Here is a 55,899-nt window from a genome sequence, read left to right on the forward strand (position 1 = left end):
CGTCATGCCGAAAACGCTAAGCCCTCGGCCGTACGTATCCGATCCCGTGCGCACGCCTCTTGGTAGTAGGGCTCTCCCTACCGTCGCACGGCGCGGTTACCCGTTATTTGCAGCATAAAAGCCATTTGGCGCATACTGATTGGTGGACGTCTTCAGGCGGCTCAGGGGTGAGCTGGTCGGGGCGCGGCGCGGGGCTGGTCCCGGTGGAGACGGAGGGCTTCGGTGCACCGACGAAGCCCGGCGAATTCGCTAGCATGGACGACGGCCGGTTGTCCACTGCTTCGATCAAGATCGCGATTTGTGCACGCCTTCACAAGCGCCTACATTGTTAGCTCTACACGCCCCGTCAGGGCAGCCGGTAACGGCGGGTGTCGAGGGGCTTCCACAACGACCGATCCGCGGGATCGGCCGAGGATCGCTACGTCGGCACGGAGTCACATGAGCCAGCACCCCCCGCCGGGCGCGCCCGGGCACGGCGCGACCGATCAAGGCGAGCCCGGTCACGCCGCGGTCGTCCCGGCACTGCCGGACCTCCCCGAGGCCACGATCGCCCGGCTGCCGGAATACCTGCGCGCCCTGCACCACCTGGCGGAGGCGGGTCACGAGACGGCCTCCAGCGAGGAACTCGCCGTGGCCGCCGGGGTCAACTCCGCGAAGCTCCGCAAGGACCTCTCTCACCTCGGGTCGTACGGCACCCGCGGCGTCGGGTACGACGTCACCCTGCTCGTCGACCAGATCGAGAACGTGCTCGGCCTCACCCAGCGCCGCTCCGTCGTCCTGGTCGGCCTGGGTAACCTGGGCCACGCGCTCGCCGGGTACGCCGGATTCGCCAGCCGCGGCTTCCGCATCGCCGCGCTCTTCGACGTCGACCCGGAGCTGGTCGGCCAGCGCATCCACGGCCTGACCGTGCGCCACCTCGACGAGCTGCCGCAGGTCGCGGCGGAGGACCCGATCGCGATCGGTGTCATCTCCACGCCCGCGGAAGGCGCCCAGAGCGTAGCGGACCGGCTCGTGGCCGCCGGCGTGACCGGCATCCTGAACTTCGCTCCCCGCGTGCTGAACGTGCCCGTGGGAGTGGACGTCCGGAAGGTGGATCTCGCGATCGAACTCCAGATCCTCTCCTTCCACCAGCACCGCAAGTCGAGCGCGGCCGGGCCGGCCGGGCTCACCGCCCTGCCCGGCGGCCTGACCGGGCCGGGAGCACACCATTCCACCGACGCTGCGGAGGCGGTCGGCTCGTGAAACTCCTCGTCGTCGGCGCGTCGTACCGCACCAGCCCGGTCTCCGTGCTGGAACGGCTCGCGACGCCGCCCGCGGACCTGCCCGGCATCCTGGAACGGCTGGTCGCCCAGCCGTACATCGGTGAGGCCGTGATGCTGTCCACCTGCAACCGGGTGGAGGTCTACGCGGCGGTCTCCGGCTTCCACGGCGGTCTCGGCGACATCTGCACCGTGCTGGCCGGGCACGCCGGCTTCGACGTGCCCGCCGAACTGGCCGGCCACCTGTACGTGCACTTCGACGGCGACGCCGTGGAGCACACGTTCAAGGTCGCGGCCGGGCTCGATTCCATGGTCGTCGGCGAGCCGCAGATCCTCGGGCAGCTGCGCGACGCGTACCACTCGGCCACCGAGGCGGACACGGCCGGCCGGCTGCTGCACGAGCTGATGCAGCAGGGCCTGCGGGTCGGCAAGCGGGCGCACGCGGAGACCGGCATCGACCGGGCCGGCCAGAGCGTGGTCACGGCCGCGCTCGAGGTCGCCGCGGAGCACCTGCCCGGCGGGCTGGCCGGCCGGCCGGCGCTGGTCATCGGCGCGGGCGCGATGGGCGCGCTGTCCGTCGCCACGCTCAGCCGGGCCGGTGTCGGCCCGCTGCGCGTCACGAACCGCAACACCGAGCGGGCCGAACGGCTCGCCGAGGCGTACGGCGCGCACCCGGCCGACTACGCGGACGTGGTCACCGCGCTCCGCGACGCCGACCTGGTCGTCTCCGCGACCGCGTCGCAGACGCCGGTGCTCACCCGCGCGCTGCTGGAGACGGCCGTCGCCGGGCGCACCGGCCGGGACCCGCTGGTGGTGCTCGACCTGGCGCTGCCGCGCGACGTGGCGCCGGACGCCGTGACCTTGCCCGGCGTGGTCGTGCTGGACATCGACCGGCTCGCCGAGGCACGCCGGGAGCACCCCGCGTCCGCGGACATGCTCGCGGTGGAGAACATCGTCGCCGGTGAGGTGGAGAACTTCCTCGGCTGGCTGCGTGGCAAGGACGTGGCACCGACCGTCGCCGCGCTGCGCGGCCGGGCCGACGACGTGGTCACCGCCGAGCTGCGCCGGCTCAACCAGCGTCACCCCGAGTTCAGCGACGACCAGCGCGCGGACGTGGCGAAGACGCTGCACCGCGTCGTGCAGCAGCTGCTGCACCAGCCGACGGTCCGGGTCCGCCAGCTCGCCCAGTCACCCGGCGGCGACCAGTACGCGGCGCTGCTGCGCGAGCTGTTCGACCTGGAGATCCCGCAGGCGACCCACGCCGACGCCGTACCCGAGATCGGAGGGAAAGCGTGACCGGCTCACCATTGCGCCTCGGCACCCGGGGCAGCGCGCTCGCGCTCGCCCAGTCACAGCGCGTCGCCGGCGCGCTCACCGCGGCCACCGGCCGGCCGGTCGAGCTGGTCCGCATCGTGACCAGCGGTGACACCTCCGCCGCGCCGGTGCAGACGCTCGGCGTGGGCGTGTTCGTCTCCGCGCTGCGCGACGCGCTGACCGCCGGAAAGATCGACTTCGCGGTGCACAGCTACAAGGACCTGCCCACCGGCGCGGCCCCCGGCCTGCACATCGCGGCCGTACCCGCCCGGGAGGACCCGCGCGACGCACTGATCTCCCGCGACGGCCTGCGGCTGACCGAGCTTCCCCCCGGAGCCCGGATCGGCACCGGCGCGGTCCGCCGCATCGCCCAGCTCCAGGCGCTCGGCCTGCAGTTCGAGACCGTCCCGATCCGCGGCAACGTGGACACCCGGATCTCCCGGGTGGTCGGCCCGCACGCGGACCTGGACGCGGTCGTGCTGGCCCGCGCCGGCCTGGCCCGGCTCGGCCGGGACGGCGAGATCACCGAGACGCTCGACCCGATGCTCATGCTGCCCGCGCCCGCGCAGGGTGCGCTCGCCGTGGAGTGCCGCGCCGACGACGCCGACCTGATCGACCTGCTCAGCGTGCTCGACCACCCGGACACCCGGGCGGTCGTCGCGGCCGAGCGGTCGCTGCTGGCCACACTGGAGGCCGGCTGCAGCGCACCGGTCGGCGCGTACGCGGAGATCGCCGAGGGCGACGACGGCGACGAGATCTACCTGCGCGGCGCCGTGATCGCCCCGGACGGCAGCCACGACGTGCGCCTGTCCCGCACCGGACACCCGGCCGACGCCGTCGAGCTCGGCAAGGCGCTCGCGGCCGACCTGCTCGACTCCGGTGCCGCCGGACTCTGGACGGCCGGCCCCGCACAGCCCCCGAATGGCACGACTCCGAATGCCTCACCGCGGACCGCGGAAGCACATGTAACTGGGAGCACGCAATGACCCGCACCCGTAAAGCCGTAGGCCACATCGCGTTCGTCGGGGCCGGCCCCGGCGATCCCGGCCTGCTCACCCGCCGTGCGCACGACGCCGTCGTCGATGCGGACCAGGTGATCTACGACCGGGGTCTCCCCGAATCGCTGATCGAGGCATTGAAGGCGCAGGCCGCCGAGGACGCCCAGTTCACGCCCGCGGAGGGCGCCCCCGGCGACGTCGCCAAGGTGCTGCTCTCCGCCGCCCGCTCCGGGCTGCACGCGGCGTACCTGGTCGCCGGTGACCCGTTCGGCCACGACTCGGTGGTCGCCGCGGTGCAGGCGGTCGCGCGTACCGCCGCGCACTTCGAGGTCGTGCCCGGCATCGGCCAGGCGGCCGGCGTAGCCACCTACGCGGGCGTGCCGCTGCCCGGCGTGCGCACCGCCGGTGACGTCGACGACGTCACTACGCTGGACTTCGAGGCGCTCGCCGCCGCGCTCGGCCGCGGCTCGATCTCCCTGGCAGTCGACGCCGGTGACCTGGCCGCGGTCCGCGACGGACTGCTGGCCGCGGGCGTCGACGGCACCACACCGGTCGGTGTCACCGGCGACGGCACCGGCGACACCCAGCACACCACCACCTCCACCGTCGACTCGTTCGTCGCGGCCGCGCTCGGCTTCACCGGCCGCGTCGTGCTCACGCTCGGCGCGGGCGTCGCCGAGCGGGACAAGCTCAGCTGGTGGGAGAACCGGCCGCTGTACGGCTGGAAGGTCCTCGTCCCGCGGACCAAGGAGCAGGCCGGCGTGATGAGCGCGCGCCTGCGCGCGTACGGCGCGATCCCGTGCGAGGTGCCGACCATCGCGGTCGAGCCGCCGCGCACCCCGGCCCAGATGGAGCGGGCGATCAAGGGCCTGGTCGACGGCCGGTACGCGTGGGTCGTCTTCACCTCGGTCAACGCGGTCCGCGCGGTCTGGGAGAAGTTCGGCGAGCACGGCCTGGACGCGCGCCACTTCGGCGGCGTCAAGATCGCCTGTATCGGCGAGGCCACGGCCGAGGCGGTTCGGGCGTTCGGCATCCAGCCCGAGCTGATCCCGGTCGGCGAGCAGTCCTCCGAGGGCCTGCTGGCCGAGTTCTCCCCGCACGACGAGATCCTGGACCCGGTCGGCCGGGTGCTGCTGCCGCGCGCCGACATCGCCACCGAGACGCTCGCGGCCGGCCTGGTCGAGCGTGGCTGGGAGGTCGACGACGTGACCGCGTACCGGACCGTCCGGGCCGCCCCGCCGCCCGCCGACATCCGCGACGCGATCAAGTCCGGTGGCTTCGACGCGGTGCTCTTCACCTCGTCCTCCACTGTCCGCAATCTGGTCGGCATCGCCGGCAAGCCGCACCAGCGCACGGTGGTCGCGGTGATCGGCCCGAAGACCGCGGAGACCGCGACGGAGTTCGGCCTGCGGGTCGACGTCCAGCCGCCGCACGCCTCGGTCCCGGACCTGGTCGAGGCGCTCGCCGGGTACGCCGTCGAGCTGCGCGAGAAGCTGGCTGCGATGCCGGCCAAGCAGCGCCGTGGCTCGAAGGTGCAGGGCCCGACCGCGCTCCGCTTCCGGTAGACACTCGGTAGCCAAGGAAGGCCAGAGACGTGTCTTTCCCCGACATCCGCCCCCGGCGTCTCCGTACCACCCCGGCCCTGCGCCGGCTGGTCGAGGAGACCCGGGTGGCGCCGGCCCAGCTGATCCTGCCGATGTTCGTGAAGGAGGGCCTCACCGCGCCGCGCCCGATCTCGTCGATGCCGGGCGTGGTGCAGCATTCCCGCGACTCGCTGCGCAAGGCCGTGGTCGAGGCCGTGCAGGCCGGCGTCGGCGGCGTGATGCTCTTCGGCGTGCCGGAGACCCGGGACGAGACCGGCTCCGGCGGCCTCGACCCGGACGGCATCCTCAACGTGGCGCTGCGCGACGTCCGCGCCGAGGTCGGGGACGCCACGGTCATCATGAGCGACGTCTGCCTGGACGAGTTCACCTCGCACGGTCACTGCGGCCTGCTCGCCCCCGACGGCACCGTGGACAACGACGCCACGCTCGAGGCGTACGCCCGGATGGCCGTGGCTCAGGCCGACGCGGGCGCGCACGTGCTCGGCCCGTCCGGGATGATGGACGGCCAGGTCGGCGCGATCCGCGCGGCCCTGGACGCCGCCGGGCACACCGACCGCTCCATCCTCGCCTACGCCGTGAAGTACGCGTCCTCGTTCTACGGCCCGTTCCGCGAGGCCGTCGAGTCCGCGCTGGACGGCGACCGCCGCACCTACCAGCAGAATCCGGCGAACCTGCGCGAGTCGATGCGCGAGGTGGCGCTGGACGTCGCCGAGGGCGCCGACATGGTCATGGTCAAGCCCGCGCTGCCCTACCTCGACGTGATCACCCGGGTTGCCGGCACCGTCGACGTCCCGGTCGCCGCCTACCAGATCAGCGGTGAGTACGCGATGGTCGAGGCCGCCGCCGCGAACGGCTGGATCAACCGCGAGGCCGCCATCCTGGAGACACTCACCTCCATCCACCGCGCCGGCGCTCAGCTCATCCTGACCTACTGGGCCGTCGAGGCCGCCACCCTGCTGCGCGCCCGCTACTAGCGGCGACACTGAGGGGGACAGGCCGGCAGGAGCCTGTCCCCATACTCAGGTAATCTTTATATTTACTGGCATGGCCAAGGCAATGCGGGAACCCACGTTCTGGATCCTCACCGCGCTGACCGACCAGCCCCGGCACGGCTACGGCATCATCCGCGAGGCCGGCACCCTCTCCAACGGATCCGTCCGCCTCCAGCCCGGCACCCTCTACGCCGCCCTCGACCGCCTCACCGCCGAGGGCCTGGTCGCCATCGACCGCGAGGAAACCGTCGACGGCCGCCCCCGCCGCTACTACCGCCTCACCGACAACGGCGCCGCTGCCCTCGCCGCCGAAACCACCCGCTTGGCCCACAACGCCGCCACCGCCACCACCCGCCTCCGCACCCGCCCCACCCCCGGCACCTCCCCCGCCTGACCCACCCCCGCCTGACCCACCCCCGCCTGACCCACCCCCGCCTGACCCACCCCCGCCTGACCCACCCCCGCTCCCCGCTCCCCGCCGCGGTCGCCCATCGACCTCCTCGCCCGGCGCCGCTCCTCGCTCGCCCCGGCCTCCGGCCCCGGCGCCGCCCCCTCCCGCCCCGGCTCTTTGCCCCGGGTGCCGCCCTCGCCGAGCCGACCGCGCCTCCACCTTCTCGCTCCGCCCGCCCGCCCGCGGAATTGATCTGACGTCGCGCCTTGCCAGATCTTGGGCTCGATCAACTCTCGCTCCACCGGCATTCAATCGACGGATAGCCATGCGCTACAGCATGATCGTGACCGATTGGACCCGACTTCAGTGCCGCCGATCCGGCCCAATTCGGTTACTCCAAGTAGTTACCCATGCTGAGGCCGCCTTGGCTCTCCCGCAACCTTTGCTCTGCTTACATTGGCGGCAGCTTGTATTTTCCCTGTTCATTACGTCAATTAGGGTCGGGAGTGTGCATGTAAGCAGAGCAAAGGTTGCGTGGGGGTGGGGTGGGGAGAGTGGAGGGAGTTACGGAGAGTTGTGGGGTGTGCGGAGTGGGCGGGGTGGATGGGGAGGGGTGGGGTGGGGCAGAGTGCGCGGCATGACGAAGGCGAAGGTGCGGCGGAGAAGGCGGGCTGTGGGGTATGGGCGGCCGGTGGTGCGGGGTGGGAGTGGTGGTGGGTTTCCGGTGGCGGGGCTGGTGCGGCGGGCGCGGCGGATGTCGGACATGAGTCAGCGGGATCTGGCCCGGTGGGCGGAGGTGTCGGCGGGGGCGGTGGCGCGTGTGGAGAGCGGTGGGCTGGCGCCGAGTCTGGCGTTGCTGGAGCGGATGCTGGGGGTCACGGGGCTGCGGCTGGTCGTGGTGGATCCGGATGGGCGGATCGTGCAGCCGATGGGGGTGTGGGACGAGACCTATGACGGGGCGGGGAGGCGGTATCCGGCGCATCTGTCGACGATTTTGGATCCGCGGCCGGGGGAGTGGTGGGGGGACCAGTACGGGCTGGCGCGGCCGCCGGAGACGTTTCACCGGTCGCCTGAGCTGCGGGAGCGGCAGCGGCGGCGGAGTCAGTGGGAGGTGCGGGTGGCGCAGTTCCGGAACGTTCCGCCGCCGCCGGTGTGCACGGTGTGGCGGGAGGACGGGAGGCCCGCCACCGTGATCGGTGACGGGCCTCCGGGGATCGCGGACGGGTAGAGCGGGTCAGTCGTCGTTGCGGATGGTGCCGGTGGCGATCGGGTCGGTGTTGCGGATGCCGGGGATGCCGGCGACGAGCAGTGAGAGCTTCTCGTCGGCCTCGCGCTTGCGGTCGCCGTTGACCGAGACCGTGAACGTGGTGCCGGTCTGGCCGGCGGCGATGGTGGTGCAGCGGATCAGCGGGCTGTAGTCCGAGCCGGCCGATGCGGTGCTGCCGAGCGTGGTGGCGCAGACGACGACCGGTGTGGCGGTGGCGCGGGACAGCGAGACGGTGAACGTCAGCGGGCTGGTGCCTCGGTCGCCCTCGGTGACCTGGGCGTCGGTGACGGTCAGGGACGGGCGGGTGTGGAAGCGGGCGACCTGCGGGTCGTGGTCGCTGCTACCGCGGGAGCCGTTCGAGGAGTCCTCGGCGGACCAGTCGGCGTTGATGTGGGCGGCGCGCATCTCGATCAGGTCGGCGTAGAGCGCGTCGTTGACGAACAGGTGGTCCAGCGTCTGCGTCTGGCCCTCGTAGGAGTACGAGTAGGCGGACGACGGCGCGTCGGCCAGCAGGTCGTCGTACAGGTTGTGCAGGCCGGCGTCGTACAGCGGGCCGAGCTGGTCGGACGTGGCCGGGTTCGCGGCGGTGGCGATCGGGTCGTCGGGGCGCGGGAACACGTTCAGGTCGCCGCCGTAGACGACCTTGGCCGTCGCGTCCGCGGCCTCGATCGCGTCGACGATCGCAGCACCGTACCCGGCCTGCTCCCGGCGCTGGCCGACGCGGCTGTCCGGGCCGGACGAGTAGTGGTTCGCCACGGCCCACAGCGGGTACGTGTCGGACGAGCCGGGCGCGGCCCGCACGATGAACTTGCCGACCTGCGGCGCCCGGGTGAAGACGTTGGCGCCGTCGATCCCGGTGGACGTGTCCACGTCGGAGGGCAGGGTCGCGTTCAGCGTCTTCGGGTTCTGCACGTCCGCGTTGCTCGCCAGGCCCGCGCTGCGGTACCGCACGGCGGGGGACGAGCCCAGGACCGGGTCGCCCGCGGTCGCCGGGGCCAGGGACAGCCGGTCGGTGCGGTAGAGGAACGCGGTCGTGATGCCGCGCGCGTCCGCGCCGTCCCGGTCGTAGGCGGTGGCGTAGGCGGGACCGCCCGCGCGGGTGACGGTCAGCGCCAGTTCCTGCAGCGTGTCCGGTGCGCCGTCCGCGTCGTTCGTGGTGCCGCAGACCAGCTCACCGCCGCTCACGGTGCAGATGTCCTGGTCCTCGGCCTCCTCGACCAGGATCAGGTCCGGCGCGTGCAGGTCCTTGATGATCTGGTCGGCCAGGTTCGCCAGCTGCGTGTCGTACTCGGCCTGGCTGCCCGGGACGTAGTCGAACGGCGGGGAGACGCCCGCACAGCCCGTGTTGCCGGTGAAGTCGCAGCCGTCGAACGGGTCGTCGCGGTAGTCGTAGAGGTTCTCCACGTTGTACGACGAGACGGCCAGTTCGGAGGCGCGGTCGGCCGGTTTCGGCGGGTTGTTCCGCGACGGGTCGGCGCCGGCCGCGAACGACACCGTCCCGGCCTGCACCGCGTACTTCTCGAACGTGTAGTAGAGGCCGCCGACCGCATCCGTCGTGAGCCGGTCGAACGTCTTCGCGCCCGGGATCAGCGCGGTGCTGTCGTTCGCCGTGGCCTTCACGCCCATGCTGGCGATCATGATGCGGCTGCCGTTGCCGTTGTCGAACAGCTCGCCGGGCACGTCGTCCAGCGGGTGCGCGTCCCGGAACACCCGGCGCGCGTAAGGGTCTGCGCGCTTCAGGATCGGGTCGTCCCGGTCGAGCAGCCACACCTCGGCGTCCGCGGTGGACGGGAACACGTTACGGCCGCTGACCGTCTGCGCGCCGGACCGCACCCGCATCCGCTCACCCTCGTGCCGCTCCCAGAAGCGGTCCGCGGCGGCCAGGTCGGCCGGCGGGCGCGCGTCGGTCGTGGCCACCACGGCGTTCACGTCCAGGCCGGACGCGATCCTGCTGACCAGCGAGGCGCCGCTGAGCTGCGTGTAGTTGTAGTACTCGGAGACGCGGGCGCGCAGCGCCACCTCGTCGCCGACGACCGGCACGTAGCCGCCGACCAGCGACGTGAACGTGCTCATGAAGACGAAGACGCCGTCCGCGCTGGCCGGGTCGCCGTCGGTCGCGCCGATCCGGCTCTGCAGGAAGAAACCGTACGTGGTGGCGCCGGCCGACGTACGCGCCTGAGTCAGCTGCGTGATCACGCCCTGCACGACGTGGTACTGCGCGCTGCTGCCGTTGCCGGACGCGGGTGCCAGCGGCGAACGGTGGTCGCGGGCGTTGCCGGTCTCCGGCGTCGCGCCCTGCACCTCGCCCACGGTCAGCACGCCGGCGACGGTCACGCCGACCGTGCAGCTCGCGGTGCCACCCGCGGCGTCCGTCGCGGTGACCGTGACCGGGTAGGTGCCGGCCGGTACGTCCGCGGCCACACCGATCGTGGCGGACGCGGTGCCGCCCGTCGCGGCCGCCGGAGTGAACGCGGTCCGGGTGATACCGGCGGCCGGGCTGGTCACGGCCAGCTCGGTGATCACGTCGTCCGGGTCGGTCGCGGTCACCGTGCCACCGCCGGCCGTGCCGGCCACGACGGAGATCGCCGGGCAGGAGAACACCGGGGGTACGTCCACCGGGCCGCCGCCGTCGACCGTGTGCACGCCGAGGCCGTCCACGGTGTCGGTGGCGAACCCGGCCCACTGCGCCGCCGGGTCGAAGGCGTCGTCGACCACCGTGTCGCCCGCGGTCACGCCCGGCAGCCGGCGCAAGGTGTTGTCCGCGGTGCCGGTCAGCCCGGTGCCCCACTCGGTGCCCGGGTCGACGCCCACCTGGCCGAGCGAGTCGACCACGGTCGTGCCCCTGACCAGCACGAGCGCGTCGTCGCCGTTGTAGAAGCTCGCGCTCGACGTCTGGTCCGCGGCGGCCAGGATCGCCGCGTTCGCGGACGCGTGGGCCAGCACGAACACGTCGCCGTCCGCGACCGCACCGGTCAGCGGCACGCTGCTGAACGTGGTGCCGCCGTTGAAGTACATCCGGAGCGCGTACGCGGAGAGGTCCACCGCCGCACCCGTACCGTTGAAGATCTCGACAGCCTTGTTGTTGCTGCTGCCTTCGATGTATTCGGAGATGAACAGGTCGGGCGACGCGGCGGTCGCCACGCCGGGCACGAGACCGATCGCCGTGACGGCGGTGACCGTGCCGGCCAGCGTGGCGCGCCAGAGCCGAGGGCGCATGAATCCTCCAGAGAAGGACGATCAGAACCAACGCACGTTAAGGCGTGGCACCGACCGTCGTCCATCTCTTGGCGGTCATGCCCGTGAACTTTTCGCGCCGCAGGTCAGACCGCTTCCAGGCGATGCACCAGTTCGCCCGCATCGGCCCCGTATTCGCACCACTCCCGGTCCGGCTGGAAACCGAGCTCGGCGTTGACCTTCAGCATGGACACGTTGGACTGCGCGTTCCAGGTCTGCACCTCGGTCAGGCGCGGCTCCGCGGACCGCAGCTCGAACAGCATGCGCGCCTTGATCGCCCGGTCGATGCCGTACCCGCGGTGGTCCTGCACCACGATCGTGTCGTACTGGTCCGCGCGCGTCGGGCGCTGCACCGGCACGACCACCTCGGTCAGGCCGGCCACCGCACCGGTCCGCTCGTGCACGGCCAGCACGATGTGCGGGATCATGCCGCGGCGGTGCAGCACGTTCAGGCTCTCCCGCAACCGGCGCGCGTCGTACGAGCTGGGGCGCAGGTCGAGGTCACCGTTGTCGCTGTCGCGCAGCTCCGCCTTGGCCACCGCGTACGCCTCCAGCATGTCGTCCGGCGGCCCGCCCGGGAAGTACTCCACCCGGTAGCCGGCCGCGATGCCGCGCGCCATCTCGCCCAGCGCCAGCCAGTCCACCGTGGACAGGCGGAGCACGCTGCGGGTCTCCACGTACTCCCGCTCGAAGCCGAGCGACTCGAAGAACGCGACGGCTGGGGTGCCGCCGACCACCTCCACGCCGATCGAGGAGAACCCCTCGGCGAAGACCCGGCGCGCGGCCGTGGCGACCAGCCGGCGGGCCACCCCGGTACGGCGCACCCGCGGGTGGACCAGCACCTCCAGCACCCCGATGCCGCCCAGCAGCAGCACCGTCACCAGGCCGGTCAGGCGCCCGTCGCCGTCCTCCGCGACCCAGCAGACCCGGCGCTCGCTCGGCATCGTCTCGGCCAGGTACTCCCGGAGGTGGTCGTCGCGCCACGGCGGATCGTCCGGCAGGTCGGCCGCCAGCGCCGCGTTCAGCGACTCCAGCAGGGCCTGGAACTCGCGGTCCGGCGCCGTCCGGGGATCCCACTCGCGCACTGTCACGGGTACAGCTTGCCGTGACAGTGCGCCGGAGGAAAGCGTGTGCGCGCCCCCGGGTCGTGGCGCGAGCCGGTGGCCGTCACGCTACGTCTGGCTGCGCAGCCCGAAGTCGTTCGCCGCCTCGTACACCGACTGGGCGTACGGCTCCACGTTGTTGTAGGTCAGGATCGCGTTCCACCAGTCCTCGGTGGTCGACAGGTCCTTGTCGTTCGCGCACAGGTAGTTACCGGCGGCCAGGGCCGCGTCGTCGATGTCGTTGGGGTCGGTGACGCCGTCGTTGTCCGCGTCGACCTTCCACAGCGCCCAGGTGGTCGGGATGAACTGCATCGAGCCGATCGCCCGGTCGTACGTGGTGTCGCTGTCCAGCCGGCCCTGGTCGGTGTCCGGGATCAGCTTGCGGTCGCCCTGCCCGTCCAGCGGCAGGCCGTAGATCGGCGGGTTCGACTCGCCGTCCGGGAGCAGCGCCGCGCCGTTCGCCCGGCCGTGGTTCGACTCGACCCGGCCGATCGCCGCGAGCGTGGTCCAGTTCAGGTGGCAGTTCGGCTGGCGCTGGGCGACCACCCACTCCGCGTACCCGTACGCCTGCAGCGCCACCGGCGGGATGTCGACCTTCGCGCCGACCTGCTGCGCCCAGGCGGCGAGCGCGTCCGCAGGCCGGGCCCCCGGGACCGGCGCGGTCGGCGTGGCGCTGCCGGTCGGTGCCACCGGCACGTCCGTGACCAGCGGCGGCAGCGGAACGTCCGTGGCCGGTACGGGCAATCCGGTGTCGGCCGCGCCGGGCGCCGGGGTCGCGGCCGGCGGTGGTTCCGTGACCCGGTCACCGGCCGCGGCCGGCACCAGCACCCCACCGGCCGTGCCGGCGGCGCCGAGCAGCGCCAGCAGCAGCAGACCGGGCAGCGTCAGGCGTCCCCACCGGCCACGCCGCCAGGCGGCGGCACCGTCGAGCGAGCGCTGTGCCATCCCGTGTACGGCCGGGAAGCGGCGCAGCAGCGGATTCAGCGGGACGGCGGCGTGCCGCGGCGCGGTCGGCGGACGCAGCCGCCGCCGGGTGAGCCGGGCCAGTCCGAAGGCGGCGCTCCCGGCGAGCGCGGGCTCCTTCACCGGGGGCAGGTCGGTCTTCGTCGTACCGAGGTCACCACCGGCACCGGCGGTGCCGTTCTTGCCGTTCTTGGCGGCGCCGGGGGCACCGTCCGTGGCGGAGGCGTCCGGCTCCGCACCCGAGCCGGGCCGGGTGGCCTGGTCCGGTTTCGCGTTCTCGCCGGTTGCGGCGTCCGTGGGTTTGCCGGTGGCGTCCGGCTTCGCGGGCTTGCCCGGCTCGGCGGGAGCAGCGGGGGTCGGCGTCGCTCCCGTGGCCGGAGCCGCACCGGGAGCCACGGTCGCGACGGTGGCCGGAATCGACGCCGACGCGGGAGTCGCGGCGGATGCCGCAGCGGTCGTGGGGGCCGCAGTCGTGGTGGTGGCCGGGATCGGGGTGGTGGCCGGTGACTCCGTCGGGGTGCGTGGGCGCGGGGAGCCGGTGGTGCGGGGAGGCTCCTTCGCGTCCGTGGTCACTCCGCTATCGGGTGAATCCGCCTCGATCACGGATGAGCCGGCGGGACGGGCGGCGTCGGGCTCGGAGCTCGCCCGTTCCGCGCTCTCGGCCGTACCCTGGGATGGTTTTCCCGCTTTTGAGGTCTTTTCGGCCGGGGGCTCGGGTTGCTCGATGGCATCGCTGGCGACGCCCCACGACTGCGGTGCGGGAACGGGCGCTTTATCCGTATTGGCCGGCTTGCCCGGTGTATTTGCCATTCCTGGCGATGATGGTTCCTTGGTCGGACTGTCCATATTCGGCATCCCTGACTCCGGCCGGCCGTCCCCGTCCATCACTCGTCGAACCTTACCCATGTCCGCGCGACTGCCGGAACCGGCGCGTGTCGCCGTACCCTCTTGTCATGCCACGCTACGACTTCCGCTGCCGGGCCTGCGGCGCGACGTTCGAGGTCAACCGCCCGATGACCGCGGCCGCCGACCCCGCATCGTGTCCGGCCGGTCACGATGACACCGTGAAATTGCTCTCCACCGTCGCGGTCGCCGGCCGCGGCGGCTCGGCTTCGGCGCCGGCCGGCGGGGGTGGTTGCTGCGGTGGCGCGTGCGGGTGCGGATAACGCTATAAAAAGCACATATCCCCGCAATTAGCCCAGGTTTAAACCGTACGACCGGGCCTTTCGGATGATCATCCGGATGGTCGTCAGCTCTGACCTGTCGTGCCACAACCGGCCCCGGCCGGTCTCGTTGTCCCAGCCGTAGTCGCCCGGCTGACACCCGGCGCGGCGGAAACGGTGGCTCGATGACCCCGTGCTCGGCTACTACCTTGGGGGAGCCGGGGCCATCCGTTTCGAGGATGTACCTGGTCGAGCGGGTACGGCAGCATGATTCGCGACTTCCAGGGGGCGGAGGTTCCACGCGTGCCGGCAATGGATCACCTGCCAAGCGGCCTGGTGACGTTCTTGTTCACCGACATAGAGGGCTCAACACGGTTGGCCCAGATGCTCGGTGCGGGCTACCGGCCGGTGCTCGAAGAGCACCGGCGACTGCTGCGCGAGATCATCGCGGCGCACCACGGCACCGAGCTGTTCACCGAGGGCGACTCGTTCTTCATCGCGTTCGCCGACGCCTCGGACGCCGTCGCCGCCTGCCTGGCCGCCCAGCGCGCGCTCGCCACCCATGCCTGGCCCGGCGCCGCCCCCAAGGTCCGGATGGGCCTGCACAGCGGCTACGCCACCCCGGTCGGCCGGGAGTACGCGAGCCCGGAGGTGCACCGCGCCGCGCGGGTCGCCGCCGCCGCGCACGGTGGTCAGGTGCTCTGCTCGGCCGCGACCGTCCGGCTAGCCGCGATACCGGCCGACGCCGGGCTGCTCGACCTCGGCCTGCACCGGCTGCGCGGCTTCGACGGCCGGGAGCGCCTGTTCCAGCTGACCGCGCCCGGGCTGGAGACCGAGTTCCCGCGCCCGCGCACCGAGGCGGCCGCGCACAACCTGCCGCACCAGCCGACCACGTTCGTCGGCCGCGGCGCCGAGTGCATCGAACTCGCCACGCTCGTCGAGACCCACCGCCTGGTGACCGTGGTCGGCCCGGGCGGCGCGGGCAAGAGCCGGCTGGCCATCGAGACCGCCGGCGGCCTGGTCGAGCGCTTCCCGGACGGCGTCTGGTACGTCGATGTCGCCCCGGTCACCGACTCCGGGCTGGTCGCGTTCGCGGTCGCGGCCGTGCTCGGCCTGCGCCCGGAACCGGGCCGCCCGATCCTGGACACGCTCGTCGAATCCGCCGCGAACCGCCGCATGCTGCTCGTCCTGGACACCGGCGACGCCCAGCTGGCCGCGGCCGCCGAGGTGATCTCGTCGCTGCTGACCGGGGGTACCGGCGCGAAGGTCCTGGCCACCAGCCGTGAGCCGTTCCGGGTGGCCGGCGAGGTCGTCTGGCGCATACCGCCGCTGTCCGTGGCGCCCGGACCGGGCGGCGCACCGTCCGACGCGGTCGCGCTGCTGATGGACCGCACCTCGCTCGCCCGGGGCGGTCGCGCGCCCAGCCCGGCCGAGGTCACCCACCTGGCCCGGGTCGCCGGCCGGCTCAACGGGCTGCCGCTGGCGATCGAGCTGGCCGCGGCCCGGCTGCGCCTGCTGTCCGCCAGTCAGCTCGCCGAACGCCTGGACGACCTGCTCGGCGCGCTCGACGCCGGGTCCGGGGACACCGACGCCACGGTCGCGATCGGCCCGGCCGCGCGCGCCGCCTCGGCCGCCTCCCGCAACCGGACCATGCAGGCCACGGTCACCTGGTCGTACCGGACGCTCGGCCCGCGCGCCGCCCGGCTGCTGCGCTGGCTGTCCGTCTTCGCCGGCCCGGTCGACCTGCCCACCGTCGAGTGGGTGCTCAAGGACGACCCGCTGGACCCGCTCGCGGTGCTGGTCGACAAGTCGATGGTGCAGGTCGAGCCGCACGCGTCCGGCACGCTCTACCGCATCCTCGACCCGATCAAGGCGTACGGGGCCCGCCGCCTCGCCGACGCCGGTGAGGAGCACTTCGCCCGCGACCAGCACGTCGACTGGTCCATGCAGGCGCTCCAGCGCGCCCACGTGGACCAGGGCGGGCAGCCGATCACGCTGTCGCTCTACGCGCTCGACCCGCTGGCCGACGAGGTCCGGGCCGCGCTGCGCTGGACCTCCACCGGCGGCAGCGCCCGCTCCGGGCTGCACCTCGCGCAGGGCCTGGACCAGTGGTGGCGGGAGCGCGGCCTGGCCCGCGAGGGGCGGCTGTGGCTGTTCCGGATGTACGGGCGGATGGCCGAGACCGGCGAGCCGATCCCGGACGCCGAGCTGGCCCTGGCGTACCACATGCACTCGCTGCACGCCGGCGCAGACGGCGAGTCCGCCGAGGAACAGCGCTTCGCCCAGCGCGCCGAGATGCACGCGCGCCGCTCCGGCGACCCCGGCCTGCTGGTCCGGGTGCTGTCCACCCGCGGCGGCCCGCTGATCTTCCAGGGGCAGTACGCCGAGGCCGAACGCCAGGTCTGCGAGATCATCGAGTGGGCCACCGCGAACGGCGTGCCCGGCGACGCGCTCTACGCCATCTACAGCCTCGCCGAGCTGCTCTGGCGCCGCGGCGCGCTGGACGAGGCCGCCGAACTGCTCGGCGCCGCCCGCAACGTCGAGGCCGGCCGCCCGCTGGAGCGCGGCCGCCGCGGCGTCGACATGCTGCTCGGCATGATCGCGCTCGGCCGCGGTGACCTGGTCGCCGCACACGAGCACCTGGTCGTGGCGCTGCGCTCGCGGATGGGCCACGGCTTCCACCGCCGTGCCTGCGACACGATCAACGCGATGGCCGTGCGCTGCGCCATGGGCGGCGACCCGGTCACCGCCGCCCGCCTGTTCGGCGCCACCGCCGCGATGCGCTCGTCGCTGCGCAGCACGCCCGGTATCTTCGCGAACTACTGGACCGAGCATCAGCAGTTCGTGCGCGCGGTCATCGGTGACGACGCGTTCGACCGCGCCTACGCCGAGGGCAACGACCTCTCGCTGCCGGAGGCGGCCGCGGCCGCGCTCGCCGTCGAGCACCCGGACCTCAGCTCCGACACCGGCCGTTTCCTCGACGCCGGCCGCCTGCTCGACCTCGACACCCGCACGATCGAGCTGCCACCCGGCCGCCGCCCCTGACCCGTCCCGGGTGCGCGGCGAGCGGGCTGAGGGCGCCGATGCCGGATATTTACCGCTATCACACCATCGACCGCAGTTAGTCAGGCTTCCACCACGTACTCCGGCACGCTTTGCTCTGCTTACCTGGCACAAATCCGGCGGATCGGCGCCGCAGATGTGCCGGTCGCCGACAGGTAAGCAGAGCAAAGGCGGCGCGGAGATCGACGGTTGTTTTCGCGGTTTGCGCCAAATGTTCAGGTGGACGGTTCTCTTGCGGGCGGGTGACTCGCGCAAACTTAGGATCCGCTCAGGTGGCCGACGGGTAGCCGGGGCGGCGATGCCGGATCGCCCGCGGTCCCCCCGCGGGCCCACCGCTCAGGAGCCCTGGATGCCCCTACCGCAGTCGGCTGACCACATCCCCACCCGCACCAGGGCCGGCACCGTCCTGGTGACGCTGCTGGCCGTGCTGGCGATCGCGAGCCCCGCCGCGGCGGCCGTGACGCCCGCGCAGAAGGCCGCGACGCTCGCGAGCTTCACCCAGACCGCCGCGCAGAGCTACGACGCCTGGAACGCGGCACGCCAGGACCAGGGCGCGTGGGCCGAGTACGGATTCGACTGGGCCACCGATCACTGCTCGGCCAGCCCGGACCGCCCGCTCGGGTTCGACTTCGCGCTCTCCTGCCACCGGCACGACTTCGGCTACCGCAACTACAAGGTGGCCGGCGCGTTCCCGGCGAACAAGGGCCGGATCGACTCGGCGTTCTACGCGGACCTGAAGCGCGTCTGCGCCCGGTACTCGTCCGCGACCCGCCCGGCCTGCTACAGCCTGGCGTGGGTCTACTTCGAGGCGGTGTCGGTCTTCGGCTCGGTCTCCGCGGTGCGGCAGTCCGACCTGGACGAGGCCGCGCGGCTGAAGGCCCAGGGGCTCAAGGCCGAGGCCAACGCGGCCTGAGCGGACGGGGGCCGCGCGCGGCGGCCCCCGTTCTCAGATCGTCCAGGTGTCGCCCGCGTGCAGCAGGCCGGTCAGCTGCTCCTCGGGCGTGCCGGTCGCGGCGGCCCGGGCATCCGCGACCTGCTGCTGCAGCACCTCGTCGTAGGTGGGGCGGGCCACCGCACGGAACACGCCGATCGGAGTGTTCCGCAGGTCGAGCGCGGGCAGCCGGGAGAGCGCGAACGCGTACGCCGGGTCCGCCACCGTCTGGTCGTGCACCACGATCTCGGACGGGTCGACGGACGCGGCCGGCCGGACCGAGAGACCGAAGCCGCCGGGCGGGTGCACCACGCACGAGTCGCCGAACGTGATCGGCTGCCCGTGCTCCAGCCGGATCAGGTAGTCGTCCCGCGTACCCGCGTCCTTGAGGGCCTCGAACGCGCCGTCGTTGAAGATGTTGCAGTTCTGGTAGATCTCCACGAACGCCGAGCCCCGGTGCGCGGCCGCGGCGCGCAGCACCGACTGGAGGTGCTTGCGGTCCGAGTCGATGGTGCGGGCGACGAACCCGGCCTCCGCACCGAGCGCCAGTGAGAGCGGGTTGAACGGCGCGTCCGCGGACCCGACCGGCGTCGACTTGGTGATCTTCCCGAGCTCGGAGGTCGGCGAGTACTGCCCCTTCGTCAGCCCGTAGATCCGGTTGTTGAACAGCAGGATCTTCAGGTTCACGTTCCGGCGCAGCGCGTGGATCAGGTGGTTGCCGCCGATCGACAGTGCGTCGCCGTCGCCGGTGACCACCCAGATGGACAGGTCGGGCCGGGTCGCGGCCAGGCCGGTCGCGATCGCCGGTGCGCGGCCGTGGATCGAGTGCATGCCGTACGTGTTCATGTAGTACGGGAAACGCGACGAGCACCCGATGCCGGAGATGAAGACGATCCGCTCGCGCGGGATGTTCAGCTCCGGCATGAAACCCTGCACCGCGGCCAGGATCGCGTAGTCACCGCAGCCGGGGCACCAGCGCACCTCCTGATCGGACTTGAAGTCCTTCGCGGTGAGTTTCAGCATCTCAGCCATTTTTCACCACGTCCTCCAGCGCGGACTCCAGCTCGCCGGCCGTGAACGGCAGACCGCTGACCTTGTTGAACGGCAGCGCGTCGACCAGGAACCGGCCCCGGATCACGTGTGCGAGCTGCCCCAGGTTCATCTCCGGGATGACCACCTTGTCGTACCGTTTCACGATCTGTTCCAGGTTGGCCGGCATCGGGTGCAGGTGCCGAAGGTGCGCCTGCGCGATCGTCAGGCCGCGTTGCCGCAGCGCCCGGCAGGCCGCACCGATCGGCCCGTACGTCGAGCCCCAGCCGAGCACCAGCACGGTCGCCGCGCCGTCCGGGTCGTCCACGGTCACGTCCGGCACCGGGATCGTCTCGATGCGCTGCGCCCGGGTACGCACCATCAGGTCGTGGTTCGCCGGGTCGTACGAGATGTCGCCGGTCTTGTCCGCCTTCTCCAGCCCGCCGATCCGGTGCTCCAGGCCGGGAGTGCCCGGGACCGCCCACGGCCGCGCCATCGTCTCCGGATCCCGCAGGTACGGCAGGAACCGGCCGTCCGGCGAGTTCGCGGTGGACGCGAACTCGACGGTCAGGTCCGGCAGCGACGCCACGTCCGGCAGCAGCCACGGCTCGGAACCGTTCGCCACGTAGTTGTCGGACAGCAGGATCACCGGCGTGCGGTAGGTGAGCGCGATCCGGGCCGCCTCGATCGCGGCGTGGAAGCAGTCCGACGGCGACTGCGGCGCGATCACCGCGACCGGGGCCTCGCCGTGCCGGCCGAACAGCGCCATGTTCAGGTCGGCCTGCTCGGTCTTGGTCGGCATGCCGGTCGACGGGCCGGCCCGCTGCACGTCCACGATGACCAGCGGCAGCTCCAGCGCCACGGCCAGCGAGATCGTCTCGCCCTTGAGCGCGACGCCGGGCCCGCTGGTGGTGGTCACGCCGAGCGCGCCGCCGTAGGACGCGCCGAGCGCGGCACCGATCGCCGCGATCTCGTCCTCGGCCTGCATCGTGGTGACGCCGAGCCGCTTGTGCTTGGACAGCTCGTGCAGGATGTCCGACGCCGGCGTGATCGGGTAGGCGCCGAGGAAGACCGGCAGTTTCGCCCGTACCCCCGCGGCGACCAGGCCGAGCGCGAGCGCGGCGTTCCCGGTGATGTTGCGGTACGTCCCTGAGGTCATCGGCGCGGGCGTGATCTCGTACCGCACCGCGAACGCCTCGGTCGTCTCGCCGAAGTTCCACCCGGCCCGGAACGCGGCCTGGTTCGCCGCGACCAGCTCCGGCCGGGCCGCGAACTTGCGTTCCAGGAACCGCAGCGTCGACTCGTACGGCCGGGAGTACAGCCAGCTCAGCAGCCCGAGCGCGAACATGTTCTTGGCCCGCTCGGCGTCCTTCTTCGACACCCCGGCGCCGGTCAGTGCGGCCACGGTCATCGAGGTCAGCGCGACCGGGTGCACCGCGAACCGGGACAGCGAGCCGTCCTCCAGCGGGTTCTCCGCGTACCCCACCTTGGCCAGGCTGCGCTTGCTGAACTCGTCCGTGTTCACGATGATCGCGGCGCCCGCGGGCAGCTCCGGCAGGTTCGCCTTGAGCGCGGCCGGGTTCATCGCGACCAGCACGTCCGGTGCGTCGCCCGGGGTCAGGATGTCGTAGTCGGCGAAGTGCACCTGGAAGCTGGAGACGCCGGGCAGCGTGCCGGCCGGTGCACGGATCTCGGCGGGGAAGTTGGGGAGCGTGGAGATGTCGTTGCCGAGCTGCGCCGTCTCGGACGTGAACCGGTCACCGGTGAGCTGCATGCCGTCACCGGAGTCGCCCGCGAAGCGGATGACCACCCGGTCCAGCCGGCGCACCTGCTTGCTCATGCCGGGCTCCCATCCGAGCTGCGGTGCCAGCGTGGCCGGCGCTGAGCTGATGATTCGCTCGCAAGCTCGCTCATGCCGGGCCCCCATCCGAGCTGCGGTCCCAGCGTGGCCGGCGCTGAGCCGATGATTCGCTCGCAAGCTCGCTCATGCTTACACCCTTCGATCGCCTCAGGGGAGATGTGTGCCAAGACACACCATTCCAAGCCTACGTCGATTCCGCGACTTACGGCTGTCACGAGATCGACCCAGCGTGGCGGAGAGCGTGTGCGGGGTCCGGTGAACGGCTAGGCTCGTCGGGCGTGGAGGGATACCTCGGGTCGTACGCGACGCTCGGCCTGTTGCTGCTGGCCAGCGTGTTCATCTTCGCCGCCGCGTTCGGGGCGAACCGGCTGCTCCGTCCCGCCGCACCGGCCGACCCGTTCGGCAAGCGCGAGCCGTACGAGTGCGGTCTCGACCCGGTCGGCGGCGACTGGGCGCAGGCGCAGATCAGGTACTACGTCTACGCGTACCTCTACGTGCTCTTCGCCGTGGAGAGCGTCTTCCTGTTCCCGTGGGCGGTGGTCTTCGACCGGCCCGGCTTCGGTGTCGCCACAGTGGTGGAAATGGCCGTATTCGTGGCTGTATTGGCGCTCGGTATCCTCTACGCCTGGCGCAAGAACGTCCTCCGCTGGAGCTGACCGACGGGGTGGCGGTCTCGCCATGATCGGTCCGTCATGTCACGATCGCCGCTATGGGTCTGTTCATCACTCTCGTCACGGCGCTCGTCGTCGCGGCGATCATCTTCGGCGTCACGGTCCTGGTGAGCGGCAGCGATCCCGCGCTGGTGCCGGCGGAGCCGGACGGCCGCGCCGTGCCACTGCCGGGCAGCCGCCCGCTGCTGGAGGCCGACATCGCCGACGTCCGCTTCGACACCGCGCTGCGGGGCTACCGGATGGCCCAGGTGGACCAGGCGCTGCGCCGCGCCGCCTATGACATCGGGTACAAGGAGGAGCTGATCGGCGTGCTCGAGGCCGAGGTCGCCGCGCTGCGCGACGGCCGTCTCGAGGACGCGGACGCGCTGCGCAAGGCCCGCGAGGAGGCACTCGCACCGGCCGCGTCGGTCACCCCCGCGCCGGTTGCCGAAAACAACGACAATTCCGGCGGTACGGCCGAGAACGCCACGGTTGCCGTAAAGACTGACGAGGCGCCCGCACCCGACTCTACGGTGAAGGCATGACCCAGCCCGACCCGGCCGAGAACCTCCGGGAGGCCGCCACCCCCGGCACCGGCGAGGTGACCGCGACCGTGATCGTCAACGCGTCCGCCGCCACCGTCTTCGCCGCGTTCACCGCCTGGACCAAGCAGGGCGAGTGGATCCCGTTCACGAAGGTCCGCGTGGTCGAGGGCGACGGTGGCGAGGGCAGTCTCGTCGAGGCCGTCACCGCGATCGGCCCGGCCGTGCTCCGCGACGAGATGCGCGTGGTCCGCGTCGACGCACCCTACGAGGTACGTGTCGTGCACTGCGGGAAGTTCCTGCGCGGACCCGGCGTGCTGCGCTGCACCCCGATGGAGAACGACCGGACCCAGGTCGTCTGGCACGAGTGGTTCCACCTCCCCGCGGGTGCCGCCGGCAAGGTCGTCTGGCCGTTCCTCTGGCCCGGCTCCAAGTTCAGCCTCAAGCAGGCGCTGAAGAGGTTCGCCACCATGGTCGAGAGCGGCCGCCTCCCGTAACCGCCTGTCGTACCCCGCGCCTATCGTGGGCCGCATGTCAGACCTGGTCGTGGGCGAGGACGGTCTCGCCCGCTGCAAGTGGGGCGCCAGCACGCCCGATTACGCCCTCTACCACGACCGCGAGTGGGGCCGTCCGGTGCGCGATGACGACGGCCTCTACGAGCGGCTCACGCTGGAGGCGTTCCAGTCCGGTCTGTCCTGGCTGACCATCCTGCGTAAACGCCCGGCGTTCCGCACCGCGTTCGCCGGCTTCTCGATCGCGGCCGTCGCCGAGTTCGGCCCCGCCGACGAGGCCCGCCTGATGGCCGACGCCGGCATCGTCCGCAACCGGCTCAAGATCGAGGCTGCGCTGGCCAACGCGCGCGCCGCTCTCGACCTGCCGGACGGCCTGGCCGCGTTGCTCTGGTCGTTCGCCCCGCCGCCCCGCCCACGCCCCGCCACGTTCGCCTCCGTCCCCGCGCTCACCCCCGAGTCCACCGCCATGGCCAAGGCGCTCAAGAAGCACGGCTTCCGCTTCGTCGGCCCCACCACGGCGTACGCGTTGATGCAGGCCACCGGCATGGTCGACGATCACCTCCGGGACTGCCACGTGCGGATCGTGTGACACGTGCCCGGCGTGTCCGGGGTCTTGGCTCCGGCCGCGCGCGCCCGTGGTGAGATGGGCACATGGTGCAGCAGTGGGCGATTGTGCTTCCGGACGAGCGGCTGAAGCAGGAGCGGCTCTACCACCACGACTTCGTGGAACTCGCCGACGTGCTCGCCGGCCTCCCGGCGTCGGCTCACCCGGCGCTCGGTGACGAGGTCGTGCTCGTCACCGACGAGCCGAAGCCGCGCGCCGTCGCGACCGGCCACATCGGCGGCCTGCGGTCCGACGACGAGCGCGACCGCCAGGTCGTCTACTCACGCCGTGCGTTCGACCACCCCCAGCCCGCCACCTCGCTGACGCTCGACGGTCCGGTCACCCGCATCACCCCCGCCGAGTTCGCCGCCGTCCTCGACCGCTTCGGCCCTCCGCTCGAGCGCAGCACCTGGCTGGTCAGTGTGGACCTGCCGATCGAGGCCACCACGCGCGCCGAGGCCGTCCGCCTCTTCTGGTCCTACGTCCGCGAACTTGGCCCCGCCGAACTCCCCGCCTTCGTCTCCCCGGCCGGCGACGAACTCGCCATGCAGGCCTTCGTCCTCGGCGAGGAGACCAACCTCGACCCCGAGGAAGAAGACGAGGACTGATTTCCTGGCCTTCGCTCGTGCCTCAGGCCCGGGCGCCCTCCCCGCGCCCTCACACGAGCGGTCGCGTTCCACCCATGATCCAAAATCCCTCGGCAAAGCCGTCCTTCCCGCGGGCCTTTGCTCTGCTTACCTGACTCAAGGTTGTGGGTGCGTGACGCTCCCTGGAGCCCGGCTGCGTCTGCTGACCAGGTCGGATGCGTGAATTCTGGGTCGGTTGGCGTTGCTGGTCCCGGATCGGTGCGAATCGTCGGCCGGGCGCGGCGGGTTCGGGGCGACTCGCGTGCCGGGAGCAACGCGGAGGTGCCGGGGGTTGCGTCGATCCGCCGGCGTGGGGTGCACGAGCGGCAGGGACGGTCCTGATAGGCCCGCCAGCAGGTAATACGTGACCACGCCGGCCAAATGTGAGCCATGTAAGCAGAGCAAATCGGGCGCGCGTGGGGGTGGGGGTGGAGGCCGGCGAGCCGCCGCCGGTGGGTGGGCCGGGCGGCGGCGGGGTGCCGGTGGGTCAGCGGCCCTGGAAGGCGGGCTTCTCCTTGTTGACGAAGGAGGTGGTGGCGTTGCGGTGGTCGGTGGTGGCGCCGGTGATGGCCTGGGCCTGGGCCTCGGCGGCGAGGGCGTCGGAGAGGGTGCCGGCGGTGCCGACGGAGAGCTCGCGTTTGATCGCGCCGTAGGCGACGGTGGGGCCGGCGGCCAGGCGGGCGGCGAGTTCCTGGGCGGTGGGCAGCACCTCGTCGTCGGAGCCGGTCAGGCGGGTCAGCAGGCCGAGCGCGTGTGCCTCCGGTGCGGCGACCGGTTCGGCCAGCATGAGCAGCTCGACGGCCTTGGCGTGGCCGACGATGCGGGGCAGTGACCAGGAGATGCCGGTGTCGCCGGCCAGGCCGACGTTCGCGAACGCCATCAGGAACGACGTGCCGGGGCCGCCGATGCGGAAGTCGGCCAGCATCGCCAGGGAGGCACCGGCGCCGGCGGCGGTGCCGCGGACGGCGGCGATCACCGGCTTCGGCAGGTTCGCCAGGCGCTGTGCGATCGGGTTGTAGTGGGCGAGCACGGTGGACAGCGGGTCGACCGTGCGGGCCTCCAGGACCGCCACGTGCTCGCGCAGGTCCTGGCCGACGCAGAACGCCCGGCCGGCGCCGGTGAGCACGACGGCGCGGACGGACCGGTCCGCCTCGATCTCGGTGAGCGTGTCCCGCAGCGCCTCCTTCAACGCCACGTCCAGTGAGTTCATCGACTCGGGACGGTTGAGCACGAGCGTCAGGACGCCCTCGGAGCGTTCGATCAGCAACGGTTCGGTCACGATGCCGGGGCCTTTCTGTCGGGATGGAGCAAGCGTGCGGGCCTGCGTCAAGCCGGGCCACGCCCGGACTGCGCAAGACAATGCTCGACGTACCGGTCCGCGGCGGGGCGCAGCCGGGACGCGTGTCGGTCGAAGAACGCGGCCGCGGCTGCTCCCGGCCACCCGTCCGGGAGCAGCGAGGGCGGCAGTTGCGGGTCGCGGAACAGGAACTGGCGCCAGGAGTGGACCAGCAGGAACCGGGCCGCGTACGCCTCCAGGTCCGGGCTGCGCGCGGTCACGCCGGACACCACCGGGGTCAGGTCGCTGACGAACCGTTCGTACGCGCGGCCGATCTCGCCCAGGTCCCAGGCACGCCGGACCAGCGAGGTGGCACCGGCCGGGCCGCCGGTGTGTGCGGAGCTGAACCGTTCGTAGCTGACGCCGGCCTCGGTGATCAGCCGGTCCACGTCCTCGCCGGGGCGTGGCGCCACCCAGGTCTGCTCGTCGAGCGCGCCGTACCCCAGGTAGGAGAGGGTGCCGGCGAGTCGTTGCCGGTCCCGGCGGTGCGGCGGAAGCCTTAAGATGATCAAGTCGAACTGCCCGTTCCAGGCGGGACGGCCGGTGCGGTAGATCCGGGCGGCCGCGTCGTCCAGGCGGCGCACGGCCTTCGGGGTCAGCAGATATCCGGGGCCGGACGCGAGCCGGAGCGGGTGCAGCCAGCCCTGGCGGACCATCCGGGACACCGCGGTCCGTACGGCGGGTGCCGCGATCTCGAGGGGGGCGAGCAGTCTGACCAGGGCGGCGATGGGCGCGCGTCCGCCCCGGGCGCGAAGGTGATCCCCATAGAGGTCAAAGAGGGCAGACCGTGCCTGCATGACCGCACATTGTGACAGCCGAAAAACGTATAAGCTAGAGACTGTCATAACTCTGCAGCCTCGGTTTGGGTCTTGAGGCGTTCATCAGGGAAAATCGTTGGTCGGCAGCGCGGGCTGAGCCGGTCATATGGGTAACCAGGCTTGTTTCGGCCCGCAGCCGGGGTCGCGCGGGGCGGGCAGCGTTCCGTGCGGTGCTCCGGGCCGTCGCCGGTGCGGGCTGTGCGTGCCGGCGGTGATGGGAAGTGGCTGTGGGGCAACCCATTGACCCTGGTGTAGGTCTGAGGGGAGACAACATGGCGGCGATGAAGCCGCGGACGGGCGACGGTCCGCTGGAGGTCACCAAGGAAGGCCGGGGGATCGTCATGCGGGTTCCACTGGAGGGTGGTGGGCGGCTCGTCGTCGAGATGACTCCTGACGAGGCGAATGCGCTCGGCGACGCGCTGAAGGCCGCCGCCGGCTGATTGTTTTCGAGGCCCGCCGGTACGGGGATCCCCGTACCGGCGGGCCTTTGTGCCATGAACGAACCGCCAAGAGGGTGAGAAGAGCATGCCGAACGTCCGCCTGGTCGCCGAGCCGGATCTGACGTCAGTGGTGGTCCTGCCGGTGCGGCCGGTGGCCGCGCCGGCCGAGGACGGTCCGGAGGCCGAGCTGGTGGAGGCCGGCGGCGCGCTCCCGGCCGACGTGATCGCGGAGGCGACCGCGTTCCTGGCCGAGGCGAAGGGGGCCGGCAAGGCGGGCGGTACGGTCACGTTGCCGCGCCCCACCCGTACCCCCGGGAAATTGATCTTTGTGGGGGTCGGCGACGCGGACGAGGCGGGCTGGCGTGCGGCGGGCGCGGCCGTGTCCCGCGCGGTGGACGCGGCGGCCACCGTGCTGCTGCCGTCCGGCGTGTCCGGTGCCGCGGTGCGTGGCCTGGCCGAGGGGCTGCACCTGGGCGCCTACCGGTTCACCGTCCCGGCCGGGTTCGACGAGGCGGGCCCGGAGCCCGCCGACATCGCGCTGGCTACCGCGGGCGACTTCGCCGCGGAACTGGCCACCGCGTCCGTGGTGGCGGCCGCGACGAGCCTGGCCCGCGACTGGACCAACACGCCGTCGTCGATCAAGAGCCCGGCCTGGCTGGCCGGTGAGATGGCGTCCGCGGGTGACCGGCCCGGCCTGGCCGGCGTCGGTGGCCGCGCGCAGGTCGTGGTCCGGGACGCGGCCTGGCTGCGCGAGCAGGGCTTCGGCGGCGTGCTCGCGGTCGGCGGCGGCTCCGTCAGCGAACCTCGCCTGGTGGAGGCGTCCTGGACGCCGGAGAACGCGGACGCGCGGCACGTGGTGCTGGTCGGCAAGGGCATCACGTTCGACACCGGCGGCATCTCGATCAAGCCGGTCGCCGCGATGAAGCTGATGCGCAAGGACATGGGCGGCGCCGCGGCGGTGGTCGCGGCCGTGCACGCGGCGGCGGCGCTGCGGCTGCCGGTGCGGGTGACCGCGATCGCGCCGCTGGCGGAGAACATGGTGAGCGGTTCCGCGTTCCGCCCCGGCGACGTGATCCGCCACTACGGCGGCCTGACCAGCGAGACCACGAACAGCGACGCCGAGGGCCGGCTGGTGCTCGCGGACGCGATGGCGTACGCGGTGGAGCGGCACGCGCCCGACCTGCTGATCGACCTGGCCACGCTGACCGGCGCGAACGCGGTGGCGCTCGGCAAGACCATGGCCGCGCTGTACAGCCCGGACGACGCGCTGGCGACGGCGCTGGCGGACGCAGCCGCGGACGCCGGCGAGCGCGCCTGGCGGATGCCGCTGGCCGACGAGTACGCGGACGTGCTGCACAGCGACATCGCGGACCTCTACAGCGCGCCGACCCAGGTCAGCACGATCTCGGCCGCGCTGTTCCTGCGTGAGTTCACCGGCGACCTGCGGGAGCGCTGGGCGCACTTCGACATGTCCGCACCGTCCTGGTCGGAGAGCACGGACGGCGTGCTGGCCAAGGGTGCGACCGGCTGGGGTGTGCGCACGCTGCTCCGGTATCTCACGACGCTCGCTTGACCGCGGAGAGGAGGCCCGCGCCGACCGGAAGCAGCGCGGGCACCCACTCGTCCGCCTCCCGGATCGCCTTGACCAGCTCGCGGATCGTGATCGTGGCCAGGTCGCGCGCGGCCGGGTCACCGATCCGGCCACCGGCCAGCGCGTTGTTGATCGCCAGTACGCCGCCCGGCCGGAGCAGCCGCTGCGCCGCCTGCGTGCACGCGGCGTACTCGGCCACGTCCGCGTCCACGAAGACCATGTCGTAGACGCCGTCCGCGAGCCGGGGCAGCACGTCCAGCGCCCGGCCGGTGATGATCCGGGTACGGCCGGACGGGAAGCCGCTCTCCACGAAGATCCGCCGGGCGATCCGCTGGTACTCGCTCTCCACGTCGATCGTGGTCAGCACGCCGTCGCGCCGCATGCCGCGCAGCAGCCACAGGCCGCTCACGCCGATCCCGGTGCCGATCTCCACCACCGCCTTGGCGTTGCCGGCGGCTGCGAGAAGGCGCAGCGCGGCACCGGCGCCGGGCGTGACCGTGCCGAGCCCGACCTCGTGCGCCAGGCTGCGCGCGGTCTGCAGGATCAGGTCCTCCGCGACGTACCCCTCGCTGAACTGCATGGCCTGCCCACCGGGGGTGTCAGCCGATCTGGCGACCGTGGCGATGACGCACCTCCTAAGGCCCGCGTGGATATGAGCGTAAGGCGGGCGTCCCCGCACGTCGTGACGAGGCCCGGTTGCGACCGGCAAGGCATTTATCTACGCTGATGCCCGACACCCTGGGAGCCGGGTGGCCAGTCGCTTGGGCAGCGACCCTTAACCGTTTCAGCTCCCTTGAGGTGGGTCATGAGGAAAAGACTGAGTGTGGTCGGCGCTACACTGCTCGCGCTGGTCGTCTCCATGGTGGTCTTCACGGTTCCGGCGCACGCGGCCGCCGGTTTCACGGTCAGTGGCGGCCGGCTGCTCGACGCCAACGGCAACGCGTTCGTGATGCGCGGCATCAACCACGCGCACACCTGGTACCCGGCGCAGACCGGTTCGTTCGCGAACATCAAGGCGACCGGCGCCAACACGGTACGGGTGGTGCTGGCCAGCGGTCAGCGCTGGACCAGGAACGAGGCGTCCGACGTCGCCGGCGTGATCGGCTTGTGCAGGGCGAACAGGCTGATCTGCGTGCTGGAGGCGCACGACACCACCGGGTACGGCGAGCAGGCCGGCGCGGCCACGCTGGCCCAGGCGGTCGACTACTGGATCAGCGTGCAGAGCGCATTGACCGGTCAGGAGCGCTACGTCATCCTGAACATCGGCAACGAGCCGTACGGCAACCAGAACTACCAGACCTGGGCCGCGGACACCGCCACCGCGATCCAGCGGCTGCGCACGGCCGGCTTCGACCACACGATCATGGTGGACGCGCCCAACTGGGGTCAGGACTGGACGTTCACCATGCGGGACAACGCGGCCACGGTGTTCACCGCGGACCCGGACCGGAACACGGTGTTCTCCATCCACATGTACGGCGTCTTCGACACGGCCGCCGAGGTCACCGACTACCTGGGCCGGTTCGTCAGCGCCGGGCTGCCGATCGTGGTCGGCGAGTTCGGTGACATGCACTCGGACGGCAACCCGGACGAGGACGCGATCATGGCCACCGCGCAGGCGCAGCGGATCGGCTACCTGGGCTGGTCATGGAGTGGCAACGGCGGCGGCGTCGAGTACCTGGACATCGTGCAGAACTTCAACCCGGCGAGCCTGAGCACCTGGGGCCAGCGGCTGATCAACGGGCCGGACGGGATCCGGGCCACGTCCGTCGAGGCGTCCGTCTACGGCGGCGGCACCGGCAGCCCGACGCCGACCCGGACGGCCGGCCCCACGCCGACCGGCAGCCCGGCGCCGTCACCGACCGGCGGCACCGCCGGCTGCACCGCGACGTACACGGTCGGCAGCCAGTGGAGCGGCGGCTTCCAGGGCGACGTCAAGGTCTCCGCCGGCCGTGCGATCGACGGCTGGACCGTCACCTGGACGTTCGGCTCCGGCCAGGCCGTGTCGAACGCCTGGAACGCCACGGTGACGTCCAGTGGCTCCACGGTCACGGCGAAGAACGTCTCGTACAACGGGAAGCTCTCCGCCGGCGGCAGCACGAGCTTCGGCTTCCTCGGCTCGTGGACCGGGAGCAACCCGGTGCCGGCAGTGACCTGCACCGCCTCGTAACGCCTGGTCAGCCAGGCCGTGCGACGCTGGGGAGCCGTCCGGGCGGCGGCTCCCCGTTTCGCGTCCGCGCGAGCGTGCGGAACGAGCTATGAGTGACCGCGCGGGATCCGTGTAATCCTGGACGGGTAGTTCCGGCGAGATACGGAGGCACCACGTGACCGACGGCGGGATCCCGCCCCAGCCGGGCGATCGCGGCACCTTGGCCCCGCCCGGTTCCGCGTGGTGGTCCGACGCCATGTCCGATCCCTGGCGTAACCCCTACACGCAGGCGGCCGTCGTGCTCCCGGCCGAACCGCCCGGTGACGGCGACCCCGAGCCGGTCACCGACCCGGATGCGCCACGCGCCCGGGTCTGGCGTCCCGTCGTGCTGCTGTGCGTGATCAGCGCGGTGCTGGCGGGCACGCTCGGCGGCGCGGTCGGCTATGCGATGGCGGTGCGCGGCGGCGTCGCGGGCGGTGGACTCGCGGCCGGCGCGGGCGCGCTCGACCCGCCGGCCGCCGCGGTGCGCCCGCCGGAGTCGCTGGCCGGCGTGGCGGAACGGGTCAGCCCGAGCGTGGTCACGATCCGGGTCAGCGGCCCGCAGGGCGGTGTCGGTTCCGGCTTCGTGGTCAGCCAGGACGGCTACGTGATCACCAACCATCACGTGGTCGAGGGCGCCGCACGGACCGCGCTGGCCGTGGTCTTCGCGGACGGCACCGCGACACCGGCCACGCTGGTCGGCCAGGACCCGGAGTCGGATCTCGCGGTGCTGAAGGTGGAGAAGGAGGGCCTGATCGCGGTCGACCTCGGCGACTCCGACGCGGTCGCGGTCGGCGACCCGCTGCTGGCGTTCGGCTCGCCGCTGGCGCTGGCGAACACGGTCACCCAGGGCATCGTCAGCGCGCTGGACCGGACCATCCAGTCCGACCAGAGCGGGCAGGTGCGCTACTACGCGGCGATCCAGACCGATGCCGCGATCAACCAGGGCAACTCCGGCGGCCCGCTGGTCGACGCGGCCGGCCGGGTGGTCGGCGTGAACGCGGTGATCAAGTCGGTGACCGGTGACCAGCAGACCGCCGGGAACATCGGCATCGCCTTCGCCATCCCAATCAACCAGGCGAAACGCGTCAGCCAGGAGATCATCGCGACCGGCAAGGCGCGGCGCACCGTGATCGGCGCCGAGGTCGGCAACGCGTCCGCCGGGCTGACCGGCGGCGTGCGGCTGGAGACGGTCCAGGCGAACGGGCCGGCTTCCGCGGCCGGGCTGCGCGCCGGTGACGTGGTCACCCGCCTCGACCACCACCCGCTCAACGACGCCATCGACCTGGTGGCGCTGGTCCGCAAGTTCGCGCCCGGCTCGGTCGTCACGGTGGAGTACCGTCGCGGCTCGACCGCGCAGACCGCCTCGGTGACCTTGGCCGCTGACGCGCAATGAACCTTCGCCGGCCCCTGCCGTTGGGGCCGGCGCGTGCGTACAGTTGCCGGGGATGGTCGTGTAGGAGGCACTGTGTTCGAGAACCTGAACTGGTGGGAGATCGGCGGGCTCATCCTGCTCGCGCTGCTGATCTTCGGTGATCGCCTGCCGCAGGTGATCCAGGACGGCCTGCGCATGATCCGCAACCTGCGCAACATGGCACGGGACGCCACCGGCGACCTGAGCCGTGAGCTCGGCACCGACATCCAGCTCGAGGATCTGCACCCCAAGGCCTTCATCCGCAAGCACATCCTCAGCGAGGAGGACGAGGCCGCGCTGCGCAACCCGATCCAGGGCCTGGTCGAGTCGGTGAAGAAGGACGTCACCGGCATCAACGACGAGCTCAAGGACGTCGCCGCCGCCGTCGACCCGCGCCGCCCCGACCCGGCCCCCGCGGTTCCGGCGGCCACCCCGGCCAACAAGCCGGCCGCGTTCGACCTCGACGCCACCTAGGAACAAGGACCACAGAAAAAGCACCGGCGGGTACGTACCCGCCGGTGCTTTTTCTGTGATCGAAGAGGTCAGCGGCCGCTCGGCGTCAGGCCCAGCGGCTTGCCGAGCAGCGACTCCCGGCGCACCGCGAGCTTCGCCGCGACGGCCTGCAGCGCGGCGGCGGCCGGTGCGTCCGGCGCGGAGACGACGATCGGAGCGCCACTGTCCCCGGCCTCGCGCACGCGCGTGTCCAGCGGGATCTGGCCGAGCAGCGGCACCTGCGCGCCGACCGTCCGGGTCAGCGACTCGGCCACGGCCGCGCCGCCACCGGAGCCGAAGATCTCCATCCGCTCGCCGGTCGGCAGCTCCAGCCAGGACATGTTCTCCACCACGCCGACCAGCCGCTGGTGGGTCTGCAGCGCGATCGCGCCGGCCCGCTCCGCCACCTCTGCGGCCGCGGTCTGCGGCGTGGTGACGACCAGGATCTCCGCGTTCGGCAGCAGCTGGGCGAGCGAGATCGCCACGTCGCCGGTGCCCGGCGGCAGGTCGAGCAGCAGCACGTCCAGATCGCCCCAGTAGACGTCGGCGAGGAACTGCTCCAGCGCGCGGTGCAGCATCGGCCCGCGCCAGACCACGGCCGCGTTCCCGGCCGTGAACATGCCGATTGAGATGACCTTCACTCCGTGCGCCTGCGGCGGCATGATCATGTCTTCGACGCGGGTCGGCTTGCCGTCCGCGCCGAGCATGCGCGGCACCGAGTGCCCGTAGATGTCCGCGTCGATCACGCCCACGCTCAGGCCCTTGGCGGCGAGCGCGGCGGCCAGGTTGACCGTGACGCTGGACTTGCCGACACCGCCCTTGCCGCTGGCCACCGCGTAGACGCGGGTGCGCGAGCCGGGCTGCGCGAACGGGATGACCGCCTGCTGCTGGCCACCGGCGCCGCGCAGCTTCTGCTGGAGCTCCTGGCGCTGCTCGGTGCTCATCACGCCGAAGTCGATCGCGACGGACGTCACGCCCGGCACCGCGCCGACCGCGGTGGTGATGTCGCTGGTCAGCTTGTCCCGCAGTGGACAGCCGGAGACGGTGAGCAGGATGCCCACCCGGACCTGGCCGGAGCCGTCGATCTCCAGCGAGCCGACCATGCCGAGGTCGGTGATCGGACGGCGGATCTCCGGATCGTCGACCGTGGCCAGCGCTGCCCGGACGGCGTCTTCGACGGTGGTGACTGCAGACATGTCGCCAATGCTACGTCCCGGTCACGCGCACCCGACCGGCCGCCGGTCCGAGACGTTGCTTACGCACCGAATCAGACATTCTAGTGCGATAAGCCGATAAATGGTCCTTGTTCCCGATTATCCGGATCCGGACTGGACGAGTGCGTGGCCGGGGTGTCACGATCACAGAGTCGGCCGCGCGCCCAGCCCCTTGGGGCGCGCGGCTCAACACCGTCCTGACCTGCGTCAGAGTGGTTCCACGTGCTCCGGGTCATATGCGTCGGCGTCGATTGGTTCGTCCAGCTTGGCCGGCTTGCGCTGCTTCGCCGCCTTCTTCTCCGCCTTGTCGGCCGCCCGGTCGTTCGCCCGGTCGTAGGCCTTCTCGGCCGCCTTCTCCGCCCGCCGCTGCCGCCGGTTCGCCTGCTCGTCCAGCTCCTCGGCCAGCCGGGCGAGCTCGGACCGGACGAAGTCGCGGGTGGTCACGTCGCCCAGCGCGACCCGCAGCGACGCGATCTCACGCGCCAGGTATTCGGTGTCCGCCTTCTGCATCACGGCCCGGCGCCGGTCCTCCTCGGCCGCGATCCGGTCCCGGTCCGCCTGCCGGTTCTGCGCCAGCAGGATCAGCGGCGCCGCGTAGGACGCCTGCAACGACAAGATCAAGGTCAGGAACGTGAACGTGTACGGGTCGAACCGCAGCGACGGCGGGGCCAGCACGTTCCACGCGATCCAGAGCAGGATCACGATGGTCATGTAGACCAGGAACTTCGCGGTCCCCATGTACCGCGCGATGCTCTCCGACCACTGCCCGAACGCCTCCGGGTCGAACTTCGGCAGCCGGATCCGCCCCGGCTCCTGCGGCTGGTCGAGCCGGTCACGCCGTCTCTCGGCCACCGTCGCCTCCCGTCACGCCCTGGGCCGGACCGGTCTCGCGCTCACGCCAGTCCCGCGGCAGCGAGTGGTCCAGCACGTCGTCGACCGTGATCGCCCCGACCAGCCGCTGCTGCTCGTCCACCACGGGCATCGCGACCAGGTCGTACGTCGCCATCCGCCGGGTCACCTCGGACAGCGCGCTCTCCGGGCTCAGCGGCGCGATGTCGTTGTCCACCACCCCGCCCAGGATCCGCGACGGCGGCTCGCGCAGCAGCCGCTGGAAGAACACCACGCCCAGGTACTTCCCGGTCGGCGTCGCCATCGGGCCGCGCGTGACGAACACCTGCGCCGCGATCGCCGGGGACAGCTCCGGCTCCCGGATCCGGGCCAGCGCCTCCGCGACCGTGGCGTCCGGCGGCATGATCACCGGCTCGGACGTCATCACCGCACCGGCCGTGCCCTCGCCGTACGCCATCAGCTGCCGGACCGGGTCGGCCTCGCCCGGCTCCATCAGGTCCAGCAGTTCCTCCTGCTCCGGCGGCGGCAGCTCGGCCAGCAGGTCGGCCGCGTCGTCCGGATCCATCTCCTCCAGGATGTGCGCCGCCCGCTCCCGGTCCAGCGCGGACACGATCTCCACCTGGTCGTGCTCGGGCAGCTCACCGAGCACGTCCGCGAGCCGCTCGTCGTCCAGCGCGGCCGCGACCTCGTTACGCCGGGTGTCCGGCAGATCCTGCAGCGCGTTCGCCAGGTCGGCCGGGCGCATCTTCTCCAGCATCGCCAGCATGGTCGCGGTCGCGTGCGCGCCGCTCTGCGGGATCAGGCCGCGTACGTCGTCCCAGTCGACCTGCTCCAGGTGGATGCGGCGGGCCAGCCGGATCGTCTGGTCCCGCACCGCCACCCGGCTCAGCGTCCACTCGCCCAGCCGGTTCGCGTCCATCGCCACGTCCACCACGACCGCGTGCCGGCCCTCCGGCGCGATCGTCACCGGGCGGCCCAGCAGCTCGCGCAGGATCAGCAGCTCGCTCGCCCGCTTCTCGAACCGGCGCAGATTCAGCGTGCCGGTGCCGAGCAGCACGCTGTCGGTGTCGATGCCGGTGATCCGGCTGATCGGCAGGAAGATCCGGCGGCGCACCGGCACCTCGGCGACCAGGCCGACCACCTGAGGCGGGCGGACCGAGGTGCGCAGCCGGGCGACCACGTCCCGGACCCGGCCGACCGGGTCACCGTTCGGATCGAAGACGGGAAGGCCGCCCAGCCGAGCCAGGTACACCCGCGTCGCCGTCGTCACGCCCACAGCCTAATGAAAGGTGCGCCGCACGGCGCGCCGGTGATCGAAACGCCTTAGCGTCAGCCTATGACGACAGTGCCGTACGAGATCGTGGACGTCTTCACCGACCGCCCGTTTGCCGGCAACCCGCTCGCCGTGGTCTTCGATGCCGAGCTGCTCGGCACCGCGCAGATGGCCGCGCTGGCCCGCGAGTTCAACCTGTCCGAGACGGTCTTCGTGCTGCCGCCGTCCGCGGCGGCACCGGAGGCGACGTACCGTGCCCGGATCTTCACCCCCGCGTCCGAGCTGCCGTTCGCCGGTCACCCGAGCGTGGGTGCCGCGGTCACCGTGACGCGCCGCGGCCTGGCCGCCCCCGGCACGCTCCGCCAGGAGTGCGGCGCCGGCGTGCTGCCGATCGAGGTGACCGCACACGGTGAGGCCCGGCTGACCGGCGGCACCCCGACGCTCGGCGCGGACCGCGACCCGGCGCCACTGCTGGAGATCGCCGGCCTGTCCGCCGCCGACCTGGCCGGGCCGGCACCACGACCGGCCGGTTGCGGCCTGGAACACCTCTACCTGGCCGTACGCCCGGACGCGGTGTCCCGGGCCACGCTGGACGCGGCCGCCGCCGCCCGGCACGGCGTGCCGAAGCAGACCGTGTTCGCCTGGAACGCCGCCACGCACACCGCGCACCTGCGGATGTTCGCACCCGGCGTCGGCGTCGCCGAGGACCCGGCGACCGGCTCCGCCGCGCTCGGCCTGGGCGTCTGGCTCACCGGCGCCGGCCTCCTTCCCGCCGACGGCACCACCGCCTACACGATCCATCAGGGCGCCGAGATCCACCGTCCGTCCACGCTGGACTGCACGGTCACCGCCGCCGCCGGCACCGCCGTCTCCGCCACGGTCGCCGGCCACGTCGTCGAGATCGCCAACGGCAAGATCGCCGTCCCGCCCTTCGTGGGCTGACCACCTCGCTTTGCTCTGCTTACCTACGCGATGCCGCCCGATTCGGAGCGATTTACCGGTCCGGCGAATTGCCGCTTTTGGTCAGGTAAGCAGAGCAAAAGCGCGTCGGTGCGGCATCCGGAGATGCCGCGCGATGCCGCCGGAAAATACGGAATATGAGCGATTTGCGGCGGTGGATTCGCGGCTTTTGGTGATGTAAGCAGAGCAAAGGCGGGTGGGTGACGATCACCGCGGCCTGACCGGGCGCTGGCGTGGATCATCGCCGGCCGGCCGGGCGGTGACGTGGGGGCACCGCGGCCTGACCGGGCAAGGCGTGGAGCGCCGCCGGCCGGCCGGGCGGTGACGTGGACATCGAGGTCTGGCCGGGTCGGGCGTGGAGTATCTGCAGACCGGCCGGGCGGTGGCGTGGAGCGTCGCGGTCTGGCCGGGCAAGGCGTGGAGGTTCGTGGACCGGGCAGGGGGTGACTCGGGCACGGCGGCGCGGCCGGGCCGGGGCCAGCGGGGCGGGGCGGGCCGGGGTCAGGGACGGCGGCCGCGGACGCGGTGGAGGCGGAAGGGCTTGCGGGCGGGGCGGGATGCGGGGGAGTCGCGGGGTGGGGCTGCCTGGGAGCCGGCGGGCAGTGCGGTGCCGGTGGCGGGGGTGCTGCCGGCCGGGGTGAGGCGGGTGATCACGCACTCCGTGGACCAGCGGGCCACCAGGTCCGCGGTGGAGGCGGGGGCGTTCAGGCGCTTGCCGGCCAGCTGGGTGGCGATCTCGGTCCAGTGCTCGTCGGTGGGGGAGAGCCGGGAGACGGTGGCGTCCCAGGCGACCACGGCGCCGCCGTGGTCGCCGCGCAGCGTCACCCGGGCGGTGGAGGCGTCCGCGAGGCCGGGGGCGGCCTGCTCGCCGGGGCCGCTGACCACGTGCAGCGCGCCGTCGACGGGCAGGCACCAGAGCGCGGTCGCGGGTTGCCCGCCGGCCGAGACCCACGCCACGGATGCCTTGCGGATCGCCTCGCCGACCAGCGGATGAGCAGCCATGAAGGACACTCTATGCGGGCTGGAGCACCCGGTCGACCAGCGCGATCGTGTCGGAGAGCCGGGTGATGTCCGAGCCGGACCAGGTGGTGTCCGGGTTGAACGTGAGGTGGCCGTCCAGGTCAGGGGCGCGCAGCCGGACCGCGGTCATGCCGACCGCCTCGGCGCCGCTGAGCTCGCGGCTGCCGCCGTCGCCGACGTAGAGGCACTCCTCGGGGCGCGCGCCGACCCGCGCGGCCGCGGACAGGAACATGCCGGGGTCGGGCTTGCAGATGCCCATCTCGACGGAGAGCACCCGCGCGTCCAGCAGGTGGTGGACCTCCAGCCGGGGCAGCACGTCGGGCAGTTCGTGCGTGCAGTCGCTGACCACGGCGGTGCGCAGGCCGCGTCGGCGCAGCGCGTGCAGCGTGGGCACGGCGTCCGGGCGCAGCGTGGTGTCCGCGTGGATGGCCTCGCGGCGGGCGTCGACGGCGGCGCGCAGCGTACGGTCGCCGGGGTGTGCGCCGGCCTCGGCCGCGACCCGGCGCAGCGTGTCCGCCGCGTCGCCGTAGAGGCCGCGGGCGCGCGCGTGGTAGGTGCGGTCGAGCACCTCGACCAGCGTCGCCGGGTCGCAGCCGAGCATGCGCGCTATGCCCGCGTGGGCGGGACCGCGGCGGACCGCCCGGGTCAGGGTTCCGAAGAAGTCGAACAGCACCGCACGGTATGCGGGCATAGTTGATCAATCCTCCCCAAACGGCATGAAAGAGCGAGTGCTCGATGTCAGAGCGTAGCCGTTCGATGACATTCCGTCCGTGGAAGATTCACCACTCGTAGCTGAATGGGTGCAAGAAGCGACGTGTAAGGATGAACCACCGTGAGCTCAACCGATCAACCGAAACACCCCGGCTCACACCCCGGTGCGGGCACCGTTTCCGCACTTGCGGTCGCGGTAGTCGCGATCACCACGTCGTCGCCGCTGATCGCGTTCGCGGCCGCGCCCGGACTCGCGATCGCGTTCTGGCGCAACGCGCTCGCTGTGGGCGTTCTCACGCCGGTGGCGATCGTCCGGCGCCGTGCCGAGTTCCGCGCGCTCGCCGGGCCGTACCGTCGTCAGTTGCTGTTCTGTGTGTTGTCCGGAGTGGCGCTGGCGGCGCACTTCGCGGCCTGGGTGCCGAGCATCAAGCTCACCTCGGTGGCGGCCGCGACCGCGCTGGTCTGCACACAGCCGGTCTGGCAGGGCTTGATCGCGCTCGGCCAGGGCCGGCGCCTGCCGTGGGTGACCTGGGCCGGCATCGGCGTCGCGGTGGCCGGTGCGGCGGCCGCGACCGGCGCGGACCTGGGCGTCTCCGGCGAGGCGGTGCTCGGGGACCTGCTGGCGATCGCCGGTGGAGTCTTCGCGGCCGTCTACACCGCGCTCGGTGAGCGGGCCCGCAGCACGCTCAGCACCACCACGTACACCACGGTCTGCTACGGCGTCTGTGCGCTGGTCCTGCTGGCCGCGTGCCTGACCGTGGGGGTGGATCTCGGTGGCTATCCGGGCAGCACCTGGCTGGCGATCCTCGGGCTGGCCGCGGGTGCGCAGCTGCTCGGGCACTCGATGTTCAACTTCGCGCTGCGCCGGGTCTCCGCGACCACGGTCAGCATCCTGATCCTGCTGGAGGTCCCGGGTGCCGCGCTGCTCGCCTGGGCCTGGCTCGGTCAGGCACCCCCGGCGGCCACGCTGCCCGGCGTACTGCTGGTGGTGATCGGCGTGGCGGTCGTCGTGCTCGGCGGCGCCAGAGCCGGCCGACGTACGGTAGCGCTGACCACATCGACGGATGCCGAGGCCTGAGGTCGCGGCGGGACGAGCGGAGGCGCGCATGGCGGAGTGGCGGACCGAGGGGTGCGGTGTGCGGCGGGCGCCGGAGCGGGTCGAGGCGGTGACCGGCGCGATGCTGGTGACCCCGGCGGACCTGGCGACCGTGCTGGCCCGGGTCGAGTCGGCCGGCCGGGCACGGTTCCCGGACAGTTTCGCCGGTCTGGAGGTGGACCAGGCCGCGGTGCGCGGCATCGTCTACCGGGTGCCGTCCGCGGACTTCGACGCGTTCCTGCGCGCCGAGGGCGCGGAGGTGTGCCTGGAGGTGCGCGACGCCCGGCACGACCTGCGCACGCTGCTGACGCTGCAGGAGCGGATCGTCGCCGACCTCGGCCACTGGCGCGCGGCCGGCATCGAGATCGGCGTGGTCGGCTGCCGGCACGACGGCACCGGCGTCGAGGTCAGCACCCGGCAGGTGGCACAAGCAGAAGATCAATTGCCTCGCCGGTACGGCCGGGAGGTGCCGGTCCTCGTCCGTGACGAGGCCCCGCCGCGCCCGTTGACCGGTCAGTGAGTCCGGCCGTTCCGCCGTTCGAAGGAGTGTCCATGACCGTCCCCGGCCGTCCCCGCCGCTCGTGCCTCGCGGTACCCGGATCGAGCACCAAGATGCTCGGCAAGGCCCAGGGTCTCCCCGCCGACCAGGTCTTCCTCGACCTGGAGGACGCGGTGGCGCCGCTGGCCAAGGCGGACGCGCGGAAGAACGTGGTCGCCGCGCTGACCGAGGGCGACTGGGCCGGCAAGACGCGCGCGGTCCGGGTCAACGACCTGACCACCCAGTGGACGTACCGGGACGTGGTGGACGTGGTAGAGGGCGCCGGCCCGCACCTCGACTGCGTCATGCTGCCCAAGGTGCGCGACGCGAGTCACGTGCGGTGGCTGGACCTGACGCTCGGCCAGATCGAACGCGCGCTCGGCCTGGAGGAGGGCCGGATCGGCATCGAGGCCCAGATCGAGAACGCGGCCGGCCTGGTGCACGTGGACGCGATCGCGGGCGCGTCACCCCGGCTGGAGACGATCATCTTCGGCCCGGCCGACTTCATGGCCAGCATCGGCATGCGGTCGCTGGCGGTCGGCGGCCTGATCCCGGGCTACCCCGGCGACCCGTACCACTACGTGCTGATGCGCCTGCTGATGGCCGCGCGCACGCATGACCTGCAGGCGATCGACGGCCCGTTCCTGCAGATCCGGGACGTGGCCGGGTTCCGCGAGGCGGCCACCCGGTCGGCCGCGCTCGGCTTCGACGGCAAATGGGTGCTGCACCCGGGCCAGATCGAGGCGGCGAACGAGGTCTACGCGCCGTCCCAGGAGGACTACGACCACGCCGAGCTGATCCTGGACGCGTACGCGTACGCCACGTCCGACGCGGGCGGGCGGGCCGGCGCCGTGCTGCTCGGCGACGAGATGATCGACGAGGCGTCGCGCAAGATGGCGCTGGTCGTCTCCGCGAAGGGCCGGGCCGCCGGGATGGCCCGGACCTCCGCGTTCACGCCACCGGAGAACTGATCACGGCGAGGTGGGCGCGTTGAGGATGAACGCGCCGAAGATGACGAAGTAACCGACCACGAACAGCAGCGACAGCACGACCAGCGCGAGCGACACCCAGCCGAGGATGATCCCGGCCAGGGCCATCCCGTCGCCCTCCTCGCCGCTGCCGCGGATCTCGTTGCGCGCCCGGTTGCCGCAGATGATCGCGCCGATACCGACCAGCTGGCAGGTGAACAGCGACGCGATACCCATGATCAGCGCCGCGATCGCCATCGAGTTGGTCGGCCGCCGCGGCGGCATCTGCGGCGGGTACGCGTACTTCGGATCCGTCACGGCGAGGCCTTCCTAGTAGTAGGGACCGCCGGTGCCGGTGCCACCGGGGTCCGTCGTGTCGGCGGTGCTCCAGGCGAAGACGACGACCACGACGACGAACGCGATGATCAGCAGGCCGATCCCGGTGACGATCCAGCCGGTGATGATGCCGGCCAGGGCCATGCCGTCACCGTCGTCGCCGTTCGTCCGGATCTGCCGCCGGGCCACGTGCCCGAGGATCGCCCCGATCGCGGCCGGTATCGCGCCGGCGCCGTAGCAGGCCAGCGAGAACGCGCCGATGACGGAGACGACCAGCGAGGCGATCGCCATGCCGTTCGTCTTCCGCGGCGTGCCCCAGCCGCCGTACTCGTAGCCGGGGACCGGATAGCCGGTCGCGTACGGGTAACCCGCGTCCTTGCCCGCCGGGTAGGCCGCCGGCTGCGGATACGCTCCCGCGGGGTCGGGGACCGGGGGATAGCCGGGCATGGCGGGCCCGGAGACCGGCGGCTGGCTGGCCGGCGGATAGGCCGGGTACGCCGGATCGCTCCAGCCCTCCGGCTGCTGCGGCGGATATGTCATTCGCGATCTCCGTAATGGCGCGGGTACGCCATGAGGGTAGACGGCCCGCGCTCGCGGCGCCGCGCCCCCGGTCGTTGCCCCGTTCGCGGTGACCGGGCAGGATTTCGGCTATGACACCCGACTCCGATCCAGTGCCCGCCGACCTCCCCTCGCTCGAGTCGACCACGCTGCGCCTGGACGGCCGCGTCGCGCTCGTCACCGGCGCGGGCAGCCCGGACGGCATCGGCTACGCCACCGCCCGCCGGTTGCGGGACCTGGGCGCCAAGGTCGCGATCGTCTCCACCACCCGCCGCATCCACGAGCGCGCGGACGAGCTGTCGGTCACCGGCTTCGTCGCGGACCTGACCGACGAGTCCGAGGTCGGCGCGCTCGCCGACGCGGTCGCGGACACGCTCGGCGACGTGGACGTGCTGGTCAACAACGCCGGCCTGACCAGCCGGGCGTCGCCGGAGGTGCTGCGGCCGGTCGCCCAGCTCACCTACGAGGAGTGGCGCACCGAGATCGACCGCAACCTGAGCACCGCGTTCCTGTGCAGCCGCGCGTTCGTCGGCGGCATGGCCGAGCGCGGCTGGGGCCGGATCGTGAATCTTGCCGCGACCACCGGCCCGGTCAACGCGCTGCCGACCGAGGCGGCGTACGCGGCCGCGAAGGCGGGCGTGGTCGGCCTGACCCGCGCGCTGGCGATGGAGGTGGTGGCGGACGGCGTGAACGTCAACGCGGTCGCGCCCGGCACCATCTACACGGCCGCGTCCACGGTCGCGGAGCTGAAGCAGGGTCTGGACACGCCGATGCGCCGGCCCGGCACGCCAGAGGAGGTGGCGGCCGCGATCACGTTCCTCTGCTCACCGGCGGCCTCCTACATCACCGGCCAGATGCTGGTGGTGGACGGCGGCAACAGCGTCCGCGAGTCGCAGTACAACCGCTGACTACGTGCACCCGGGACGGGCCCGGCCCGTCCCGGGTGCTCAGAGCGTGAGCGCGAACTTCGCCTCCTCGATCGCCGCCGCCGACTCCGGGCTGCCCGGCTCGTTGCGCACCAGCTCCTGGTTCAGCCGGACGAACGGGCGCATGCGCGTCTCGTACGCGGCCAGCGCGTCCGGCACGGCGGACCGGCTCAGTTCCTCGGCCAGCACCCACGCGCCGGCCAGCGCCAGGCTGGTGCCCTGCCCGGAGAGCGGCGACGGGCAGAACGCCGCGTCGCCGAGCAGCGTGACCCGGCCACGCGACCAGCTGTTCATCCGCACCTGCGCCATCGCGTCGCAGTAGAAGTCCGGCGCGGTCCGCGCGCCCTCGATCAGCCGCGGGAACTCCCAGCCGAGCCCGGCGAACCGGGCGGCCAGCTCGGCCCGCTGCGCGGCCCGGTCGCGGTGCAGGCCGTCGATCGGCCCGGACTCGAAGCCCAGGTTGACCCGGATCTCCGTGTTGTCCCGCGCCGGGTAGATGCCGCCGCCGACGCCCGGCGCCTGGATCCACACCTGCCAGTCGGTCAGCTTCAGGATGTTCTCCATCGTCCAGACCGCCACGTAGATGCCGAGGTGGTGCAGGAACGCGTCGTCCGGCCCGAACACCAGTCGGCGGGTGGCCGAGCGCAGCCCGTCCGCGCCTACCACCAGGTCGACCGTGCGCGGCGCGGCGTGCTGGAACTCCACCCGTACGCCCGCGTCCGTCTCCTGCAGCGCGGTGACCGTGTCGCCGAAGACGTGCGTGACCCCGGCCGCGGCCGCGTGCCGGTGCAGCAGCCCGGTCAGGTCCTCACGCAGCACCTCGACGTCCGGGCTGTCCAGCCGGCCGCTGCTGGCCGCGTACTCCTCGGAGCGCATCAGCTCGACGCCGTCCGCGTCCAGCATCGACATGCCGCGCATGCGGGTGCGCATGCCGCGCAGCTCGCCGAGCAGCCCCATCCGGTCCGCGACGTCGAGTGCGACGCCGCGGACGTCCAGCGCCTGCCCGCCGGGGCGCAGCCCGGGCGCGCGCTCGACGACGGTCACGTCGAAGCCGCGGGCGCGCAGGTTCAACGCCAGCGCGGGCCCGGCGACGCTGGCACCGGAGATCAGCACGGTGGTCATGGTGAGGTCCTCCGTTGTTCAGGAATACTGTGTACGCATCTGACTGTACGACGTACATACAGGCTCTGAACAGTGCGAATGTGCCATAGCGCAGCTAGTATGTGCACTAGTGCAGAAAGGGGTTGCCATGGTCGAGGAGCCGCCGTTCCAGCGCATCGTCACCGAGCTGAGCCGCCGCATCCGGGACGGTGAGCTGGCGCCCGGCGACCGAGTGCCGTCCACCCGCCGGATCGCGCGGGAGTGGGGCGTGGCGATGGCCACCGCCACGAAGGCGCTCACCACGCTGCGGCACCTCGGCCTGGTCCGCACCGCGCCGCGGTCCGGCACGATCGTCGCGAACCTGGCCGGTGACGCGCCGGTCCGCGGCGTGCCGCGCGACCTGACCCGCGACCGGCTGGTGCGCACCGCGATCGAGATCGCCGACGCGGAGGGGCTGGACGCGCTGTCCATGCGCGCGATCGGGGCCCGGCTCGGCACGGCCACCATGTCGGCGTACCGGCACGTCGCCGACAAGGACGAACTGATCGCGCTGATGGCGGACGCGGCCTACGGCGAGATCGGCTACCCGGAGGGCGAGGAGCCGCTGGCGTGGCGGCCCCGGATCGAGCGCGCCGCCCGCGCGCTGTGGACGCTGTACCGCCGGCATCCCTGGCTGCCGCACGTCGACTCGCTGTTCCGACCGCTGCCGCTGCCGAACCTGCTGACCCACGACGAGCAGATCCTGCGCGCGCTGGACGGTCACGGGCTGACGCCGGAGGAGATGCTCAACCACTCGATCCTGATCTACACGCAGGTGCAGAGCCTCGCCATGCAGCTGGAGCGGGAGGCGCAGGCGCAGTCCGCCAGCGGCATCTCCGGCGAGGAGTGGGTCGCGCGCACCTCACCGGCGATGGCCGCGCTGATGACCGGCGACCGCCACCCGGTGTGGTCCAGGATGATGGCCGTGGTCACCGCCGACGGGTTCGACCTGGACCTGGACGCGCTGTTCGAGCTAGGCCTCCGGACCACCCTCGACGGTCTCGCGGCGCGGATGCCGGCCGAGCCGGGGGTCGGGCGGGTGGACGATCTCGCCGCGCGGGTCGACGGGTGAGTTCAGCTCGGCCCGGCGCTCCGGCGCGCGCAGGTAGGTCGCCACGGCCAGCCGCAGTTCCCTCGGGTCGATCATCGAGCCGGGCGGCGTGAGGTTCAGCAGCCGGCCGCCGGTCCGCAGCTCCACGTCGCCCTCCTCGTCCGGGTCATCCGGGCTGGCCAGCCGCACCGACTCGATCTCCGCCCACCGGATCAGCCGGCCCTGGCGCAGCACCCCGGCCTCGACGATCGCGATCCGGTGCAGCATCAGCAGGTGCCCGTACAGCTGGTGCGCCCCCCACAGCCCTGCGGCCGTGGCCACCGCGGTGAACGCGAGCGCGAGCAGGTCGCCGGGCCGGGCCAGCCACCCGGCGACGCCGCCCGCCCAGACCACGAACGCGGCGTTCATCACCAGGAACCAGACGGTCTCCGGCCGGGACCGCGGCGCGACCAGGCCGGGCCCGGTCCCGCCGCCGGGCAGCCGGATCGCGGGCAGCCAGCGCATCGGCCGGTTTCGGTCCCGTTGCCGCAGCAGCCAGGCCACGCCGAGGAACAGCAGCGCGCCGGCCGAGCCGAGCGCGGAGAGGTCCGCGCCGTCCCGCACGGCCCAGCCGGTCGACGCGCCGGCCGCGAGCACGGCGAGCGCCACTGCGATGCGGAGCACTGTGGACACGGCCGCAGTCTAGATCCGGTGCGCCAGCGCCTCGCGGAACGTGCGCAGGATCGGCTGCCGGGCCGACCGGGCGAAGATCGAGAAGACCACCGGCCGGTACGCCGCGGCGAACGGCCCGTGCGGCGCCTCCCGCGGACAGCACCGCCGCGATCGTGGCGGTCCGCTGCCGGTCGTCCGGCCCTCAGCCGCTCACCCGGGACAACCGGCCCAGCGCGCGTTCCACCGCGAGGCAGCGGTCCTCCACGTACGGGATACCGGCTGCCTCGGCCAGCCGGCGTGCCTCCGCGTTGACGATGTCCTGCTGCAGCCAGATCGACCGGGCGCCGATCTCGACCGCGGCCTTGACCACGTCCAGCGCGTCCGCGGACGGCCGGAATACGTTCACCATGTCCAGCGGCTCGGGCACGTCGGCCAGGCTGGGATAGGCCCGCACGCCGAAGATCTGGTCGACGAACGGGTTGACCGGGATGATCCGCCAGCCGTGCCGCATCATCTGCAGCGGGACGCTGTGCGCTGACTTGCCCGGGTCACGGGACGCGCCGACCACCACGATCGTGGACGTACCGGCCAGGATCTCTCTCGGATCGCTCACCCCTCGACTCTACTCAGAGGAGGGTCAGCTGCTCCGGCTCCGGCGTGGCGGGCGGGGCCGGGACCGCGCGATTCACGGCCGGTGCGGCCCGGTCCAGCCCGTGTCGCCGCGCCGCGGCCCGGACCAGCGCCGCCACCTCGCGCTGGTACGCCTTCGGCGCGTACGACCCGGTGCGGTACAGCTCGCGGTAGCGCGGCACCAGTTGCGGGTGGTGCCGGCCGATCCACCGCGCGTACCACTCCCGGGCGCCGGGACGCAGGTGCAGTGGCAGCGGCGTCACGCTCACCGCGCCGCTGCCCGCGATCGCGGCCACGGTCTCGTCGATCGACGCGGCCGTGTCGGTCAGGCCGGGCAGGATCGGCGCCATCAGCACGCTCACCGCGAAACCCGCGTCGGTCAGCGCCCTGACCGCGTCCAGCCGGCGGCGCGGGCTGGGTGCGCCCGGCTCGGCGGACCGCCACACGCCCTCGTCGACGAGCCCGACGGACATCGAGATGCCGACCCGGGTTACCGACGCGGCCTCGCGCAGCAGCGGCAGGTCACGCAGGATCAGCGTGCCCTTGGTCAGGATGGAGAACGGGTTCGCGAAGTCGCGCAGCGCCGCGATGATCTCCGGCATCAGCCGGTAGCGGCCCTCGGCGCGCTGGTAGCAGTCGACGTTGGTGCCCATCGCGATGTGCGCGCCCCGCCAGCGCGGCGCCGCCAGCTCGCGCCGCGCCAGCTCACCGGCGTTGACCTTGACCACCACGCGCGAGTCGAAGTCGTGACCGGCGTCCAGGTCGAGGTAGGTGTGCGTGTTCCGCGCGAAGCAGTAGGTGCATGCGTGTGAGCAGCCCCGATAGGGGTTGATCGTCCACTCGAACGGCACCTGCGACGTACCCGGGACGCGGTTGATGATGCTCTTCGCCCGCACCTCGTAGAACGTCATGCCGGCGAAACCGGGCGTGTCGAACGTCCGGACGACGGCGCTGGGCAGCGCCAGCGGCAGGGGTGGTGCCGCCGGCGCCGCCTTCAGGGATGGCTCCTGAAGGAAACCGTCGTCGGGGGGAGCCGACAGGTTCGCCCAGCGCATGACCAGTATTCGAACACATGTTCGACCACCTGTCCAGCTACGACACGCGGACCGGCCCGGCGCTGTCCCGGCGGATCAGCTCCGCGCCTACCTCCTCGATCCGGTTGCCCGGCTCGCCGGTGCCGTCCAGCGCCAGCGTCATCGCCCGCGCGCCCATCTCGGCCAGCGGCAGCCGCACCGTGGTCAGCGCCGGCGTGACGTCGCGCGCGACCGGCATGTCGTCGAACCCGGTCACGCTGACCTGCCCCGGCACGTCCACGCCGCGGCTGCGCAGCAGCGCCAGCGCGCCGATCGCCATCGAGTCGTTGAGCGCCGCGATCGCGGTCAGCCCCGGCTCCGCGTCCAGCAGTGCGGCCGCGGCCTCGGCCCCGCTGTCCCGGTCGAAGTCCGCGTACGCCACGTGTGACAGCTCCCGCCCGTGCTCGGCGGCCGCGCGGCGCAGTCCGGAGAGCCGGTCCGTGGTCGTGGTGAGCAGCTTCGGCCCGGCGATCACGCCGATCCGCTCGTGGCCCAGCGCGAGGAGCTCCACGCCGATCAGGTAGCCGCCCATCTCGTTGTCCGGCACCACGGCGTCGCCGGCGTGCTGGTGGCGGCCGATCACCGCGACCCGGCCGCCGCCCTTCTCGTAGACCTGGAGCTTGCCGGCCAGCGCCGCGGTGAAGTCCTCGTCGTGGTAGCCGGAGCCGGCCAGCACCAGCGCGGCCACCTGGTGTGCGCGCAGCAGCTCGACGTACTCCAGCTCGCGGGCCGGGTCGCGGTAGCTGTTGCAGATGATCACGAGCCGGCCGTGCTCGGTCGCGACGCGCTGCAGGCCCCGGGTGATCTCCGCGAAGTACGGGTCGGAGACGTCGTGCACGATCACGCCGATCGCGCTGCGGTTCGCCCGGGCCAGCGACTGCGCGTGCGCGTTCGGCACGTACTGCAGCTCCTCGACCGCCGCCAGCACCCGCTCGCGCAGCGCCTCGGTGACCGGCTTGGGACTGCCGTTGATGATTCGTGAGGCCGTCGCGGGCGAGACTCCGGCCCGCTTCGCGACCTCGGCCAACGTCGCCATGGACGACCGTCCCTTCGTCAGAAGCTGCGGAGGCAGGATATCGACTCCGCCGGACGCCGGGGTTTCCGGAAAGGCTTGCCCGCCTGCTGCGGCCGCCGCTACTGTGCGCAGGAAAGCGCTTACCTGGGGAGCCTGGAGGGACCGCACCATGGCGCGAAGGACGATCGGCATCGTGCTCAACGGCGTGACCGGCCGGATGGGCTATCGGCAGCATCTGGTCCGGTCGCTGCTGGCGCTCCGCGAGCAGGGCGGACTTCCGCTGGCCGACGGTGACCGCCTCTACCCGGAGCTGGTCCTGGTCGGCCGCAGCGAGGCGAAACTGCGCGAGATCGCCGACCGGCACGGGCTCACCGACTGGACCACCGACCTGGCCGCCGCGCTGGCCCGGCCGGACGTGGACATCTACTTCGACGCCCAGGTCACGGCGCAGCGGGAGAAGGCGCTCCGGCTGGCGATCGACGCCGGCAAGCACGTCTACACCGAGAAGCCGACCGCGGAGGACCTGGCCGGCGCGGTCGACCTGGCCCGGCTCGCGGACACGGCCGGGATCAAGCACGGCGTGGTCCAGGACAAGCTCTTCCTGCCCGGCATGCTCAAGCTGAAGCGGCTGGTAGACGGCGGTTTCTTCGGGCGGATCCTGTCGATCCGCGGCGAGTTCGGCTACTGGGTGTTCGAGGGCGACTGGCAGACCGCGCAGCGTCCGTCCTGGAACTACCGGTCGCAGGACGGCGGCGGCATCGTGGTCGACATGTTCCCGCACTGGCACTACGTGCTGGAGCAGATCTTCGGCGAGGTCAAGGCCGTCACCGCGCGCATCGCCACGCACCTGCCGGCCCGCTGGGACGAGTCCGGCACCGCCTACGACGCGACCGCGGACGACGCGGCGTACGGCATCTTCGAGCTGGCCGGCGGCGTGATCGCGCAGATCAACTCGTCCTGGGCGGTCCGGGTCTACCGCGACGAGCTGGTCGAGTTCCAGGTGGACGGCACCGAGGGCAGCGCGGTCGCCGGGCTGCGCAACTGCCGGATCCAGCACCGGGCCGCCACGCCCAAGCCGGTGTGGAACCCGGACCTGCCGGCCACCGAGGACTTCCGCTCGCAGTGGCAGGTGGTGCCGGACAACGCGGAGTTCGACAACGGCTTCAAGGCGCAGTGGGAGCTGTTCCTGCGGCACGTCGTGGAGGACACGCCGTACACCTGGGACCTGTGGGCCGGCGCGCGCGGCGTGCAGCTGGCCGAGCTGGGACTGCGGTCGGCGCGCGAGGGCCGGCGGGTCGAGATCCCGGAGCTGTCGTGAGCACGGCACGGTTCTCGCTCAACGCGGCCACCACCAAGCACTGGCCGGTCGACGAGCTGCTGGCCGGCGCCGCCGCGGCCGGCATCGGGGGCGTGGGCCTGTGGCGGGAGGAGACCCAGGCCCACGGCGTGGAGAAGGTGGCCGCGCTCGCCCGCGACCTGGGCCTGCCGATCACGACGCTCTGCCGCGGCGGCTTCTTCCAGGAGCCGGGCTGGTTCGACGAGAACCGGCGCGCGATCGACGAGGCACACACGCTCGGCGCGCCGATCCTGGTGCTGGTCTCCGGCGGCCTGCCGGACGGCTCCCGGGACGTGGACGCGGCCCGGCGGCACGTCGGCGACGCGATCGGCGAGCTGGTCCCGCACGCGCGGGCCGCGGGCGTGCAGCTGGCGATCGAGCCGCTGCACCCGATGTTCGCCTCCGACCGGTGCGTGGTCTCCACGCTCGGCCAGGCGCTCGATCTGGCCCGGCCGTACCCCGCCGAGTCGGTCGGCGTGTGCGTCGACACGTACCACGTCTGGTGGGACCCGGAGGTCTGGGAACAGATCGCCCGGGCCGGCGCCGAGGGCCGGATCTCGGCGTTCCAGGCCGCGGACTGGATCACGCCGCTGCCCGAGGGCGTGCTGCTCGGCCGGGGCCTGCCCGGCCAGGGCGTGATCGAGCTGCGGCGCTTTCGTGAGGCGGTGGACGCGGCCGGCTACACCGGGCCGGTCGAGGTCGAGGTCTTCCACGCGGACGTCTGGGCCCGCCCCGGCGCCGAGGTGCTGGCCGAGACGCTGAACCGCTACCTCGCCCACGTCGCCTGACGGACCCCAGGACGCCATCGAGGGTACGAGGGGGAGAACCTCCCCGTCGTACCCTCGATCGATCTGTGTGGTGTTACTTGGCCTGCGCGGCGAGCTGGGACTTGACCTCGTCCATGTCCAGCGCCCGGACCTGCTCGATCACCGAGTCGAGCGCCGCGGAGGGCAGCGCGCCCGGCTGCGAGAAGACGATCACGCCGTCGCGGATCGCCATGATGGTCGGGATCGAGCGGATGCCGAACTTCGCGGCGATCCCCTGCTCGGCCTCGGTGTCCACCTTGCCGAACGTGATGTCCTGGTTCTTCTCCGAGGCCGCCTCGTAGGTGGGGGCGAACCTGACGCACGGGCCGCACCAGCTGGCCCAGAAGTCGACGAGCACGATGCCGTCCTTGCTCGTCACGTCGTCGAAGTTCGCGTCGGTCAGCGCAACGGTCGCCATGTGATGTCTCCGATCTGGCCGTGTCCGGCCTTGCCGTCTCCGGTCATCGAAACGAATCCCTGTGGCGGTGCATTCCCGGGGCGGCCGCCCGCGGCGAGTGGCGCCCGCCTCACCTGGGTGGATACCCCGCCGAGGCGCCGGCTAGCCGGGTGCCGGTGCAGATTTCCTGCATGCAATTCCCACCCGACTTCGCTCTGCAACGGTGCTGGTTGAGAACGAAGATTTGTCAGGCGCTACGCACGGTAGTGGGAGCGTTCCCGGGCAACCGCTCTCGTACAACCTGTCCGACCTGGGCATGCCGATTGAGGTAGGGATTCCCCTTGCGGTGACACTGTGTCACGCCTCACGTAAAAATACGATAGGTAACGTCACGAATAGATAACTGTCGCCCGAACAACTAGTCGTAACCCTTCCCTCGAATACGGACGGTGAGGCAAAATCTTCTCCAACAGAGCGTGGGCGGCGGGTGCCGGGGAGGGCCCCGCCGCTCATTGCGTCCGGGGAAAGTTCGAGCGTGAGGACACCGCTCCGTCTTCCGGACGATGGTGATCTCGGGGTTTGCGCGGGCGGGAAACCGCGCGGTCATATGCTGACGCGCAGGAGGTCGTCGCCATGCCGAGCCCGTCCGCTTCCGAACGCCGCCGGTTCGCCGAGCGGGCACCCGCGTCACCGATACCGGCGGCGCAGTGGACGCTCCTGGTCCGGCTGCCCGGCAGCGTCGTGATCGCGGCCACGTCCGCGCAGCACGACTCGCCCGGCCGGACCGTCGCCGAGGGGCTCGCCGGGCTGGCCGCCATCGCGGCCGGCCGTGCCTCCGACAGCGACCTGGTCCGCGCCGTGGTGGCCGCGGTCTACGCGGAGACCGACGAGGACGGCCCGGACGCGGAGGAGTTCACCGACCGCGACGCCGGGATCGCCGCGGTGCTGGCCGCGAGCCGCGAGGCGGCCCGGGTGCTGGCCGAGCACGCCGACCCGGCCGACTCCGCCGCCTACCGGCAGTGGATCCAGGCGATCGCCGCGAAGGTCTGCGCCGCCGCCCGCTCCGGGCACTTCGCCGGGCCGCGCGTCTCCGCGGACGAGCGGCGCTTCCTGACCGGCCTGGGGGCCGCGCTGGGCCTGGTGTAGCGCCGGTGCCGAGTGGGGCCGAGCCGCCGGACCGGCCCAGGCGCTAGTGTCTGGACCCCGTGGAAGCATCTGACGAGCCGGAGCCTCGGCTGGAGGTCGGCGTCGGCCCGTGGCCGGGTCCGTGGCCGGACGATTCGCGCTACGACCCCGAGCTGCTCGCCGGGGGCGACCGGCGCAACGTCGTGGACCGTTACCGGTACTGGCGGCGCGAGGCGGTGGTGGCCGACCTGGACCGGCGCCGGCACGGTTTCCACGTGGCGATCGAGAACTGGCAGCACGACCTCAACATCGGCACCGTGGTGCGCAACGCGAACGCGTTCCTGGCCGCGGAGGTCCACATCGTCGGCCGCCGCCGCTGGAACCGGCGCGGCGCCATGGTCACGGATCGCTACCAGCACGTCCGGCACCATCCGACGATCGAGGAGTTCGTGGCGTGGGCCCGATCGGGTGATCTTCCGGTGATCGGCATCGACAACCTGCCCGGGGCGCGGCCGATGGAGTCCGAGGTGCTGCCGCGCCGGTGCGTGCTGCTGTTCGGCCAGGAGGGCCCCGGGCTGTCCGATGTCGCCCGGGACGCGTGTGACCAGGTGTTCTCCATCGCCCAGTACGGCTCGACGCGCTCGATCAACGCGGGCGTGGCCAGCGGCATCGCGATGCACGCCTGGATCCGCGCCCATGCCGTCCCGGTCGGGGACGAAAAACCCGATTCGCTTGACGGCGGGGGCGGCGGGCACGCACCGTAGTCCTGTGGGCGTGACGGTGAGTTGTCCCCGATGCGGGGGCTCGGTCAGGCCGCCGGACCTGATGCACCCGGACTGGCGGTGTGACCCGTGCGGCCCGGTCGCCCCTCTGCACGTGGCCGAGCACATCGGTCCGGAGATAGTGGAGAGCGTGACGTCGCATACCGCGAACGGTCATTCACGCATCCCGCTCTGGTGCCCGTGGCCGCTGCTGCCCGGGTGGACGGTGACCGGGGTCGGCTGGGCCGGTGACGAGCGGGCCGGGGTGCGGGCGACCGCACTGGCGTGCAGCGGGCCGGCCCCGCTCGGCGACGGCCCGGCGGACGTGGTGCTGGTGGCCGAGGAGCCGGGCGTGGGGCTCGGCACCCGCCTGGCCGGCCTGCCCGGCCTGGACTGCGGCGAGCTGCTCGGCTCGGCCATGGCCGCGGCGAGCGGTGCACACGCGAAGATCAAGGTGGGCGGGCACCCGACTCCACTGTGGTCCGTCAAGTCACCGGCCGATCGCAGCGCGTATGCCGGAGAAGCGCGTGGGATGTGGCTGTATGCGGTAGCCTGGCCCGCGAGCGCGGGGTACCTCTTCGCCGAACATGTCGTTCTTCACGATCTGTCGGACTGGGTGCCACCCGAGCTTGTGTACGGTGCCCCGTCTCCGTACCTTCATGGACGGGCGTGAACGCCCTGAGTGAATGGTCCGGCGTTGGGTCATTCGTTCACAGTCGGAAGTGCAACTGATACTCTGAGTACGCGGCGCGAAACGGACTCTGACAGCCGCGGAGGGGGATGGCCCGCAATGTCGGTCAAGAAGATCCTCACTTGGCTCGGAATCGCCTTTTTGATCTTCTTCGTTGCGTTCCGGCCGAACTCGGCAGCCGACGTGTTCCAGTCTCTGGGCAGCACGATCGGCGATATCGCACAGGGCTTCAGCGAGTTCTTCACCAGCCTGGTCGCCTGAGCCGGTCATGACGACGGCATCGAGGCCTCCCGGCCCCGACGACGGGTACGTCGCACCCGAGTTCGAGGCCGAAGAGTTCGAGGGACTGCGCGTCGACTCCTCCGGCATGCCGCTGGGGCCGCGTCGCGTCCTTCCGCTGGAGGACGAGCCCACCACGCTGGTCGCACGTTACCTCTTCCCCACCGAGCGATATCGGGGCGAGTGGAAACGGCACTGGGTTCACCTGTGGACACCGCTGCTGATCGGTGCCGCGGCCACGTTCCTGCTCGGCTACCTGTCCGGCTTCCTGGCCAGACAGGAGTCGGCGAGCGGGTTCACCACGGTCGCGGTGATCGTTTGGCTCGGCGTCATGGGCTGGGTGGCGTGGAACGTCGCGGACTGGTACTTCGACCGCTTCATCCTGACCAACAAACGGGTGATGGTCGTGAACGGCATCATCACCCGCAAGGTGGCGATGATGCCGCTGGCCCGGGTCACGGACATGAAGTACGAGCAGTCCCCGGTCGGCCGCATGCTCAACTACGGCACGTTCGTGCTGGAGTCGGCCGGTCAGGACCAGGCACTGCGCGAGGTCAAGCACCTGCCCAACCCGAACGAGCTCTACCTGCGCGTGGTCGAGGAGATGTACGAGCCGCAGGCCGTCGAGGCCCGGCTCGGCAAGAACGCGGATCCCGGCGACGACGCCTGAATCAGCCGTTCGCCCATAGATATCGCTCCCCGTGTCGTGTGAGTCTGTCCTGGACTGCTTCACGCGCGCGGGGGAGGGTGACGATGGAGGGCGAACCTGAGGCGGCGCCGGTCAGCGCCGATCGGGACCTGCACGTCGTTGCCGACCGCGTCGACGACGAGTTCCGGGACTTCGTCTCGGCCCGCTCCGGCGCGCTGCTGCGCACCGCGTACCTTCTGGCCGGGGACTGGGCCACGGCGGAGGACCTGCTGCAGACCGCGCTCACCAAGACGTACCTGGCGTGGCGGCGGCTCGGGCGGATCGAAGCGGTCGAGCCGTACGCGCGCCGCGTCCTGGTCAACACCGCGACCAGCTGGTGGCGCCGGCGCTGGCACGGCGAGCGCCCGACCGAGGTGCTGCCGGAGCGCGCGGCGCCGGACGAGATCGAGGCGCAGCTGGAGCGGGACGCGCTGTGGCGGCACGTGCGGGCGCTGCCCACCCGGCAGCGCGCCGTGCTGGTGCTGCGCTTCTACGAGGACCTGTCCGAGGCGCAGACGGCGGCGCTGCTGAACATCTCACCCGGCACCGTGAAGAGCCAGACGTTCCGTGCGCTGAACGCGCTGCGCCAGCGTCTGGCGGCCGAGGGCATCGACCCGGACTCCGGCGTGCCGGTGCCGGGCCCGTCCGCCACCGAGCCCCGCCCCGAGCCGGTGCTCCCGACGCGGCCGCTGCCGGTCCGCCCGCAACCGGCGCCCGCAGCCCGTCCACAGTTCGTGCGGGAGGGGCGGTGAGCCAGGTGCTCGAGGACCGGCTCCGTGACCTCTTCGCGGCGACCACGCAGACCGCGCCGTCCGCGGACGATTCCGCGGCCCGCGCCATCGCTCGCGCCCGCGTGGTCCGCCGGCGCCGGCTGACCGTCACGTCCACGGCCGCGGCACTGCTGGTCGGCACGTCCGTCTACGGGCTCGGCGTGCTGCGCGGCGGCGACGCCGGCACGCCCACCGGCATGCTGCCGAACGGCGCCGCGGTGGAGGCGCCGAGCGCGCCGCCGTCGCCACCGGTGGTGGCCGAGGCCACCGCGGCGCACCGCGAGTTCGGCGGCAGCCCGACCGGCATCGACCTGGATGTACGCGTCGGCGACCGGCTCTGGACCACCGGCGGGTCGGTGGTGACGCTGCCCGGTGTGGGGCGCGTCACCCGGGCGTACCGGGTGCCGATCGGCTGGGTCTACGGCGGCGAGCAGGGCGTCCGGCTGCTGCTGCTGGAGGACGGCAGCACGAAGGCGCTCAGTGGCAACGGCGACGACTGGGCGCTCGACCCGGCCGGCGAGCGGATCGCGTTCGTCGCCGACGGCCGGCTGCACGTCGGCGCCGTGACCGTCCGCGGGCTCGCGGTGACGGCCGGCGCGCCGGTCGCAGCCGGGGTGCGCCCGGTAGGCTTCGTCGGCGACAGCGTGCTGAT

56 protein-coding genes and 1 pseudogene (2 of these 57 cut by a window edge) are annotated in these 55,899 nt (G+C 72.3%); 35 read left to right on the forward strand and 22 right to left on the reverse strand.

Annotation, left to right across the window (positions count from 1 at the left end; translation table 11 throughout):
* Positions 1-6, reverse strand: partial view of a sensor histidine kinase gene (locus J2S42_RS24795; RefSeq protein WP_307242770.1) — the 5' portion only. It extends 1,275 nt beyond the left edge of the window; the window shows 6 of its 1,281 coding nt (coding positions 1-6); it begins with the start codon at positions 4-6; its stop codon lies beyond the left edge, outside the window.
* 432 nt (positions 7-438) lie between these two features.
* Between J2S42_RS24795 and J2S42_RS24800 the strand changes: the two genes are divergently transcribed.
* From J2S42_RS24800 to J2S42_RS24830, 7 genes are all read left to right on the forward strand, one after another.
* Positions 439-1,242, forward strand: coding sequence for a redox-sensing transcriptional repressor Rex (locus J2S42_RS24800; RefSeq protein WP_307242771.1), 804 nt, complete (start codon positions 439-441; stop codon positions 1,240-1,242).
* On the forward strand, positions 1,239-2,555 hold the full coding sequence (locus tag J2S42_RS24805) for a glutamyl-tRNA reductase (RefSeq protein WP_307242773.1): 1,317 nt from the start codon (positions 1,239-1,241) through the stop codon (positions 2,553-2,555). Before J2S42_RS24800 ends, J2S42_RS24805 begins: the two co-directional genes overlap by 4 nt.
* A complete protein-coding gene (gene hemC, locus J2S42_RS24810) occupies positions 2,552-3,559 on the forward strand; it encodes a hydroxymethylbilane synthase (RefSeq protein WP_307242775.1) in 1,008 nt (335 codons plus the stop codon). Before J2S42_RS24805 ends, hemC begins: the two co-directional genes overlap by 4 nt.
* A complete protein-coding gene (locus J2S42_RS24815; RefSeq protein WP_307242776.1) occupies positions 3,556-5,136 on the forward strand; it encodes a bifunctional uroporphyrinogen-III C-methyltransferase/uroporphyrinogen-III synthase in 1,581 nt (526 codons plus the stop codon). The genes hemC and J2S42_RS24815 overlap by 4 nt, the downstream gene beginning before the upstream one ends.
* Positions 5,137-5,165: 29 nt before the next feature.
* The gene (gene hemB, locus J2S42_RS24820; RefSeq protein ID WP_307242778.1) at positions 5,166-6,149 is read left to right on the forward strand and encodes a porphobilinogen synthase; all 984 of its coding nucleotides are present in this window, start codon (positions 5,166-5,168) and stop codon (positions 6,147-6,149) included.
* A gap of 70 nt (positions 6,150-6,219) precedes the next feature.
* A complete protein-coding gene (locus J2S42_RS24825; RefSeq protein ID WP_307242780.1) occupies positions 6,220-6,561 on the forward strand; it encodes a PadR family transcriptional regulator in 342 nt (113 codons plus the stop codon).
* 634 nt (positions 6,562-7,195) lie between these two features.
* The gene (locus tag J2S42_RS24830) at positions 7,196-7,786 is read left to right on the forward strand and encodes a helix-turn-helix domain-containing protein (RefSeq protein WP_307242782.1); all 591 of its coding nucleotides are present in this window, start codon (positions 7,196-7,198) and stop codon (positions 7,784-7,786) included.
* 6 nt (positions 7,787-7,792) lie between these two features.
* Here the strand turns inward: J2S42_RS24830 and J2S42_RS24835 are convergent, their stop codons facing one another.
* The 3 genes from J2S42_RS24835 to J2S42_RS24845 all read right to left on the reverse strand — a co-directional run bounded on the left by J2S42_RS24835 (position 7,793) and on the right by J2S42_RS24845 (position 13,698).
* Positions 7,793-11,041, reverse strand: a complete 3,249-nt coding sequence (locus tag J2S42_RS24835) for a lamin tail domain-containing protein (protein WP_307242783.1) — start codon at positions 11,039-11,041, stop codon at positions 7,793-7,795.
* Positions 11,042-11,145: 104 nt separating this feature from the next.
* Entirely contained in the window at positions 11,146-12,150 is a 1,005-nt protein-coding gene (locus J2S42_RS24840) for a GNAT family N-acetyltransferase (RefSeq protein WP_307242785.1), read from the reverse strand.
* An 81-nt stretch (positions 12,151-12,231) separates the two neighbouring features.
* A complete protein-coding gene (locus tag J2S42_RS24845) occupies positions 12,232-13,698 on the reverse strand; it encodes a lytic transglycosylase domain-containing protein (protein ID WP_307242787.1) in 1,467 nt (488 codons plus the stop codon).
* A gap of 380 nt (positions 13,699-14,078) precedes the next feature.
* Here J2S42_RS24845 and J2S42_RS24850 point away from each other — a divergent pair, with 380 nt between their 5' ends.
* From J2S42_RS24850 to J2S42_RS24860, 3 genes are all read left to right on the forward strand, one after another.
* Positions 14,079-14,291, forward strand: a complete 213-nt coding sequence (locus J2S42_RS24850) for an FmdB family zinc ribbon protein (protein WP_307242788.1) — start codon at positions 14,079-14,081, stop codon at positions 14,289-14,291.
* A gap of 309 nt (positions 14,292-14,600) precedes the next feature.
* The gene (locus tag J2S42_RS24855; protein WP_307242790.1) at positions 14,601-17,333 is read left to right on the forward strand and encodes an adenylate/guanylate cyclase domain-containing protein; all 2,733 of its coding nucleotides are present in this window, start codon (positions 14,601-14,603) and stop codon (positions 17,331-17,333) included.
* 367 nt (positions 17,334-17,700) lie between these two features.
* The gene (locus tag J2S42_RS24860; RefSeq protein WP_307242792.1) at positions 17,701-18,264 is read left to right on the forward strand and encodes a phospholipase; all 564 of its coding nucleotides are present in this window, start codon (positions 17,701-17,703) and stop codon (positions 18,262-18,264) included.
* A gap of 33 nt (positions 18,265-18,297) precedes the next feature.
* On the opposite strand, the gene J2S42_RS24865 is transcribed toward J2S42_RS24860, so the two are convergent.
* Together J2S42_RS24865 and J2S42_RS24870 are read right to left on the reverse strand one after the other, a co-directional pair.
* Positions 18,298-19,314: a 2-oxoacid:ferredoxin oxidoreductase subunit beta gene (locus J2S42_RS24865; RefSeq protein WP_307242794.1), complete on the reverse strand. Its 1,017-nt coding sequence runs from the start codon at positions 19,312-19,314 to the stop codon at positions 18,298-18,300.
* The gene (locus tag J2S42_RS24870) at positions 19,307-21,151 is read right to left on the reverse strand and encodes a 2-oxoacid:acceptor oxidoreductase subunit alpha (RefSeq protein WP_307242796.1); all 1,845 of its coding nucleotides are present in this window, start codon (positions 21,149-21,151) and stop codon (positions 19,307-19,309) included. The genes J2S42_RS24865 and J2S42_RS24870 overlap by 8 nt, the downstream gene beginning before the upstream one ends.
* 299 nt (positions 21,152-21,450) lie before the next feature.
* On the opposite strand from J2S42_RS24870, the gene ndhC reads away from it, so the two are divergent.
* From ndhC to J2S42_RS24895, 5 genes are all read left to right on the forward strand, one after another.
* A complete protein-coding gene (gene ndhC / locus J2S42_RS24875; RefSeq protein WP_307242798.1) occupies positions 21,451-21,828 on the forward strand; it encodes an NADH-quinone oxidoreductase subunit A in 378 nt (125 codons plus the stop codon).
* 53 nt (positions 21,829-21,881) lie between these two features.
* On the forward strand, positions 21,882-22,367 hold the full coding sequence (locus tag J2S42_RS24880) for a DivIVA domain-containing protein (RefSeq protein WP_307242800.1): 486 nt from the start codon (positions 21,882-21,884) through the stop codon (positions 22,365-22,367).
* Positions 22,364-22,861: an SRPBCC family protein gene (locus J2S42_RS24885; RefSeq protein ID WP_307242802.1), complete on the forward strand. Its 498-nt coding sequence runs from the start codon at positions 22,364-22,366 to the stop codon at positions 22,859-22,861. Before J2S42_RS24880 ends, J2S42_RS24885 begins: the two co-directional genes overlap by 4 nt.
* 34 nt (positions 22,862-22,895) lie before the next feature.
* Positions 22,896-23,465 (forward strand): DNA-3-methyladenine glycosylase I, encoded by a 570-nt coding sequence (locus J2S42_RS24890; RefSeq protein WP_307242804.1) that lies wholly within the window; start codon positions 22,896-22,898, stop codon positions 23,463-23,465.
* Between the two features lie 62 nt (positions 23,466-23,527).
* Positions 23,528-24,088, forward strand: coding sequence for a hypothetical protein (locus tag J2S42_RS24895; RefSeq protein WP_307242805.1), 561 nt, complete (start codon positions 23,528-23,530; stop codon positions 24,086-24,088).
* A 505-nt stretch (positions 24,089-24,593) separates the two neighbouring features.
* Here J2S42_RS24895 and J2S42_RS24900 read toward each other — a convergent pair.
* A complete protein-coding gene (locus J2S42_RS24900) occupies positions 24,594-25,385 on the reverse strand; it encodes an enoyl-CoA hydratase/isomerase family protein (protein WP_307242807.1) in 792 nt (263 codons plus the stop codon).
* 47 nt (positions 25,386-25,432) lie between these two features.
* Positions 25,433-26,239, reverse strand: a complete 807-nt coding sequence (locus tag J2S42_RS24905; protein WP_307242809.1) for a PaaX family transcriptional regulator — start codon at positions 26,237-26,239, stop codon at positions 25,433-25,435.
* 293 nt (positions 26,240-26,532) lie between these two features.
* Here J2S42_RS24905 and J2S42_RS24910 point away from each other — a divergent pair, with 293 nt between their 5' ends.
* On the forward strand, positions 26,533-26,700 hold the full coding sequence (locus tag J2S42_RS24910) for a DUF3117 domain-containing protein (protein WP_007455245.1): 168 nt from the start codon (positions 26,533-26,535) through the stop codon (positions 26,698-26,700).
* Positions 26,701-26,785: 85 nt separating this feature from the next.
* Complete coding sequence (locus J2S42_RS24915; RefSeq protein WP_307242811.1) at positions 26,786-28,273, forward strand: leucyl aminopeptidase family protein; 1,488 nt, start codon at positions 26,786-26,788, stop codon at positions 28,271-28,273.
* Here J2S42_RS24915 and J2S42_RS24920 read toward each other — a convergent pair.
* Positions 28,257-28,871 (reverse strand): O-methyltransferase, encoded by a 615-nt coding sequence (locus J2S42_RS24920; RefSeq protein ID WP_307242813.1) that lies wholly within the window; start codon positions 28,869-28,871, stop codon positions 28,257-28,259. The two genes, J2S42_RS24915 and J2S42_RS24920, sit on opposite strands and share 17 nt — an antisense overlap.
* A gap of 225 nt (positions 28,872-29,096) precedes the next feature.
* On the opposite strand from J2S42_RS24920, the gene J2S42_RS24925 reads away from it, so the two are divergent.
* The 3 genes from J2S42_RS24925 (at position 29,097) to J2S42_RS24935 (ending at position 32,367) form a co-directional block, all read left to right on the forward strand.
* A complete protein-coding gene (locus tag J2S42_RS24925) occupies positions 29,097-30,461 on the forward strand; it encodes a cellulase family glycosylhydrolase (protein ID WP_307242815.1) in 1,365 nt (454 codons plus the stop codon).
* 154 nt (positions 30,462-30,615) lie between these two features.
* Entirely contained in the window at positions 30,616-31,875 is a 1,260-nt protein-coding gene (locus J2S42_RS24930; RefSeq protein ID WP_370879245.1) for a S1C family serine protease, read from the forward strand.
* Positions 31,876-31,947: 72 nt separating this feature from the next.
* A complete protein-coding gene (locus tag J2S42_RS24935; protein ID WP_307242817.1) occupies positions 31,948-32,367 on the forward strand; it encodes a twin-arginine translocase TatA/TatE family subunit in 420 nt (139 codons plus the stop codon).
* 68 nt (positions 32,368-32,435) lie between these two features.
* Here the strand turns inward: J2S42_RS24935 and J2S42_RS24940 are convergent, their stop codons facing one another.
* The 3 genes from J2S42_RS24940 to J2S42_RS24950 all read right to left on the reverse strand — a co-directional run bounded on the left by J2S42_RS24940 (position 32,436) and on the right by J2S42_RS24950 (position 35,718).
* Positions 32,436-33,581 carry an Mrp/NBP35 family ATP-binding protein gene (locus J2S42_RS24940; RefSeq protein ID WP_307242819.1) on the reverse strand — a complete coding sequence of 382 codons (1,146 nt, stop codon included), beginning with the start codon at positions 33,579-33,581 and terminating at the stop codon, positions 32,436-32,438.
* Between the two features lie 225 nt (positions 33,582-33,806).
* Positions 33,807-34,451, reverse strand: a complete 645-nt coding sequence (locus J2S42_RS24945; RefSeq protein WP_307242822.1) for a DUF1003 domain-containing protein — start codon at positions 34,449-34,451, stop codon at positions 33,807-33,809.
* A complete protein-coding gene (locus J2S42_RS24950; RefSeq protein ID WP_307242824.1) occupies positions 34,432-35,718 on the reverse strand; it encodes a magnesium transporter MgtE N-terminal domain-containing protein in 1,287 nt (428 codons plus the stop codon). Before J2S42_RS24950 ends, J2S42_RS24945 begins: the two co-directional genes overlap by 20 nt.
* 66 nt (positions 35,719-35,784) lie before the next feature.
* On the opposite strand from J2S42_RS24950, the gene J2S42_RS24955 reads away from it, so the two are divergent.
* Positions 35,785-36,663, forward strand: coding sequence for a PhzF family phenazine biosynthesis protein (locus tag J2S42_RS24955; RefSeq protein ID WP_307242826.1), 879 nt, complete (start codon positions 35,785-35,787; stop codon positions 36,661-36,663).
* A gap of 519 nt (positions 36,664-37,182) precedes the next feature.
* On the opposite strand, the gene J2S42_RS24960 is transcribed toward J2S42_RS24955, so the two are convergent.
* Complete coding sequence (locus J2S42_RS24960) at positions 37,183-37,683, reverse strand: hypothetical protein (protein ID WP_307242827.1); 501 nt, start codon at positions 37,681-37,683, stop codon at positions 37,183-37,185.
* Positions 37,684-37,693: 10 nt separating this feature from the next.
* The gene (locus tag J2S42_RS24965; protein ID WP_307242829.1) at positions 37,694-38,392 is read right to left on the reverse strand and encodes an HAD family hydrolase; all 699 of its coding nucleotides are present in this window, start codon (positions 38,390-38,392) and stop codon (positions 37,694-37,696) included.
* A 141-nt stretch (positions 38,393-38,533) separates the two neighbouring features.
* Between J2S42_RS24965 and J2S42_RS24970 the strand changes: the two genes are divergently transcribed.
* Genes J2S42_RS24970 through J2S42_RS24980 form a run of 3 tightly spaced genes read left to right on the forward strand, consistent with a single transcriptional unit; the run spans position 38,534 to position 41,017 of the window.
* The gene (locus J2S42_RS24970; protein ID WP_307242830.1) at positions 38,534-39,490 is read left to right on the forward strand and encodes a DMT family transporter; all 957 of its coding nucleotides are present in this window, start codon (positions 38,534-38,536) and stop codon (positions 39,488-39,490) included.
* Between the two features lie 28 nt (positions 39,491-39,518).
* Complete coding sequence (locus tag J2S42_RS24975) at positions 39,519-40,028, forward strand: hypothetical protein (RefSeq protein ID WP_307242832.1); 510 nt, start codon at positions 39,519-39,521, stop codon at positions 40,026-40,028.
* A gap of 32 nt (positions 40,029-40,060) precedes the next feature.
* Positions 40,061-41,017, forward strand: coding sequence for an HpcH/HpaI aldolase/citrate lyase family protein (locus J2S42_RS24980; protein ID WP_307242834.1), 957 nt, complete (start codon positions 40,061-40,063; stop codon positions 41,015-41,017).
* On the opposite strand, the gene J2S42_RS24985 is transcribed toward J2S42_RS24980, so the two are convergent.
* Together J2S42_RS24985 and J2S42_RS24990 are read right to left on the reverse strand one after the other, a co-directional pair.
* Positions 41,018-41,332, reverse strand: a complete 315-nt coding sequence (locus J2S42_RS24985; protein WP_307242836.1) for a DUF4190 domain-containing protein — start codon at positions 41,330-41,332, stop codon at positions 41,018-41,020.
* Between the two features lie 12 nt (positions 41,333-41,344).
* Positions 41,345-41,890, reverse strand: coding sequence for a DUF4190 domain-containing protein (locus tag J2S42_RS24990; protein ID WP_307242838.1), 546 nt, complete (start codon positions 41,888-41,890; stop codon positions 41,345-41,347).
* A gap of 110 nt (positions 41,891-42,000) precedes the next feature.
* Here J2S42_RS24990 and J2S42_RS24995 point away from each other — a divergent pair, with 110 nt between their 5' ends.
* Positions 42,001-42,816 (forward strand): SDR family NAD(P)-dependent oxidoreductase, encoded by an 816-nt coding sequence (locus J2S42_RS24995; RefSeq protein WP_307242840.1) that lies wholly within the window; start codon positions 42,001-42,003, stop codon positions 42,814-42,816.
* Positions 42,817-42,855: 39 nt separating this feature from the next.
* On the opposite strand, the gene J2S42_RS25000 is transcribed toward J2S42_RS24995, so the two are convergent.
* Positions 42,856-43,956, reverse strand: coding sequence for an FAD-dependent monooxygenase (locus J2S42_RS25000; RefSeq protein ID WP_307242842.1), 1,101 nt, complete (start codon positions 43,954-43,956; stop codon positions 42,856-42,858).
* Between the two features lie 109 nt (positions 43,957-44,065).
* Between J2S42_RS25000 and J2S42_RS25005 the strand changes: the two genes are divergently transcribed.
* A complete protein-coding gene (locus J2S42_RS25005) occupies positions 44,066-45,046 on the forward strand; it encodes a TetR/AcrR family transcriptional regulator C-terminal domain-containing protein (RefSeq protein ID WP_307242844.1) in 981 nt (326 codons plus the stop codon).
* Here J2S42_RS25005 and J2S42_RS25010 read toward each other — a convergent pair.
* From J2S42_RS25010 to J2S42_RS25025, 4 genes are all read right to left on the reverse strand, one after another.
* Positions 44,948-45,697, reverse strand: a complete 750-nt coding sequence (locus J2S42_RS25010; RefSeq protein WP_307242845.1) for a hypothetical protein — start codon at positions 45,695-45,697, stop codon at positions 44,948-44,950. The genes J2S42_RS25005 and J2S42_RS25010 overlap by 99 nt on opposite strands.
* Positions 45,698-45,878: 181 nt before the next feature.
* Positions 45,879-46,289, reverse strand: a complete 411-nt coding sequence (locus J2S42_RS25015) for a CoA-binding protein (protein WP_307242847.1) — start codon at positions 46,287-46,289, stop codon at positions 45,879-45,881.
* A 13-nt stretch (positions 46,290-46,302) separates the two neighbouring features.
* The gene (locus J2S42_RS25020; protein ID WP_307242849.1) at positions 46,303-47,361 is read right to left on the reverse strand and encodes an Rv2578c family radical SAM protein; all 1,059 of its coding nucleotides are present in this window, start codon (positions 47,359-47,361) and stop codon (positions 46,303-46,305) included.
* Positions 47,362-47,398: 37 nt separating this feature from the next.
* Entirely contained in the window at positions 47,399-48,415 is a 1,017-nt protein-coding gene (locus J2S42_RS25025) for a LacI family DNA-binding transcriptional regulator (protein ID WP_307242851.1), read from the reverse strand.
* Positions 48,416-48,563: 148 nt separating this feature from the next.
* On the opposite strand from J2S42_RS25025, the gene J2S42_RS25030 reads away from it, so the two are divergent.
* Both J2S42_RS25030 and J2S42_RS25035 read left to right on the forward strand, forming a co-directional pair.
* A complete protein-coding gene (locus J2S42_RS25030; protein WP_307242853.1) occupies positions 48,564-49,712 on the forward strand; it encodes a Gfo/Idh/MocA family protein in 1,149 nt (382 codons plus the stop codon).
* A complete protein-coding gene (locus tag J2S42_RS25035; protein ID WP_307242855.1) occupies positions 49,709-50,518 on the forward strand; it encodes a sugar phosphate isomerase/epimerase family protein in 810 nt (269 codons plus the stop codon). The genes J2S42_RS25030 and J2S42_RS25035 overlap by 4 nt, the downstream gene beginning before the upstream one ends.
* Positions 50,519-50,591: 73 nt before the next feature.
* Here the strand turns inward: J2S42_RS25035 and trxA are convergent, their stop codons facing one another.
* Positions 50,592-50,954: a thioredoxin gene (trxA, locus tag J2S42_RS25040; protein WP_307242858.1), complete on the reverse strand. Its 363-nt coding sequence runs from the start codon at positions 50,952-50,954 to the stop codon at positions 50,592-50,594.
* Positions 50,955-51,566: 612 nt separating this feature from the next.
* On the opposite strand from trxA, the gene J2S42_RS25045 reads away from it, so the two are divergent.
* The 7 genes and pseudogenes from J2S42_RS25045 to J2S42_RS25075 form a co-directional block, all read left to right on the forward strand.
* Positions 51,567-52,079, forward strand: coding sequence for a hypothetical protein (locus J2S42_RS25045; protein ID WP_307242860.1), 513 nt, complete (start codon positions 51,567-51,569; stop codon positions 52,077-52,079).
* 59 nt (positions 52,080-52,138) lie between these two features.
* Positions 52,139-52,822 carry a TrmH family RNA methyltransferase gene (locus J2S42_RS25050; RefSeq protein ID WP_307242861.1) on the forward strand — a complete coding sequence of 228 codons (684 nt, stop codon included), beginning with the start codon at positions 52,139-52,141 and terminating at the stop codon, positions 52,820-52,822.
* The gene (locus J2S42_RS25055; RefSeq protein ID WP_307242863.1) at positions 52,755-53,492 is read left to right on the forward strand and encodes a DUF6758 family protein; all 738 of its coding nucleotides are present in this window, start codon (positions 52,755-52,757) and stop codon (positions 53,490-53,492) included. Before J2S42_RS25050 ends, J2S42_RS25055 begins: the two co-directional genes overlap by 68 nt.
* Before the next feature lie 117 nt (positions 53,493-53,609).
* A complete protein-coding gene (locus J2S42_RS25060; protein ID WP_306835363.1) occupies positions 53,610-53,771 on the forward strand; it encodes a hypothetical protein in 162 nt (53 codons plus the stop codon).
* Positions 53,772-53,844: 73 nt separating this feature from the next.
* A pseudogene (locus J2S42_RS25065) lies at positions 53,845-54,459 on the forward strand (PH domain-containing protein); the annotation flags it as partial.
* Between the two features lie 83 nt (positions 54,460-54,542).
* A complete protein-coding gene (locus J2S42_RS25070) occupies positions 54,543-55,229 on the forward strand; it encodes a SigE family RNA polymerase sigma factor (protein WP_307242865.1) in 687 nt (228 codons plus the stop codon).
* Positions 55,226-55,899, forward strand: partial view of a hypothetical protein gene (locus tag J2S42_RS25075; protein ID WP_307242867.1) — the 5' portion only. The gene runs 556 nt beyond the window's last position; only the first 674 of its 1,230 coding nucleotides appear in the window; its start codon is at positions 55,226-55,228; its stop codon lies beyond the right edge, outside the window. Before J2S42_RS25070 ends, J2S42_RS25075 begins: the two co-directional genes overlap by 4 nt.

Source organism: Catenuloplanes indicus (genome assembly GCF_030813715.1).
GTDB classification, from domain to species: Bacteria; Actinomycetota; Actinomycetes; order Mycobacteriales; family Micromonosporaceae; genus Catenuloplanes; species Catenuloplanes indicus.

Coding starts and splice junctions, on each gene's coding strand:
- J2S42_RS24800 (WP_307242771.1), top strand. CDS start 439: ATGAGCCAGCACCCCCCGCCGGGCGCGCCCGGGCACGGCGCGACCGAT.
- J2S42_RS24815 (WP_307242776.1), top strand. CDS start 3,556: ATGACCCGCACCCGTAAAGCCGTAGGCCACATCGCGTTCGTCGGGGCC.
- J2S42_RS24825 (WP_307242780.1), top strand. CDS start 6,220: ATGGCCAAGGCAATGCGGGAACCCACGTTCTGGATCCTCACCGCGCTG.
- J2S42_RS24830 (WP_307242782.1), top strand. CDS start 7,196: ATGACGAAGGCGAAGGTGCGGCGGAGAAGGCGGGCTGTGGGGTATGGG.
- J2S42_RS24835 (WP_307242783.1), bottom strand. CDS start 11,041: ATGCGCCCTCGGCTCTGGCGCGCCACGCTGGCCGGCACGGTCACCGCC.
- J2S42_RS24850 (WP_307242788.1), top strand. CDS start 14,079: ATGCCACGCTACGACTTCCGCTGCCGGGCCTGCGGCGCGACGTTCGAG.
- J2S42_RS24855 (WP_307242790.1), top strand. CDS start 14,601: ATGGATCACCTGCCAAGCGGCCTGGTGACGTTCTTGTTCACCGACATA.
- J2S42_RS24860 (WP_307242792.1), top strand. CDS start 17,701: ATGCCCCTACCGCAGTCGGCTGACCACATCCCCACCCGCACCAGGGCC.
- J2S42_RS24865 (WP_307242794.1), bottom strand. CDS start 19,314: ATGGCTGAGATGCTGAAACTCACCGCGAAGGACTTCAAGTCCGATCAG.
- J2S42_RS24870 (WP_307242796.1), bottom strand. CDS start 21,151: ATGAGCAAGCAGGTGCGCCGGCTGGACCGGGTGGTCATCCGCTTCGCG.
- J2S42_RS24880 (WP_307242800.1), top strand. CDS start 21,882: ATGGGTCTGTTCATCACTCTCGTCACGGCGCTCGTCGTCGCGGCGATC.
- J2S42_RS24885 (WP_307242802.1), top strand. CDS start 22,364: ATGACCCAGCCCGACCCGGCCGAGAACCTCCGGGAGGCCGCCACCCCC.
- J2S42_RS24890 (WP_307242804.1), top strand. CDS start 22,896: ATGTCAGACCTGGTCGTGGGCGAGGACGGTCTCGCCCGCTGCAAGTGG.
- J2S42_RS24895 (WP_307242805.1), top strand. CDS start 23,528: ATGGTGCAGCAGTGGGCGATTGTGCTTCCGGACGAGCGGCTGAAGCAG.
- J2S42_RS24905 (WP_307242809.1), bottom strand. CDS start 26,239: ATGCAGGCACGGTCTGCCCTCTTTGACCTCTATGGGGATCACCTTCGC.
- J2S42_RS24910 (WP_007455245.1), top strand. CDS start 26,533: ATGGCGGCGATGAAGCCGCGGACGGGCGACGGTCCGCTGGAGGTCACC.
- J2S42_RS24915 (WP_307242811.1), top strand. CDS start 26,786: ATGCCGAACGTCCGCCTGGTCGCCGAGCCGGATCTGACGTCAGTGGTG.
- J2S42_RS24920 (WP_307242813.1), bottom strand. CDS start 28,871: ATGCAGTTCAGCGAGGGGTACGTCGCGGAGGACCTGATCCTGCAGACC.
- J2S42_RS24925 (WP_307242815.1), top strand. CDS start 29,097: ATGAGGAAAAGACTGAGTGTGGTCGGCGCTACACTGCTCGCGCTGGTC.
- J2S42_RS24940 (WP_307242819.1), bottom strand. CDS start 33,581: ATGTCTGCAGTCACCACCGTCGAAGACGCCGTCCGGGCAGCGCTGGCC.
- J2S42_RS24955 (WP_307242826.1), top strand. CDS start 35,785: ATGACGACAGTGCCGTACGAGATCGTGGACGTCTTCACCGACCGCCCG.
- J2S42_RS24960 (WP_307242827.1), bottom strand. CDS start 37,683: ATGGCTGCTCATCCGCTGGTCGGCGAGGCGATCCGCAAGGCATCCGTG.
- J2S42_RS24965 (WP_307242829.1), bottom strand. CDS start 38,392: ATGCCCGCATACCGTGCGGTGCTGTTCGACTTCTTCGGAACCCTGACC.
- J2S42_RS24975 (WP_307242832.1), top strand. CDS start 39,519: ATGGCGGAGTGGCGGACCGAGGGGTGCGGTGTGCGGCGGGCGCCGGAG.
- J2S42_RS24980 (WP_307242834.1), top strand. CDS start 40,061: ATGACCGTCCCCGGCCGTCCCCGCCGCTCGTGCCTCGCGGTACCCGGA.
- J2S42_RS24990 (WP_307242838.1), bottom strand. CDS start 41,890: ATGACATATCCGCCGCAGCAGCCGGAGGGCTGGAGCGATCCGGCGTAC.
- J2S42_RS24995 (WP_307242840.1), top strand. CDS start 42,001: ATGACACCCGACTCCGATCCAGTGCCCGCCGACCTCCCCTCGCTCGAG.
- J2S42_RS25000 (WP_307242842.1), bottom strand. CDS start 43,956: ATGACCACCGTGCTGATCTCCGGTGCCAGCGTCGCCGGGCCCGCGCTG.
- J2S42_RS25020 (WP_307242849.1), bottom strand. CDS start 47,361: ATGCGCTGGGCGAACCTGTCGGCTCCCCCCGACGACGGTTTCCTTCAG.
- J2S42_RS25025 (WP_307242851.1), bottom strand. CDS start 48,415: ATGGCGACGTTGGCCGAGGTCGCGAAGCGGGCCGGAGTCTCGCCCGCG.
- J2S42_RS25030 (WP_307242853.1), top strand. CDS start 48,564: ATGGCGCGAAGGACGATCGGCATCGTGCTCAACGGCGTGACCGGCCGG.
- trxA (WP_307242858.1), bottom strand. CDS start 50,954: ATGGCGACCGTTGCGCTGACCGACGCGAACTTCGACGACGTGACGAGC.
- J2S42_RS25045 (WP_307242860.1), top strand. CDS start 51,567: ATGCCGAGCCCGTCCGCTTCCGAACGCCGCCGGTTCGCCGAGCGGGCA.
- J2S42_RS25055 (WP_307242863.1), top strand. CDS start 52,755: ATGCCGTCCCGGTCGGGGACGAAAAACCCGATTCGCTTGACGGCGGGG.
- J2S42_RS25060 (WP_306835363.1), top strand. CDS start 53,610: ATGTCGGTCAAGAAGATCCTCACTTGGCTCGGAATCGCCTTTTTGATC.
- J2S42_RS25070 (WP_307242865.1), top strand. CDS start 54,543: ATGGAGGGCGAACCTGAGGCGGCGCCGGTCAGCGCCGATCGGGACCTG.